Annotated in this window: 37 protein-coding genes, 2 pseudogenes and 1 riboswitch; of the genes and pseudogenes, 16 read left to right on the top strand and 23 right to left on the bottom strand. The window is 44.7% G+C overall.

Annotated features, from left to right (window positions below; translation table 11 throughout):
• Positions 1 to 859 (top strand): HEAT repeat domain-containing protein (locus tag AC3A14_RS04530; protein ID WP_487778915.1); only part of this gene is annotated, 859 nt, incomplete at its 5' end.
• Between the two features lie 273 nt (positions 860 to 1,132).
• Here the strand turns inward: AC3A14_RS04530 and AC3A14_RS04525 are convergent.
• Genes AC3A14_RS04525 through tyrS form a run of 3 tightly spaced genes read right to left on the bottom strand, consistent with a single transcriptional unit; the run spans position 1,133 to position 3,663 of the window.
• Complete coding sequence (locus AC3A14_RS04525; protein WP_318732511.1) at positions 1,133 to 1,729, bottom strand: hypothetical protein; 597 nt, start codon at positions 1,727 to 1,729, stop codon at positions 1,133 to 1,135.
• Between the two features lie 5 nt (positions 1,730 to 1,734).
• The gene (pyrF, locus tag AC3A14_RS04520; RefSeq protein ID WP_318732513.1) at positions 1,735 to 2,448 is read right to left on the bottom strand and encodes an orotidine-5'-phosphate decarboxylase; all 714 of its coding nucleotides are present in this window, start codon (positions 2,446 to 2,448) and stop codon (positions 1,735 to 1,737) included.
• 12 nt (positions 2,449 to 2,460) lie between these two features.
• Positions 2,461 to 3,663, bottom strand: a complete 1,203-nt coding sequence (gene tyrS, locus AC3A14_RS04515; RefSeq protein ID WP_318732514.1) for a tyrosine--tRNA ligase — start codon at positions 3,661 to 3,663, stop codon at positions 2,461 to 2,463.
• 173 nt (positions 3,664 to 3,836) lie between these two features.
• Here tyrS and AC3A14_RS04510 point away from each other — a divergent pair, with 173 nt between their 5' ends.
• Positions 3,837 to 5,765 carry a transglycosylase domain-containing protein gene (locus AC3A14_RS04510; RefSeq protein ID WP_318732515.1) on the top strand — a complete coding sequence of 643 codons (1,929 nt, stop codon included), beginning with the start codon at positions 3,837 to 3,839 and terminating at the stop codon, positions 5,763 to 5,765.
• Positions 5,766 to 5,779: 14 nt separating this feature from the next.
• Here the strand turns inward: AC3A14_RS04510 and AC3A14_RS04505 are convergent, their stop codons facing one another.
• From AC3A14_RS04505 to AC3A14_RS04495, 3 genes are all read right to left on the bottom strand, one after another.
• Entirely contained in the window at positions 5,780 to 6,103 is a 324-nt protein-coding gene (locus AC3A14_RS04505) for a DUF1825 family protein (RefSeq protein ID WP_318732516.1), read from the bottom strand.
• A gap of 631 nt (positions 6,104 to 6,734) precedes the next feature.
• Positions 6,735 to 8,114 carry a hybrid sensor histidine kinase/response regulator gene (locus AC3A14_RS04500; RefSeq protein WP_318732517.1) on the bottom strand — a complete coding sequence of 460 codons (1,380 nt, stop codon included), beginning with the start codon at positions 8,112 to 8,114 and terminating at the stop codon, positions 6,735 to 6,737.
• Positions 8,115 to 8,167: 53 nt separating this feature from the next.
• A complete protein-coding gene (locus tag AC3A14_RS04495) occupies positions 8,168 to 10,918 on the bottom strand; it encodes an ATP-binding protein (protein WP_318732519.1) in 2,751 nt (916 codons plus the stop codon).
• 466 nt (positions 10,919 to 11,384) lie between these two features.
• On the opposite strand from AC3A14_RS04495, the gene AC3A14_RS04490 reads away from it, so the two are divergent.
• Entirely contained in the window at positions 11,385 to 11,819 is a 435-nt protein-coding gene (locus AC3A14_RS04490; protein ID WP_318702205.1) for an NINE protein, read from the top strand.
• On the opposite strand, the gene AC3A14_RS04485 is transcribed toward AC3A14_RS04490, so the two are convergent.
• The 3 genes from AC3A14_RS04485 to gpmI all read right to left on the bottom strand — a co-directional run bounded on the left by AC3A14_RS04485 (position 11,764) and on the right by gpmI (position 14,625).
• Positions 11,764 to 12,663, bottom strand: coding sequence for a hypothetical protein (locus tag AC3A14_RS04485; RefSeq protein WP_318732520.1), 900 nt, complete (start codon positions 12,661 to 12,663; stop codon positions 11,764 to 11,766). The two genes, AC3A14_RS04490 and AC3A14_RS04485, sit on opposite strands and share 56 nt — an antisense overlap.
• A 79-nt stretch (positions 12,664 to 12,742) precedes the next feature.
• Positions 12,743 to 12,982, bottom strand: a complete 240-nt coding sequence (gene secG / locus AC3A14_RS04480) for a preprotein translocase subunit SecG (RefSeq protein ID WP_271936181.1) — start codon at positions 12,980 to 12,982, stop codon at positions 12,743 to 12,745.
• Between the two features lie 44 nt (positions 12,983 to 13,026).
• A complete protein-coding gene (gpmI, locus tag AC3A14_RS04475; RefSeq protein ID WP_318732521.1) occupies positions 13,027 to 14,625 on the bottom strand; it encodes a 2,3-bisphosphoglycerate-independent phosphoglycerate mutase in 1,599 nt (532 codons plus the stop codon).
• Between the two features lie 208 nt (positions 14,626 to 14,833).
• Between gpmI and AC3A14_RS04470 the strand changes: the two genes are divergently transcribed.
• From AC3A14_RS04470 to AC3A14_RS04445, 6 genes are all read left to right on the top strand, one after another.
• Positions 14,834 to 16,036, top strand: a complete 1,203-nt coding sequence (locus tag AC3A14_RS04470; protein ID WP_318732522.1) for an HhoA/HhoB/HtrA family serine endopeptidase — start codon at positions 14,834 to 14,836, stop codon at positions 16,034 to 16,036.
• Between the two features lie 98 nt (positions 16,037 to 16,134).
• Positions 16,135 to 16,419 (top strand): hypothetical protein, encoded by a 285-nt coding sequence (locus tag AC3A14_RS04465; RefSeq protein ID WP_318732523.1) that lies wholly within the window; start codon positions 16,135 to 16,137, stop codon positions 16,417 to 16,419.
• Between the two features lie 144 nt (positions 16,420 to 16,563).
• Complete coding sequence (rnc, locus tag AC3A14_RS04460; protein ID WP_318702214.1) at positions 16,564 to 17,271, top strand: ribonuclease III; 708 nt, start codon at positions 16,564 to 16,566, stop codon at positions 17,269 to 17,271.
• 209 nt (positions 17,272 to 17,480) lie between these two features.
• Entirely contained in the window at positions 17,481 to 18,185 is a 705-nt protein-coding gene (locus AC3A14_RS04455) for a TVP38/TMEM64 family protein (RefSeq protein WP_318702216.1), read from the top strand.
• A gap of 157 nt (positions 18,186 to 18,342) precedes the next feature.
• The gene (locus tag AC3A14_RS04450; protein WP_318732524.1) at positions 18,343 to 18,807 is read left to right on the top strand and encodes a pentapeptide repeat-containing protein; all 465 of its coding nucleotides are present in this window, start codon (positions 18,343 to 18,345) and stop codon (positions 18,805 to 18,807) included.
• 175 nt (positions 18,808 to 18,982) lie between these two features.
• Positions 18,983 to 21,439 carry a glycogen/starch/alpha-glucan phosphorylase gene (locus AC3A14_RS04445; protein WP_413039053.1) on the top strand — a complete coding sequence of 819 codons (2,457 nt, stop codon included), beginning with the start codon at positions 18,983 to 18,985 and terminating at the stop codon, positions 21,437 to 21,439.
• A gap of 144 nt (positions 21,440 to 21,583) precedes the next feature.
• Here the strand turns inward: AC3A14_RS04445 and AC3A14_RS04440 are convergent, their stop codons facing one another.
• From AC3A14_RS04440 to AC3A14_RS04415, 6 genes are all read right to left on the bottom strand, one after another.
• Complete coding sequence (locus tag AC3A14_RS04440; protein ID WP_318732527.1) at positions 21,584 to 23,089, bottom strand: high affinity choline transporter 1; 1,506 nt, start codon at positions 23,087 to 23,089, stop codon at positions 21,584 to 21,586.
• Between the two features lie 101 nt (positions 23,090 to 23,190).
• Positions 23,191 to 23,892 carry a hydrogenase nickel incorporation protein HypB gene (gene hypB / locus AC3A14_RS04435; protein ID WP_318732529.1) on the bottom strand — a complete coding sequence of 234 codons (702 nt, stop codon included), beginning with the start codon at positions 23,890 to 23,892 and terminating at the stop codon, positions 23,191 to 23,193.
• A complete protein-coding gene (gene hypA, locus AC3A14_RS04430; protein WP_271937143.1) occupies positions 23,876 to 24,256 on the bottom strand; it encodes a hydrogenase maturation nickel metallochaperone HypA in 381 nt (126 codons plus the stop codon). The genes hypB and hypA overlap by 17 nt, the downstream gene beginning before the upstream one ends.
• 32 nt (positions 24,257 to 24,288) lie before the next feature.
• Entirely contained in the window at positions 24,289 to 25,461 is a 1,173-nt protein-coding gene (locus AC3A14_RS04425; RefSeq protein WP_318732530.1) for an agmatinase family protein, read from the bottom strand.
• Between the two features lie 90 nt (positions 25,462 to 25,551).
• A riboswitch (guanidine-I (ykkC/yxkD leader) is annotated at positions 25,552 to 25,674 on the bottom strand.
• 79 nt (positions 25,675 to 25,753) lie between these two features.
• Positions 25,754 to 29,401, bottom strand: coding sequence for a helicase-related protein (locus AC3A14_RS04420; protein ID WP_318732532.1), 3,648 nt, complete (start codon positions 29,399 to 29,401; stop codon positions 25,754 to 25,756).
• 8 nt (positions 29,402 to 29,409) lie between these two features.
• Positions 29,410 to 32,397: a hypothetical protein gene (locus AC3A14_RS04415; RefSeq protein WP_318732533.1), complete on the bottom strand. Its 2,988-nt coding sequence runs from the start codon at positions 32,395 to 32,397 to the stop codon at positions 29,410 to 29,412.
• A 109-nt stretch (positions 32,398 to 32,506) separates the two neighbouring features.
• Between AC3A14_RS04415 and AC3A14_RS04410 the strand changes: the two are divergent.
• Positions 32,507 to 32,941, top strand: a pseudogene (locus tag AC3A14_RS04410) (DUF29 domain-containing protein).
• Positions 32,942 to 33,203: 262 nt separating this feature from the next.
• Here the strand turns inward: AC3A14_RS04410 and AC3A14_RS04405 are convergent.
• Positions 33,204 to 34,115, bottom strand: coding sequence for a tetratricopeptide repeat protein (locus AC3A14_RS04405; RefSeq protein WP_318732534.1), 912 nt, complete (start codon positions 34,113 to 34,115; stop codon positions 33,204 to 33,206).
• Positions 34,116 to 34,350: 235 nt separating this feature from the next.
• Here AC3A14_RS04405 and AC3A14_RS04400 point away from each other — a divergent pair, with 235 nt between their 5' ends.
• From AC3A14_RS04400 to AC3A14_RS04385, 4 genes and pseudogenes are all read left to right on the top strand, one after another.
• On the top strand, positions 34,351 to 35,640 hold the full coding sequence (locus tag AC3A14_RS04400) for a Glu/Leu/Phe/Val family dehydrogenase (RefSeq protein ID WP_318732535.1): 1,290 nt from the start codon (positions 34,351 to 34,353) through the stop codon (positions 35,638 to 35,640).
• A 366-nt stretch (positions 35,641 to 36,006) separates the two neighbouring features.
• Positions 36,007 to 38,463, top strand: a complete 2,457-nt coding sequence (ppsA, locus tag AC3A14_RS04395; protein WP_318732536.1) for a phosphoenolpyruvate synthase — start codon at positions 36,007 to 36,009, stop codon at positions 38,461 to 38,463.
• 644 nt (positions 38,464 to 39,107) lie between these two features.
• A pseudogene (locus AC3A14_RS04390) lies at positions 39,108 to 39,215 on the top strand (transposase); the annotation flags it as partial.
• A gap of 19 nt (positions 39,216 to 39,234) precedes the next feature.
• Positions 39,235 to 39,378, top strand: coding sequence for a hypothetical protein (locus AC3A14_RS04385; RefSeq protein ID WP_318732537.1), 144 nt, complete (start codon positions 39,235 to 39,237; stop codon positions 39,376 to 39,378).
• Between the two features lie 469 nt (positions 39,379 to 39,847).
• Here AC3A14_RS04385 and AC3A14_RS04380 read toward each other — a convergent pair whose 3' ends face one another.
• The 4 genes from AC3A14_RS04380 to cysK all read right to left on the bottom strand — a co-directional run bounded on the left by AC3A14_RS04380 (position 39,848) and on the right by cysK (position 44,078).
• Positions 39,848 to 41,383, bottom strand: a complete 1,536-nt coding sequence (locus AC3A14_RS04380; protein ID WP_318732538.1) for a mercuric reductase — start codon at positions 41,381 to 41,383, stop codon at positions 39,848 to 39,850.
• A 166-nt stretch (positions 41,384 to 41,549) separates the two neighbouring features.
• Positions 41,550 to 42,290, bottom strand: coding sequence for a TVP38/TMEM64 family protein (locus AC3A14_RS04375; RefSeq protein WP_318732539.1), 741 nt, complete (start codon positions 42,288 to 42,290; stop codon positions 41,550 to 41,552).
• A gap of 124 nt (positions 42,291 to 42,414) precedes the next feature.
• Positions 42,415 to 43,095 (bottom strand): J domain-containing protein, encoded by a 681-nt coding sequence (locus tag AC3A14_RS04370; protein ID WP_487778914.1) that lies wholly within the window; start codon positions 43,093 to 43,095, stop codon positions 42,415 to 42,417.
• Positions 43,096 to 43,139: 44 nt separating this feature from the next.
• The gene (gene cysK / locus AC3A14_RS04365) at positions 43,140 to 44,078 is read right to left on the bottom strand and encodes a cysteine synthase A (protein WP_318732542.1); all 939 of its coding nucleotides are present in this window, start codon (positions 44,076 to 44,078) and stop codon (positions 43,140 to 43,142) included.
• 436 nt (positions 44,079 to 44,514) lie between these two features.
• On the opposite strand from cysK, the gene AC3A14_RS04360 reads away from it, so the two are divergent.
• Entirely contained in the window at positions 44,515 to 44,973 is a 459-nt protein-coding gene (locus tag AC3A14_RS04360) for a CBS domain-containing protein (protein WP_318702247.1), read from the top strand.
• Between the two features lie 71 nt (positions 44,974 to 45,044).
• On the top strand, positions 45,045 to 45,710 hold the full coding sequence (gene nblB / locus AC3A14_RS04355; RefSeq protein ID WP_318732543.1) for a phycobilisome degradation protein NblB: 666 nt from the start codon (positions 45,045 to 45,047) through the stop codon (positions 45,708 to 45,710).
• Between the two features lie 153 nt (positions 45,711 to 45,863).
• On the opposite strand, the gene AC3A14_RS04350 is transcribed toward nblB, so the two are convergent.
• The 3 genes from AC3A14_RS04350 to AC3A14_RS04340 form a co-directional block, all read right to left on the bottom strand.
• Positions 45,864 to 46,115 (bottom strand): DUF4351 domain-containing protein, encoded by a 252-nt coding sequence (locus AC3A14_RS04350; protein ID WP_318702250.1) that lies wholly within the window; start codon positions 46,113 to 46,115, stop codon positions 45,864 to 45,866.
• 280 nt (positions 46,116 to 46,395) lie between these two features.
• Positions 46,396 to 49,284: a DNA polymerase I gene (polA, locus tag AC3A14_RS04345; RefSeq protein WP_318732545.1), complete on the bottom strand. Its 2,889-nt coding sequence runs from the start codon at positions 49,282 to 49,284 to the stop codon at positions 46,396 to 46,398.
• A gap of 272 nt (positions 49,285 to 49,556) precedes the next feature.
• A complete protein-coding gene (locus AC3A14_RS04340; RefSeq protein WP_318720011.1) occupies positions 49,557 to 49,745 on the bottom strand; it encodes a hypothetical protein in 189 nt (62 codons plus the stop codon).
• Positions 49,746 to 50,021: the final 276 nt, after the last annotated feature.

Raw genomic sequence — 50,021 nt, 5'->3', positions numbered from 1 at the left:
GAAGATTGCACCCGGTAACCCAGAGGCGATCGCGGCGTTGCTCAAAGTGATCGCTACCACTGGGGATGAATATACCCGGTTGCGGGCGGCAGTGAGTTTAGAGAACATCGATCCAGGTAACCCAGAGGCGATCGCGGCGTTGCTCAAAGTGATCGCTACCACTGAGGATGAAAAGACCCGGAGGCAGGCGGCTTGGAGTCTAGGCAAAATCATCACCACCAACCCACAACGCCAAAGTGTTGTCTCTGCTCTCCAACCTCACCTGAGCGATGAAACCTACGAAAACAACTTTGACCTCTTCAAGGAGTGCTACAACCTCCTCTGGAACATTGCCCAAGATCTCCCCTACCCCGACTTCTACCGCGCTTGGCATCATCTCGACACTGCCCCCCATCCCGAAGTCGCCGACCAAACCCCGGTAGGCAAAACCGCCCTCACGGACACCCTCAACGCCCAACTCCTCGACCTCCCCAACCAACTGCACCCCACCCCCCACACCACTCCCGTCTGTGTGGATATCCAACACTTAACCCAAATTACCGATGAAGATAAACTCGCCAAAGCCTTGAGTAACCGCATCTTTAAGCAGCTCTTCCCTGGGCAAACCCTGCCGAAAATTAGCGACTGTTTCGACCTGGAAACGGAACTGATCAACGCCCAACCCCGCCCCCACATTGCCCTAATTCTGCACAACGGCGACCCCCAAGAGTCCCTCCTGCATCTGTGCCAGTTCCTCGCTCCCACCGTCTCCATTGCCTGGATAACCCCCACTCCCCTCGATGCTCCCCTGCGCGGCTTCCCCCCAGATCGGGAGAACTTAGTCTCGGCGCTGCAATCTTGGCTAGACTCCCTGGTGTGAAAAGAAACCGGGTTTCTAAGGACTTTCCTGATGGGATGCCAGATTGGGCAAGAAACCCGGTTTCTCTCTCTTCGTTATTATCGCAAAAATCGAGTAGTGACCACGAAAGTTCAAATTTAGATAAAATATCAGCAAATCCCCTCTTCTCTGTCAGCGCGATCGCTTGCCGACAGTTATCGATTTCCATACTGCCAATATTATAGGTATCATCAGAAGAGATGAATTGACTATAACCCAATATTTGATGCCGATTGGCGATCGCGAATGCCAATCTTAAGGATTAAACTGATAATCGCGCAGCCAAATCTGAATCGCCTCGGAAATGGCGGCTTCTCGACTCTCTGGTAAACGAAGCAACCGCTCCCCATCCGTCACCGCAGACAAGAGTAAGACTAACTCCCATCCCTGTTCAGTCTCGCTCAAAAATAGCCAATAATAGATCTGGCGATCCACAATAGTCAGTCCTTGATAGGTGCGCTCTAAGGAGGTGAGAAACACTTGGCGGGAATTTTCCGGAATCTCTTCTTCAAAGGGAAGAGGTAAAGGGTCAAAATCGGGTTTTCCCACCGTAATGACTGAGGGTAAAGGATTGGGTTTTATCCGGTCGCGCTGACGCTGAATCATCCGATTGGCATAACCGGGAAAATCCCGCACCATATCCTGGATTAACTGCTCAAAATTATCCCCATAGCGCTTCGCGCTAGGGAATAGGGAATGGGGAATAGGGAATAGGATTGTGGTATATGGCTTTGGCGATGCAGCAGTGTCCTCCAATACAGCACTTTGTGCTGTATTGGTTGAGGCAACCCTAACTTCTGAACCTTCATACACAACCCAAGGATGTCCGAGGGTCAATTCCCAGAACAGCATCGGATTTAACCTGTAAGCTCATCAATAATCCGCCTCCAGGCTCCTTGGGGATCGGCAGCCGCTGTGATGGGCCTGCCAATTACCAAATAACTCGCCCCTGCTTTGAGTGCCTCTTGGGGAGTCATCACCCGTCGCTGGTCTCCCCCTTCTGCCCAAGTCGGGCGCACTCCTGGACAAACCAACAGAAACTCCTCACCACAGACGCGCCGTAGCCCAGCCGCTTCCTGGGGAGAACAGACAGCTCCCTGAATGCCCGATTCCTGGGCGAGTAGAGCCATCTGTAGAGCATATTCAGGCAACTCCACAGGCACTTTGAGATCGAAGGCTAAATCCCGCGAATTTAAGCTTGTGAGCAAGGTAATTGCTAAGAGATTCGGAGGGGATAATCCCACTGATTCCGCCCCTTCTCTGGCGGCTTCTAGGGCACGTTGCAAGGCGGTTCGACCGGCCGCTCCATGGACAGTCAGCAAGTCCACCCCATAGCGTCCGGCGGCTCGACTGGCTCCAGCCATGGTATTGGGGATATCATGAAATTTGAGATCGAGAAAAATGCGCTTGTGCCGTTGTTTGAGTTCATCAAGGATGCTGGGCCCACTGCTGACAAATAATTCGAGGCCCACTTTCCAGAACTCGACATCAGGCAATCGATCCAAAAGAGCGATCGCTTCTTCCCGACTTGAAACATCCAACGGCACGATAATGCGGTGGCCAGCCGTCATACATTCCCCTCCTTATTTGACCAACCGCGCAAACTTGTTTTTACCAACCTGCAACACTTTGCCCTCCATCTCCTCAACTTCTTCAAACACTAAATTGGGATTGCTCACTTTTTCCCCAGCTAATTTTACCCCACCGCCTTGGATCAAACGCCTCGCTTCCGAAGACCCCTTCGATAATCCCGCTGCGCTGACAATGTAAAATAACTTGGCTGGAAACTCCACATTTTGCAAACTAAACTCAGGAATCGTTCCCGCTTCCCCTTGACTTAAAGCGGCTTTTTGGGCTTCTAAAGCCGCTTCCTGCCCCTTATATTGAGTCACCACATCCAAGGCTAATACCTTTTGCCGTTCCCTAGGATTTTCGGGTAACTCATCCCAAGAAAGATCGGTCAACAACTCCACATAGTCTTGAATAATGGAATCCGGAGTTTTTTCCAACTTAGAATACATCGTGACTGAATTCTCCCACAGTCCCACATAATTGCCCAAAGACTTCGACATTTTCTGCACTCCATCCGTCCCCAGCAAAATCGGGACTAACAAACCAAACTGCGGTTTCAGTCCAAAATGGCGCTGTAAATCTCGACCCACGGCAATATTAAACTTTTGGTCAGTTCCTCCTAACTCCACATCAGCTTTGACTGCCACAGAATCATAGCCTTGCATCAGAGGATAGAGAAACTCATGCAGATAGATCGGATTTTCCTGGCTATAGCGTTCAGCAAAGCCTTCTTTCGCCAACATTTGGCCCACCGTCATCGTGGCCAAAAGTTTTAAAATTTCACTTAAATCTAACTGGCTCAACCATTCCGAGTTATAGCGAATTTCCAAGCGTCCGGGAGTCTCAAAATCGAGAATAGGACGCAATTGATCCAAATAGGTTTGGGCATTTTCCTTCACCTGTTCGGCCGTTAATTGACGGCGCACCTCAGATTTTCCGGTTGGGTCACCAATTTGAGCGGTAAAATCACCAATAATCAAAACTGCTGTATGGCCAGCATCCTGAAAGGCTCGCAATTTCCGCACAGCAATACTATGACCGAGATGCAAATCTGTCCCAGTGGGATCGATGCCTAATTTTACTCTCAACGGTTGTCCGGACTGCTCAATGCGTCGTTGTAAGTTCTCATCAGGATCGTTGCTATCGGGGCGATCGGGAAAAATTTCACTTACACCGCGATGCAGCCAATTCCAGGTTGAGTTGATACTTGTCATGGGATCAGAAGTTCTATAATCCATTAATATTTTGCTAATCTCTGTAATAACTGTTAACAGTTATCGCGGGTACAGGTTAAACTATGGGTCAGTCCCCATTCATCTATCCCCTAAGACTCAAGGTCTGGTTCTTATCCCTATCCATTTGTTCGAGCTGAGGAAGTTAAATCATCGTGTCGTCTAATACTATCAGTCGTAAGCCATCTAAATCTATTACCCCGGCCCTTCAATTTGTCCAAGGTGTGGGCAAAGTGGCAGGGGGTACGATTTTGGGAGTGATGATGCTCACCAGTTCTATCTTTGCTGGAGGACTGGTGGGTTTGGCCTTAAGTTTTCGGAATCTGCCAGATGTCCGCAGCCTGAGAAGCTATATGCCAACAGAGACCAGCTATATCTACGATATTAATGGCGAACTGCTGACTCGGATTCATGATGAGGCGAACCGGGAAGTGGTGCCTCTAGAGCGAATCGCTCCCCACTTGAAACTGGCGGTGTTGGCGATCGAAGATTCCCATTTCTACCAGCACAATGGGATTAATCCCAGTAGTGTCGGTCGGGCATTGTTAGCCAATATTGAGAAGGGAGGGATTCGAGAGGGGGCTTCCACCATTACGATGCAGTTGGTGAAAAACCTGTTTCTGTCTCCAGAGCGGCAATTGAGTCGGAAGGTCGCTGAAGCGGTTTTAGCCCTGCGCTTAGAGCAAATTCTGACCAAAGATGAGATTTTAGAACTGTATTTGAACCAAGTGTACTGGGGTCATAATACGTATGGAGTGGAGACGGCTGCCCAAAGTTATTTTGCGAAAGCGGCGGCGGATCTAACGTTGGCAGAATCAGCAATGATGGCGGGTTTGATTCAAGCGCCGGAGAGTTTTAGCCCCTTTGTGGATTATAAGTTAGCGAAACGACAGCAGGCGATCGTTTTGGGGCGGATGCGAGAATTGAATTGGATTACGGCTGAAGAAGAGAAAGAAGCAAAAGAACAGCCGTTATTAGTGGGACGGGTGACTTCTTTTGGTCAAAGTAAAGTGCCCTATTTAACGGAGGCAGTGATTCAAGAACTCTCAGACCGCTTTGGTCGCGATATGGTGGTCAAAGGGGGATTGCGGATTCAAACCACGATCGATCTGAGGCTACAACGAATTGCCGAGCAAACGGTTAAGGATTGGCATAGTCGCCTCTATAGCCGAGGTGTTTATTACGATTACGATAATGGACAATTAGCTCTTGTAGCGGTTGACCCTCGCACCCACTTTGTGAAAGCGATGGTGGGAGGGTTTGACTATGAAACCAGTCAATATAACCGAGCGGTGCAAGCGCAACGACAACCGGGATCTTCGTTTAAACCGTTTGTTTACTATGCGGCATTTGCTAGTGGCAAGTATACACCTGAGTCGGTGGTGAATGACTCACCAGTCAGGTATCGGGATGGTAGTGGCTATTATTCACCCCAAAACTATGGGGGGAGTTTTTCTGGCGCGGTCAGTTTGCGTAAGTCTCTTGAAGTATCTTTAAATGTGCCAGCGGTTAAGATTGGTCAAGCGGTTGGTCTGAATAAGGTCGTTGAAGTCGTCCGAAATTTGGGGATTAAAAGTCCCATGGACCCGGTAATTTCCTTACCCCTAGGATCGGTTGATTTAACGCCTTTAGAGATGGCTGGTGCGTTTGCGACGTTTGCGAACAATGGTTGGCATTCCCAGCCGACGTTTATTGCCCAAGTGATTGATAGCCATGGCAATGTTTTATTGGATAATACACCTAAGCCGAAGCTGATTCTCGATCCTTGGGCGGTGGCTTCTCTCAATAGTACATTGCAAGGGGTGATTTCACGGGGAACAGCTACTGGTGCTAGATTGGGTCGTCCAGCGGCTGGTAAAACGGGAACAACTACTTCGGAGCGGGATATTTGGTTTGTGGGTTATGTACCCCAATTGTCTGTAGCGGTTTGGGTCGGCAATGATGATTATAGACCTCTGGCTAAGGGAGTTACTGGAGGTACATTTGTAGCTCCGATTTGGCGCGATTTCATGCACAAAGCTTTGGCGAATGAACCGGTGGAGAAATTCCGTTCTCCAAGTGAATTTCCCCGACCACAGCCATAGGATGGGTTCAATATTTACGATTGTTTTTCTAGTTCAGATTTCATCCGCTCTAGGGTGAAATTCATTTGATCGAACATTTGTTGTGGGGTGACTCCAAATTGGCCCAACTGGGTTTTGAGCTGTTCAACGGTCATTTGGGCTATGAAGTCTTCGGAGAGTTCAAAGCGTTTCATAAATACTTTATATCGATCCATTAAGGCTTCCATCTGTTCGATGAACAGCTTTTTTCCTTCTCGATCGAATTTGCCATAGTCACTGCCAAGTTGGATCAGGGATTGATAATCCTCAAAGAGTTTCTTTGCTTCTTGTTGAACAATTTCTGAATCAAAAAATCCCATGGCTTTTTTTGGATAGGTTTACTAACGGTGTTAAGGGCATTGAGATGATGCACTTGTTTTATTCTAATGGAGTCGGAGGTTCGAGTAAAATTCGGTTTTCCGTATTTATAGGGAATGGGGAAATTACGAGACACGGAGATGCGGGGATATGGGGACGCGGAGAATGGTTTTGTCAGTGTGCTGAAAGAGGTGTAGAATAAGAGAAAAGCCAAAGAGCTGAAAAGTAGAGTAGACCATACATGGACAATTACCGCTCTGCAAATATGTAGTTCAAGATGCACAAGTAAGGATGGGTTGTTGTTATTCGTAGTAACCATCGAGTATGGATGCCGTCACACTAGCAAGTCAGATCAAATCCGAATAATCAGTTACGATATGTCATTGCGAAGGTCGCGCCAGTGGAATGAAGCAATCGCAACAATCCCCAATCTTGGTGATTGCTTCCCTCCGATCGCAATGACAACTGTCTAATACCATTTATCTATGATGATGCGCTTTAAAAAGGGGCCCCCAGCCCCTTACCTCCCAAGGATCGATTAATGGCAATCTTAAAGAGAAATGGGATAACCGGATTTGATATCAGAAGCAAACAGAAGCAGTCATTTCGGCACATTGATAAAAGAGGGTTACGTTAAGACAGTGGGAGCGCGATCGCAAATTTCGTCCCTTTCCCAAATTCCGATTCAAACCAAATTTTTCCCCCATGTTGCTTTTCGATAATTTCCCGAGTAATGGAAAGTCCTAAACCAGTTCCTTTCCCGACACCCTTAGTCGTAAATAAATGATCGAAAACTTTATTTTGTGTTGCTTCTGCCATTCCTATGCCATTATCTTCAATCCAGATAATGATTTGATTTTTTTCTGCACCCACTTCAGTTTTAATGGTAATCCGTTGAGGTTGAGAATGAGAAGGATTTTGTAAGGCCTCATCAAGGGCATCGATCGCATTAGAGAGAAGATTCATAAACACTTGATTGAGTTTTCCTGGAAAACAGTTAATTTCCGGCACATCACTATATTCTTTAAGCACTTCGATCTTGGGACGTTCTCCAGTCTCTTTGAGGCGATGTTTTAAAATTAATAATGTACTATCAATTCCTTCATGAATTGTAAAATTAACTTTGCGATCGCTATCTCTACGAGAAAATGTGCGGAGGGATTTGCTAATATTGCGAATGCGATCGGCACCGTCTTTCATCGATGTAATTGTTTTCGGTAAATCTTCAACCAAAAAATCCAGTTCAATTTCTTTAATGTATTCTTGGATTTGTGCATCACGATCCGGCCCTTCATTTTGGTAAAGATCTACTAATCGAATTAAATCTTGAATATATTCAAAAGCATAGTTAATATTTCCATCAATAAACCCAATCGGATTATTGATTTCATGGGCAACTCCGGCTACCAGTTGACCTAATGTTGCCATCTTTTCACTTTGTACTAATTGTAACTGGGTTTTTTTTAGCTCTTCTAAATTATTTTCTAATTGTAAATTTGCACTTTCTAGTTGACGATTTGTACGTTCCAATTGTTGCACTGTATTTTCTAGTGTAACAGCTTTTTCTTGCAGTTTTCTGTCCTGATTTTCTGTTTTGTCTTGCAATTTTTTTTGCAATTTGGATAAGGTGATATGCGTTTTAACGCGAGCTAAAACTTCTGCTGCTTGAAAAGGTTTAGTCATATAATCAACTCCTCCTATCTCAAACGCTTTGACTTTATCAAATACATCGTTGAGGGCACTAATAAAAATTATGGGGATATCTCGCGTGCGCTCATCAGCTTTCAACTTCTGGCACACTTCATACCCATCCATTTCTGGCATTTGAATATCAAGTAAAATCAAATCAGGATATTCCCGATGAATTCCTTGAAAAACCAATCGTCCGTTAGGGACAGGACGAACCTTATAACCTTGTTCTGATAATATACGGATTAAGAGTTGAAGATTAGCAGGAGTATCATCAACAACAAGAATGTTTCCTGGTTCTGGATCAATGGAATTAAAGTTCATAATTTTGATAATCAAGATTTGTATATTAGTCAGGCACCTATATACTTAGCAGTTTAGCTCAACAAATTTAGCACTTTATCGTATTCAAAGCGATCGCAGAATTGTTGCACAGTTTCCGCCAGAACTTCATCAACTTGACGAATTTCTAGAAGGGTTCCAGCGATCCCACTTAAATCCGATCTCAAGATAACATCTTGTAATTTCTCTTTTAGGGTGTCCGGTAACGCTTTCATTTTTTCTTCAATGGATTCTTGAATTTCTTCTTCTTTACTCGGCGTGCTCTCAATTTCCTCGTAAAGAAAGCGCACTCCGATATGTTCTTCCATCTTCTGGAAAATCTCTTCCTCTCGAAATGGCTTCCTCACAAAATCGTTGCACCCTGCCGATAGTACCACCACTTTTTCTTCTTCTAAGACGCTTGCAGTGAGGGCAATTATTGCCACGGCTTGCCCTTTTGTTGTTGCTTTGATCTTTTGCGTGGCAGTATAGCCATCCATCACTGGCATTCGCATATCCATCCAAATCAGTTGCGGTTCCCACTCTTCCCAGATTTTGATAGCTTCTTGTCCATTACTCGCTTCTTTGAGTGACAATCCCAAGGGAGAGAGGAGTTTGATTAAAAGTTGGCGATTGAGGGGTTTGTCATCGACGATGAGGATGCGATAGCGGGGTTGGTTGGGTTCGAGGGCAATAACTGGACGTTTGGGGGCTTTACGTTCAATATCGCTCTCTTTAACCATGGTAGCTTTGATTTCAAAGGAAAAGGTCGTACCTTTGTTGACTTGCGACTTGACTTGGATATCGCCTCCCATCAGTTGCACGAATTTGCGAGAAATGGGCAAACCCAAGCCGGTTCCTTCTTGTGCTTGTTTTCCGCTTTCGGTTTGGACAAAGGCTTCAAAGAGCTTGTTGAGTTCTTCAGGAGCAATTCCCGCTCCGGTATCTTCGACTTCAAATAGAATGCGAGTAGAATTTTCATTTTGGGCTTCTTTGCCCACTCGAACGGAAATGCCCCCTTCTTCGGTAAATTTAATGGCGTTGTTAATGAGGTTGATTAACACTTGACGAAGTTTGACTTCATCGGTGCGAATATATTGAGGGATCTCGTTGGTATGCTCGACCAAAAGTTGCAGTCCTTTGGCTTCGGCTTTGAGGTGCAGCATATCTTCAATATCTCCGAGAAGCTGATGGAGATCGAAGTTTTTCTCATTGAGGGTGATGCGTCCAGCTTCAATTTTCGAGAGATCCAAGATGTTGTTAATCAAGGTCAGCAGATGTTCGCCACTACGATTGATAATACTGACATTTTCTTGATGTTCCTTGGGCAAGGTTTGGGAGCGGGTCATAATTTGCCCGAAACCGAGAATGGCATTGAGGGGACTCCTCAACTCGTGGCTCATATTGGCCACAAAAGTACTTTTAGCTTGATTGGCAATTTCGGCTTTTTCTTTGGCGATCGCTAGTTCTGCAGTTCGCTCTCGGACTCGGCCTTCGAGGGTTTCAAATGATGCTTTAAGCTTGATTGCCATGCGATTAAAGGCATTCGCAAGAGTATTGAGTTCGGAAATTGTCCCACCAGAGACTTCCTGCTCTAAATCTTTGCGAGACAGGGCTTCTGCCGATCGCGCCAAACCCAAAACGGGTTGAGTCACCCAGCGCGAGGTATAGAGTCCGAGGAGTGCAGCAGCGATGAGTGCTAAAAGACAGAGTAAAACCGTATTTCGGGTATTGGCATCGATCTGCTCCATAAAATCAGCTTCGGAAACCACGACAACGATCAACCAATCCAAACCATAATTGTCTTGAAAGGGGGAAATGCTGGCAAACTGACGTTGACTATCAATCATAAATTCGAGTTGATTTTCCTCGTCGATCGATGCAAAACCTGGAAATTTTTCTTGTATTGCCAGGGCTGTTTGGCGAATTAAGGGAATTCCACTCTCATTTGCTGGCAATTTCTCCGCTTCTTCTCCTTGAAGTGCTTCGACATAAGGAGATTCATCGCTGGAACTCCCCACCAGAAAGCCATCGCGCTCGATAATAAAAACTTTACCCGTTTTTCCAACTTCAATTTGACCCAAAAACTTGCTAATTCCCTCCAAGGAAAAATCTACGGCTGTAACGCCGAGAAGTTGGCCGTCATTGTCATAAAGGGGTTGACTGGCTGTTGTTCCCAAAATTCCTTCAGCATAGATATAAACATCTGTCCAAGTCGCTTTTTTCGCTTTTACTGCTTCGCGAAACCAAGGACGCTGCCGTGAATCATAATTGTTGGCAACGATCGCGCCATCTTCTTCATAGTAGGGTTGCGAGGTTTCATAACCCATTTCATCGGCGACATAGCTATGTAAGCCCCCTGGCTTGAAATCCGGTGTATAAGCCAATTCGATATTCTTTTCGCCCAAATCAAATAATCCCGCACCTGCATAACCTCCAGCAGCATTCCCAAAGAAAATAAAGAGCGGTACGGTTTGGCCAAAACTCTGACTCTGATTCCAAAAATGTTGCATTAATTCCGAGCGATCGCCAATATCGAGCATACCGAGAGCGATCGCTCTGGCATTCATTTGATTGATTTCAATGGGTTTAGCCATAAAGCTGGTCAAGTGAAGTTTAACGCGGGCGACCACTTCTTGGCGGAGTTGACGGACAACATCATTGACTGCTTTTTGACCGTTGCGGATGGAAAAATAGCCCGTTAGGCTAACTGCTACAATAATTTGGGTAATAAAAGGGAGGACGAGAATAAGGCGTAAAGGGAAGAAGCGAGCGTTTTTTTGTTGAGAAACGATTTGCTTAGTCAATTTAACCTCCAGATATGATGAAATTTATAGTTCAATTTTCTCTGCTAATTTATTAATTATCATAATCATGATTCCCCCTAATACGGGAGGCATCATTAATCACTTCTTTTTCCGGGAAATCGCTAGAAGAAATTATCTCATCTCTCCCTATATTTTAACTTGCATCACTCTACTATAGCTAGGGTATAATAGCTTTTCTAAGATAACCTTTTGATCAATAAGCGTCTACTCTAATCCTTTTCTCTCACTCTTGGAAATTGTGATGTTTCGGTATCACCTAGAGATCGAAGGTTTTAGCGAGTGCCACGCTTTTTCAATACTTTTTTCCTCTGCATAAATCCCTTCACTTAATTCCTACCTGATTGGGCATACTGAGAAAAGAAGGGTAATTCTACGAAATTTAGGGCTATCAGAGGGTCTATTATATGTATAAGCAGATTAGGATGGGCTTTATAGGTGAAATGAGGTGTTGAATAAGGAAAAGAGTCGAAAAGTAGGTATGATTTTGGCGTTTTCTGGGATGTTGATTCCGATCGCCGGATTGCATAAGTTTTATTTAGGTCAACCTTTATGGGGGGCGATCTATTTATTATTGTCTTGGACTCCAATTCCCCATGTGGCTAGCGCAATTGATGGCGTGTGGTATTTGGTACAAAATGATGAAGAATTTAACCAGAATTATCCCGGCCCGGTTCCTGTTATTCCAGGACTGAAAATCCCCCAAGTCAATTGGTCAAAGTTTTGGCCGAAGCAGGATTCTACACCAACTGGCCCGATCGCCGATCGAGTAGAGTCGGTAGCGGATGCCCTACGGGAGTTAGAGGCTTTGCGTCAAGAGGGACTGATTACTGAGTATGAGTTTGAACAGAAACGCCGCCAACTTTTAGACAAGATTGCTTAGGGTAAGGAGGCAATTTAGGCAGTTGGGGAAGTTTGGGCAATGCAGGAAGCGTCGGGAGAGGAGGTAGGGTAGGCAGAGACTGAAGACTGGGCAAGGAGGGGAGGGAGGCCCTGTGACCCCATATACTAGAGCGTTGTGACGGAACGGGCCAACCGAGGTGGGTGGGTTGTTGATAAATGCGTTTCAAGGTATTGAGGTCGCGAGAGGAGATGGGGGGAGGATTGGGCACTTGGGAGAAATAGAGCGCGTCGGTGGGTTCGGGAGAATGGCCCCAAATACCGAGAGCATGGCCCAGTTCGTGACGAGCAGTGGCGAGGGTATATTCTGATGTTTGATTTGGAGTCAGGAAGATTTCACAGCGATGGAGCAGGTATTCCCGATCGGGCTGATGAGGAGGAGAGTCAAGATAGAGTTCATAGTTAGTGGTAGCCGATCGCACTCGTCCAAGCTGACCATCGGGGCCGAGTTTGAGGGGAGGATGCTGTCGGTGAATAATGATATGGGATCGATCGGGGCGATCGCTAATTTCTAAGGGCAAATAGGCTTGCCATTCCTCAATGGCACGGGTGACGGCTTCAACCCAACGCGGATCGGGGCTATCGACATCCAGAGACACTTGTACGGGGAATTCAGACCAAATTAAATACCCAATTTTGAGGGGTTTAATTGCTTCAAAATAGTCTCCGAGTTCTTCCGGATCGTGCCATTGGGCTAAAAGGGAGGGGAGGGGATGGGCTTGTGGTAGAGAAACCCTAATTCTGGGGGGAAGGGCTAGAATGGTTGTACAAGAAAAGACCGCCAACAGGACTGTGGCGATCGCGTAAGCGATGGGTCGTATCATCATGCCCATCCAAGATCTTAAGCATAGACCTTGACGGAAAAGGTTTAACCTTTTGGCTATCCATCGCCAAGGAGCCATGGCATTAACCAACAGGTTCTAACCATCCAGCGCTTAACACTACCGTTAAGCCAAGAAAGAGAACAGTTAAAGCCCAGGTTGTCCGATTTAAGGTTGTTTCAGCACTTTTAGCACTGGTAAATAACTGGGCTTGGCCGCCAATACCGCCAATACCGTCTCCTTTCGGACTATGGAGAAGAATTAAGACCACCAGACTAAAGGCTGAGATGGCCCAAACAATTTGTAGGATACTGACAACACTCATAGGGTGAAATGGAATAAACAATCATGGAATAATGAAGTGCGGGTTTACCGAGAGAGGGAAACCGGCGATCGATTGGGTTGCACTTCATAGACAGGGTTCTGAAACATAGATTTCCCAGTCATTTCCTTAGGTTGAGGAATTTGTAGAATTTCCAGGATGGTAGGGGCAATGTCTGCCAAACAACCATCGCTTCTCAAGGCAACATTGTTGCCATGGCCAGGAATTTTACGCTTTTCACCTTCAACCAGGATAAAAGGCACGGGATTTGTCGTATGGGCTGTCCAAGGATTCCCTTTCTCATCGTACATGAGTTCGGCATTGCCATGGTCGGCAATAATAATCGTGGTTCCTCCGACTTTACCGATCGCCTCGATCAGATGACCTAAGCAGCGATCGACCGTTTCAATCGCCTGAACGGCTGCATCCATCATTCCCGTATGACCCACCATATCCGGATTGGCATAATTAATCACTACCATAGAATAAACTTGTTCTTCGATGGCAGAAATGGCCGTTTCTGTGACGGCTTCGGCAGACATACTCGGCTGTCGATCGTAGGTGGGAACCTGGGGAGAGGGAATTAATTCTCGGTCTTCTCCTTCTACTGGATCTTCGAGTCCCCCATTAAAGAAATAGGTTACATGGGCATATTTTTCGGTTTCTGCACTGCGAAACTGTCGTAGTCCTTGTTGGGCCAAAACCTCTGCCAAAATATTGTTCAGGTTTTGGGGTTCAAAGGCAACAGATACCGGCAGACTTGCATCATATTGGGTAAACGTAACGAAAGACAGGGGATCGACGATCGTCCGCTCAAATCCGTCAAAATCGGGATCGACGAAGGCTTGGGTAAGCTGCCGAGCGCGATCGGGGCGGAAGTTAAAAAAGATTATGCCATCCCCCGGTTCTACTGAACCTGGAGCGCAACGGACAGGGATCGCAAACTCATCGGTGACTCCTTGCTCATAGGATGCTTTCAAAAGTGAGATCGCATCCCCTTGAGCAGTAATAGTATCGTCGATCAGGACTTGATAGGCTTTTTGCACCCGATCCCATCGGCGATCGCGATCCATGGCATAATAGCGGCCCATGAGGGTGACAATTTTCCCAACTCCCATGCAGTTGAGTTCTGCTTGCAGTTTTTCCAGGTTTTTCACCCCATCAGTGGGATAGGTGTCACGACCATCCATGATCGCATGAATACAGACTTGTTCAATCTCCTGTGTTTTGGCTAGTTTTAGTAATCCCAATAGATGGTCTAGGTGGGAATGAACCCCTCCGTCTGAGCAAAGTCCAATCAGGTGGAGTTTGCTAGAGCGGGATTTGACTTGCTCACAAACCGTTTGTAAAGCGGGGTTCTCTTGTAGGGAACCTTCTTCTACTGCATCACTAATGCGAAGCAGTTCTTGTTTTACAATTCGGCCTGCGCCAATGTTCATATGACCCACTTCTGAGTTACCCATTTGCCCTTGAGGTAACCCGACAGCTTTTCCAGAGGTTTGAATTAAGGTATTGGGGTAAGCTGCCTGTAGGCTATCCATTATGGGTGTTTTCGCGACGGCAATGGCGTTTCCGTCGGTGGCTTCACGGTAACCCCAGCCATCTAAAATGACCAGCACCACAGGAGATATCGGTGCTTTTGCCATAACCTCTTCACCCTTTTGCTGAATTTCTGTGCCCATCATACCATCAGTGTGAAAAAGCTGCTGCTTAAATTGCTGTAGAGGTGAAAGTTAATTGAAAATGGGAAGCTAAAATTAAGGGAGTTAGTTTAAGGTGTCGATAGTAAACAAGATGCGTTTTTGCACTTGTATTCTTCATGGTAATCAGGATCTTCTGGGTGGATAAAAGGCTATGAGCTTATTGGTTAAACGGGCGATCGCTTATCTGGGTGTATTTGTTATGGGAAGTAGTGCAGGTTGGCTAGGGAGCCGATATCTGGAGCGAGATCGGGTTTTAAGCTATTCCGATTCTTCTGCGGTTCCTGTTGTGTTGCCTCCTTTACCTCAACCTTCGGCGATCGCTAAATCAACGGAGCCTATCCCCACTAATTTTATTGCTAGAGCGGTGGAAAAAGTAGGCCCAGCCGTAGTCAGAATTGATGCCACTCGACGAGTAAAATCTCAGATTTCTCCACCATTTCGCAATCCGTTATTGGATCGGTTCTTTGGAGACGATATCCCTACTGAACCCGAACGGTTGGAGCGGGGAACGGGATCGGGCTTGATTTTGAGTACCCAAGGACAATTGATTACTAATGCCCATGTGGTTGAAGGTGCAGATGTAGTAGATATTACGCTCCGGGATGGGCGAACCTTTCAGGGAGTGGTCTTGGGTAGAGATCGGGTAACGGATATTGCTGTGGTTAAAATTGAGGCTCAGGGCTTGCCTGTGGTAGAAATCGGTGGCTCAGAGCCTTTAGTACCAGGACAGTGGGCGATCGCCATTGGCAATCCGTTAGGCTTAGACAATACGGTGACGGCTGGGATTATTAGTGCCACGGGGCGATCGAGCGCTCAAGTTGGAATTCCAGATAAGCGCGTGCGTTTTATTCAAACTGATGCTGCCATTAATCCGGGGAATTCGGGAGGCCCCTTATTAAATGAGCAGGGCCAGGTGATTGGCATTAATACAGCTATTCGCGCTGATGCCCAAGGATTGGGATTTGCCATTCCCATTGAAACTGCCCTACGGGTCGCCGATCAATTATTTACCACAGGTACAGCAGAACATCCATTTTTGGGCATTCAAATGGTGGATTTAACTCCTGCCGCCAAATCTTTATTGCAACAACAGCAATTCCCGATCGCCGAAAGCCTCAATGAAGGAGTGATTATTACAGGAATTGTCAAGAATTCTCCAGCGGAAAATTCCCAATTACAACCTGGAGATATTATTCTGAGGGTCGATGGAATTCCCGTACAAAAGGCCACAGAAGTCCAAGAGCTAGTAGAAGAATCTACCGTTGGCGAATTATTGTTTTTAGAAGTTAACCGAGCCGGTCAGAAAGTGGAGATTTCTATTCGCCCTGGAACCTTGCCCCAGTCTCAACCCTAAGCCTGGTCAATTGACCACAGCGTTCCGGATGAGAGGAATCCATCGAAGTAGGGGATCAAAATCAAGAATTAATCGGATTTTATTGCCACAAAGAACCCATGATTGATTATTATAAAGGTTGGATTATTCAAGTTTTTTTCGACGAACAATATTGGCACGTAGATCTAATAAGTCCAAAAGGAGATTATTCCGGAATGGGGTGTTTAGTCGGCATTCATTTCGATCCCTTTTCTGCTCTTCAGGAAGCTCGCGATCGCATTGACCGACGAAATGCTTGGACAAGCCTGGAGCAGGTCTTAGCCGAGTTTCGTGATTGTGGCTTGATTTCTGACACCGAATGGGATTATTTAAGGGACTCCTTAACCTGTTGGGTTGTACAGTAATGGAACAGGAATAGGGACTAAGTTAGGTGAATTCAAAGAAATTCGCGGTTGCTATAATCCTTGATTGGAGGCGCAGTTGAGCAATCTCCGGTTGACATGTGTATAGAAAAAGTGATATAGTTATAGACTATTTTGAGATAGTCTATGCCTCGTTCCAGTCAACCCATTCAACTGCCAACCCTAAAAGATGAAGCTCTTTGGCTTCATGCTTTAACCCATCGCTCTTATACGAATGAGCATTCAGATATCCTAGAGGATAACGAAGCATTAGAGTTTTTGGGAGATGCCGTTTTAGGGTTTTTAGTCAGCGAACTCATTTATAAGCGCTATGGCAGTTCCGTAAACATTACAGAAGCTCAAATGACACGATTGCGTTCTAAATTAGTCGATGAAAAGCAATTAGCGCGATTAGCCGAAGAATTAGGTATAGGTGAACTGATGCGTTTAGGGAAAGGGGCAATCCAAAACAATGCCCAGAACAATCCGGCTTTACTCAGTGATACATTAGAAGCAATTATTGGTGCATATTATTTAGATACCGGTATCGTCAAAGTGCGGCAGTTTGTAACTCGTTTGTTTACAGACATTGCTGATGATTTGATAGAGTCATCAGACGATCAAACCCTTCCAAATTTAATCGATAGTAAAGGAAAATTTCAGCAATGGGCATTGAAAGAATATCAACAAACACCAGAATATAAATTAGTCAAAGAAGCGGGAGAAGATCATGAGAAAATTTTCTGGGTTGAAGTTTGGGTAAAGGGGAAAAAGTATGGAGAAGGTCAAGGTCGTCGCAAAAAGGAAGCAGAGAAAAAAGCCGCTGAAGATGCCTTGCAGCATGTTGGTGGTTAGATCAATGAAAATGGGTAAGGGTTGGGTACAATTGCTTCTAGCAAGGATAATATAGAATCTATAAGGCGACCATTACCTGTTCCCTATCCCTCATTCCCAGCACAAAGCCCTATATTTTCATCTTCTACTCAGCAGAATTTCAGATTAAATTCACCAGAATGAATTATTCTATATCTTAGCTCAGAGTTGGGGAAAATGGAGTTAATCAGATGAACAGGGGTCTAGGTCAACGAGCGATCGCCTTAATCTTAATTGCATCTGGTGTTGCCTTAACGATTATCGTTCTGCAAGGGAAAAATATGCAGGACTTGCTCAAAACCCTACTGATCTCGATTCAATATTCTCAACAGGGTATTATCGCTTATATTCTCTTGTATAATCTTGCCACTGTACTATTAATTCCCGCTGTCATTTTAACCCTGGGTGGTGGTGCAATCTATGGCGTATTCTGGGGATCGGTTTATGTATTTATCGCTTCCACATTAGGAGCAACCCTGGCATTTCTATTAGGACGGTATGTTTCCAGGGATTGGGCAATCCGCAAACTCTCCCAATATCCCAAATTTCTTGCCCTCGATCGGGCAGTTGTTAAATCTGGATTTAAGATTGTATTATTAACTCGCTTATCTCCTATTTTTCCCTTTAATTTGCTCAATTATACCTTTGGAGTGATGCAAGTTTCTCTTCAAGATTATGTTTGGGGATCGATCGGTATGATTCCGGGTATTGTCGGTTATACTTATATTGGCTCTTTAATTGGGGATGTTACCCAATTAGGGAATTCCAGTCTGGATTTAGGGATCAGAGGACAGATGGTTCAAGGTACAATTTATGCGATCGGGACTTTAGCGACGTTAAGCTTGATTATTTATGGTTCAAAATTAGCTCAGAAAACATTAGAAGAAAGCCTATAGATCGAGGTGAATTCTATTTTTTATATTCCTCATTCCCCATTACCAGCCCATAGCGCTATATAACAAATTGTTACGAAAAACCCCCTAGATAGGTGACGTTTGCCCCCTTCAGTTGAGAGAATAGAGTGTGTGTTCGAGTTAAAACCTGAACGTCTCTATGAATGTTAATGAATTTCTAGACCGTTATGCCGCAGGGGAACGCTATTTTAAAGACGTTGACCTGTTCCGAGCTGAATTGAGTAGTGCTAGTTTACCCGGAATTCGCTTATTGCGAGCGGATCTATTTGCTGCGAATCTGTTTCGGATTAATCTATTAGGTGCTGATTTGTTTCGCGCTCGGTTAATTCGAGCCAATTTGTACTGTGCTAATTTGAGTGGAATTAATCTCAGTGAAGCAGATTTAATTGGTGCAGATCTTCGAGGCGCGGATTTAAGTGGTGCAGATTTAAGTAGCGCGGATTTAACTGGCGCAGATTTAACCGATGCTAATTTAAGCTATGCTGATTTAAGTCTGGCTAGTTTATGTCGGGCGAACTTAACAAATGCCCAATTCGACACAGCCAAGTTGGAGAAAACAGACTTGAGTAAAGCTGTTATGCCAGATGGGGGAAAACATACTTAAGAAAAAAGATCGGAACAAGGCAGAGGGCTTTAAATCACCTTGTTACGGCGATCCAGAACAGTGGGTTAAGTACAGCATAATTAGGGTATCTTCTGACATCTACACTTCAAAATTATGTAACTATAATTGAAATTAGATTATGTCAAGTCAATTTTTTTCCCAAGATAATGATGTGATGAACGTAGATCCTGGCAGTCAGGAAAGTCAGGTAGAAGCCTTAAAACAGGATTTTATCCGTAATCTGCATTGTATTCAAGGGAAAACGATTAATTTATCCACGCCCCATGATTATTATATGGCTCTGGCGTATACGGTGCGCGATCGCCTCCTGGATCATCGCCTCAATACCAGCAGTCGCTACCGCAAACATCAAGCCAAAACCGTCTATTACCTGTCCGCAGAGTTTCTCATGGGTCGCCAATTGAGTAATAATTTACTCAATTTGGGCATTTATGACGATACAGTAAAAGCCTTAACGCAATTGGGCTTAAACCTACAAGATTTGGTCGTTTTAGAAGCAGAACCCGGTTTAGGCAATGGGGGATTAGGTCGATTGGCTGCCTGCTTTTTAGATTCATTGGCTACCTTGAGTTTGCCCGCGATCGGGTATGGAATTCGCTATGAATTTGGCATTTTCGATCAACTGATTATCAATGGGGTGCAAATAGAACGTCCTGATAAATGGTTACGCTATGGAAACCCTTGGGAGGTGTATCGTCCAGAAGCCAGTGTGCGGGTGAAATTTGGCGGCTATACGGAATTTCACCCTGATGAATCTGGGCAAATGCATGTTCGGTGGATTGGCGATCGCGAAATTACTGGAACGCCCTATGATACTCCTGTCCCTGGATATCAAAATCAGACCGTCAATCGGTTACGATTATGGCGAGCTTATGCCACGGAAGAACTTGATTTTGCTCAATTCGATCGCGGAGATTATATAGGAGCTGTATCGGATAAAATTTTCTCAGAAAATATTTCTAAAGTTCTCTATCCAAATGATAATACTTATCAAGGTAAACAGTTACGTCTAGAGCAACAATATTTCTTTGTCAGTTGTTCTCTACAAGATATCATTAACCGCTATCGACGGCAATATGAGAATTTCGATCATTTCCATGAAAAAGTGGCCATTCAGCTTAATGATACCCATCCCTCCATTGGTGTAGCCGAGTTGATGCGGCTATTAGTGGATGAGTACAACTTGGGCTGGAATAGAGCTTGGTATATTACCAAGCATGTTTTTGCCTATACGAATCATACCCTACTTTCGGAAGCGCTGGAAACTTGGCCGGTGAGTTTATTTGAGTCGTTGCTCCCCAGGCATTTAGAAATCATTTATGAAATTAATCAGCGATTTTTAAATGAAGTTCGTTCTCGATATCCAGGGGATTTAGAGCGGTTATCGCGCATGTCTTTAGTGCAGGAAGATCCAGAGAAAAAGATTAGAATGGCCCATTTAGCTTGTGTAGGTTCCTATTGCATTAATGGGGTGGCACAACTGCATACTGATTTGTTAAAAGCTCAAGTTTTACCTGATTTTCACGACTATTGGCCGCAAAAGGTTCAAAATAAAACGAATGGCATTACACCAAGGCGCTGGTTGCTGTTGAGTAATCCCCAATTGTCTAAATTAATTTCCTCAAAAATTGTCCAGGACTGGATTACGGATTTAGATCAATTGCGAGGGATAGAACCTTATGCTGACGATCCTGAATTTCAACAGGAATGGCAACAGATTAAATATGACCATAAGGTGGCTTTAGCCGAGCATATTTTGTTGTTTAATGATTTAGAAGTGAATCCAGATTCTTTGTTTGATATTCAAGTGAAGCGGATGCACGAGTATAAGCGTCAACTGTTGAATGTGTTGCATATTATCACGTTGTATTATCGGATTAAGCAGAATCCTGGGTTAAATCTCGTCCCTAGAACGTTTATTTTCGCCGGGAAAGCCGCTCCAGGGTATTTTATGGCAAAAATGGTGATTCAGTTGATTAATGCGGTCGCAAGGGTGGTGAATCACGATCCAGAAGTGGGCGATCGCCTAAAAGTCGTATTCCTGGCAGGCTATTCCGTTTCCTTGGGACAAAAAATTTACCCAGCCGCCGATCTCTCAGAACAGATTTCTATGGCAGGAAAGGAGGCATCGGGGACGGGAAATATGAAATTTGTCCTCAATGGTGCAGTCACTATTGGTACATTAGATGGGGCAAATATTGAAATCCGGGAAGAAGTGGGAGAGGAGAATTTCTTCTTGTTTGGCTTAACCGCATCCCAAGCGCAAGCACTAAAAGCAAAGGGATACGATCTGAAATCCTATTATCACTGGAATCGCGAACTGAAAATGGTGATGGATGGAATTACGAAAAGGGAGTTTTCACCCGAAAATCCGGAGTTATTTCAGCCTATTATTGATTCCTTATTGGATCGGGATGAATATTTGCTCTTTGCTGATTATGCAGATTATATCAACTGTCAAGAACGCGTCAGTCAAGCCTATCAAGATCGGGCAAGCTGGACAAGAAAATCGATTTTGAATACGGCGAGGATCGGTAAGTTTTCTAGCGATCGCGCGATCGCCGAATACGCGAGAGATATTTGGCACATTCACCCGGTTTATTCATCTTAGCAATTAGGCAATAGGCAATAGAAAGTGGCCTAATATCATTCCTGTATCATGTTGCGCTTAACAAGGGGCTTAAAAGCCCCTTGCCTCTCACAATACCTTCGCCATTTTCCCGTAGGTTGGGTTGAACGAAGTGAAACCTATTCCCTATTCCCTAGCGCGCAGCGCTATATGAGCGTCGCGCTCTTCTAGGACATTAGCTGTATTACCTTTCCCTCTGGTTAAATTTGATCCGATAATAAAGGCCGCTAATCCAACGAAAGGACTAATTAAAGTAGGAAAGCCATCAAAATCGGGCGTAAATAAATCATTGGGAATATAGAGTAAAGTATTGTCCAAGCCAAATGTCGTAGGCATGAGAACAAACATGACAATACGAGTTAGCGTTCCCAAAATAATACAGGCTAAGGCTCCTTGTTTTGTTGCCCCCGGCCAATAGAGTCCTCCGGCTAGGGGAATTAATAATCCAGCAAAGCCAATATCAAAAGCTAAGAGTAAGAGAATCCCCGTTTGAGGAATACGCAAGGCAAAGAATAAGCCCATGGCGGTAATGACAACGGCCATTAATCGGGTAATTAATAATAAACGATCGCCGCCAGCATTGTGTTCATCATGGCGAATGCCGATAATATTATGGGCAATCACCGAAGACGTGCCTAAAATTGCCCCATCTGCTGTGGACAAAGAAGCAGAAAGAATCGCTGCAATCACCAAAAGTCCCACTAGGGGAGGAACAACGCCTTGTAGCAAGGCATAGAGCAGGGGCCCCTCTGGGGTAATATTCGCTTGTGCTAAAATAGACGGTGCAGACAACGCCACCATTGAGAACGGCACGCCAATCAGGATGGTTCCCGCAGAGCCAATAAAACAAGCTCTTTGGGCGGTTTCTGGACTATCGGAGGCAAAGACACGAGCCATAAAGTCAATCGCCACAATATCGCCCAAACCCAAGGCTAAGAGGGTTGCCCAGTTAATCGCTGCACCCGCTCCTGGATTGGTTAACTGCTCCAAGTGCATGGGGCCCATGCCTTCGGGAATGGTAAAGCCAAAGTTAAAGCCAATAAAACCCACTAGAGCAATCATACCGACTAAGGCGATCGCCACTTGAATCGCATCGGTATAAGCAACGGCAAACAATCCCCCACTAGCCGTGTAGATGAGGACAATCATGGCAATAAACATGGCTCCGGCAGTATAGTTCGTGCCCATGAATGCTTGGAACAAATAGCCCCCAGCCACCAGATTACCCGCCAGTAGAAAGGAGAAACTCAGCACCATAATCACTGATGCCACCCATTCTGTAGTGCGATCGTACTTGATACGATAGAAATCGGGTAGCGTAATCAATCCCATACGGTTCATCGGTTTAGCGAAAAACAGCGCCGTCAGAAACAAGCACAACGCTAAACCAATCGGTAACGACGCACCCGCCCAAAATCCAAATTCAGCCGCTAAATCCGTATTGCCCAAAGTTGCATTAGAATCCACCGACTGAGCCATCAAGGTGGCAGCCGCTAGGGGAAGAACCAGCCCCCGTCCAGCCACCAAATAGTTGACGCTATCTCCCTTAATCTGCTTAGAAGCCCAGACACCAATGCCTAGGGTTCCAAAGAGGAAGAGCAAAATTCCCCAGAACAAAATCTTTTCTGTCATAATTATTTTCTCCCGGTCTACTTAGACCGATGGACTGTTTTTGTGGTTTAGAGCTACTCCAAGTTTTGGCAGAACATTGGAGTAGCTTTTTTTAATTCAACCTAAACGGGCATCGCCAGCGGTTGAGCCGACGCTGGGGTTACTTGAGTGCGAACCCAAGTAAACCAAGCATCTAATCCCTCACCGGTTTTTGCCGATAGGGGAATGAGGGTAACGTGAGGATTGATTTGCCGCACGTTTGCTTCAAGCCGCTCTAGGTCAATGTCTAGATAGGGAGCGAGATCCATTTTGGTGACCAAGAGACAATCCGCTTCTTGAAACATAATTGGATATTTGAGGGGTTTATCTTCTCCCTCAGTAATGCTTAAGAGGGCAACTTTGGCATGTTCGCCCACCTCAAATTCTGCGGGACACACCAGATTGCCCACGTTTTCCACCAGAACTAAATCAAAGTCGGAAGGGGTGTATTGGTTGGCTAACTGGTGAATGCCTCCAGAGACCATCTTGGAGTCCAGATGACAGGAACGCCCGGTATTAATCGCAATGACGGGCACGCCATATTGACGCAGACGCTCGGCATCGAGTTCGGTGGTCATATCTCCTTCAATGACGACCATGTTGAGGTCAGAATGCAAGGCTTCTAAGGTTTTCTCTAGAAGAACCGTTTTTCCTGCACCCGGACTACTCATCAGGTTCAGACAAGTCATCCCCCATTCATCAAAATGGGCACGATTATGGTCTGCTCCCGCTTGGTTGGCATGGAGTAAGTTAATTTCTAAGGCAGCATCAAAGGTTTGGTGCATGGCTGGTTGGGGTTAATGGGCTATATTCAATGCGATCGATTTTGAGTTCTCGTCCAGAGCGAATATCTTCCATAGGAGAATTGCAGGTTGGACAGGCATAGTGCTGGCCAATTTGCGGTCGATATTCGATTTGACAGGAATGGCAAAAGGCGATTAAGGGTTTTTCTTGAATAGCCAGTTTGGCTCCTTCTAAAAACGTGTTTTGAGTTTGCACTTCAAAGGCGAATTGCAAGCTGGCCGGTTCGACACAGGTGAATTGACCAACGATTAGGTGAACCGTTTCTATTTTGGGCGATTCTTCTTGGTCATTCCACCAGTCTCGCAACGTCAAAATTAAGGCTTTGGTCATATCAGTTTCATGCACGTTGTTTACCTGCCTCTAGTGATATCCTCGGGTTAGGTCCATTCAACGTGTTCCGGTTGGGCTTCTGGATGAATATAGCTAGGCTTTTCTTGGCGAGGAAGTTGCTCAGAAATAACTAAATGAGCCATCGTATCACAGATGACGCGAGTGGCCATTAAAGCCGTGATATCACTAATGTCATAGGGAGGGGAAACTTCCACGACTTCTAAACCACAAACGGGAGTATTTTGGACAATTTTTTTCAGTAAGTAGAGTGCTTCCCTGGGTAGGAGCCCGCCGGGTTCTGGCCAACCGGTTCCGGGGACAAAACCCGCATCGATACAATCAATATCGAAGCTAATCCAAACACAATCTGTGCCATCGGTAGCTCGCTGTATGGCAAAGTCTGCGGCAGCATCTAATCCCATGTCTGTAATGTCGGTTACCGTTAGGATATTGGTCGCTCTCTCTCGACAAACTTTGACTCCTTGACGGGGAACTTGCCAGCCTCCAATTCCCAGTTGAACGAGGTTTTTAGCGGGGGCATTTTTGATGTTGGTGGCATGAAACCAAGGGCAGGTATGCATCCGTTCGTCTAAGTCGGTTTCTTGGGTATCCACATGGCGATCGAAGTGAATTATGCCGATTTTTTTATCTCCTAAGTGGCGACAAATACCACGCACGGTGGGGAATCCAATGGAATGATCGCCGCCTAAAACGATGGGAAATGCACCGGAATGAAAGACATGGGCAATGCCTTTGGAGATTTGATCGAAGGATTTTTCGTTGTTAGCAGGAATAGTGAAAATATCACCGATATCGCAAAGGGTGATTTGTTCGCGTAAGTCAATGCCAAGTTCAAAGTTATAGGGGGTGTAAAGGGCACTGATACGACGGATACCTTGGGGACCAAATCGAGTACCGGGACGGTAGGTGGTTCCGGAGTCGTGGGGAACGCCGATAATGGCGATATCGTAGTTGCCGACGTTCCGCACATCTTCTAAGTAAGGTGCTTTGAGAAAGGTGTTAATCCCGGCGTAGTGGGGGAGTTCTCCACGGGAAAAGGTGGGAATGGTGCGATCGCGGATACTTTGAGCAGCTTCTAAACCATATTCTAATCCGCGATCGACTTCCTGCTGCCAACCGCTTAGGGGTAAATTTCTCTCTTTTTCTAAAGCCTTCTGAGCTTCAGAATCAGGAGGTTGAAATGGAAGTTGTTCGCTCATTATGGGTTGCTCTATATTTTTAAGTATGTTCTGAATACGTCCAACAAGAAGAAAGCCCAGGAGTTTGACGTACTCTTTCTCAACGCCAAAATCTCCCGGGCTTTTATCCCGCCGTGGAGCTATAGTCTTTTATGGATTAGACTTTAGCTTGCTTCTCTTGGACCAGTCACTGAAGTACTGTAAACTTCAATCGGAACCCTAGAAGCGGTTATTCTTGTATGACTTGACCTGTGTTATAACCAGTTTTGAGACAATAAACTGTATTGAGAATTACTAAATTGAGTCTTGATTTTTATTTTTTGTCTTGAGACAGAACTAAATTGAGGATGTTCAATTCATGGGAATTAAGCAGATAGCGATCGGTAAATCGTTGCTGGCGGATGTCGCCTAAACTGTAGCTATTGAAGATGATGAACGGAAAATCCTCGTATCGATCGCCAATGGGGAGAATATTATCGACGGGATAGAGCGATCGCACATAGCATTCGAGAATATAGCGAAATGTGGTATCTAGAAACGGAGTGCGATCGCCTTCTGCCAGATATGCTTTCATCTGCTCTCTAGCGACAAATGTTAATAACGGCAGCGCATAATACCGATCGAGTTGCTCACTTTGCTGCTCGTAGTGTTGGGATTTATTCTGAGTTTTGCGAATTTCATCAATTAAATCAATCGCGCTTCTCGTGGCAAATTTGAGGTTTTCAGGGTAGTCACTTTTTGAGTTACTAATGTACTTTAAATTCTTCCACAGGTCATCAGTTCTCCGATCTAGAATTAAGTCCAGAAATAAAGTATAGGTTTCCGAAACCACGCGATCGCCCAAGGGAACCATGAGCAAATTGCCTTGAAAATAGCCCGTTTCTAAAGGTGGGAAATCGATCAACCTGCTCAAATCAGGCTGGCTAAACTCTAAGAACCGATCCTTAAACTCTTCAGAAATATAAGAACACTTGTTTGGTTTAGGAATCGTAAAATCAGCTTGACTCAGTAACCTTTTTAAATGCTCATAGGTGTGTTCTAAGCGCCGATCCTTGGGACAATTTCTTGCTTCTAGTTTCAGTTCCCTAAGCAAATTCGCCAGTTGAGAGCTGAGAGTTTGTCCAGCCGCAGATATCGATTTTCCACCAATGGGAATAATTAAATAGTCTTGTCTGCCAATTTTTCCTGCTCCCAGAATCCGCGTCATGATCGACGCTTTGAGAAGAAGCAAAATATTGAAAATGCTGAGAATTTTCTCTTGCAGGGAAAGCTGTGGCTCATCGTCAAAGTAAACGGCACGTTCTGCCAGATAAAAGTGTAAAGATTTGGATTGATTATCTAGCTCTGGGTTTCCTCGTCCGCGATAGATGACTTGAATGATTTCCATCAAGTTTTTTTCGACTTGAAAGCGCGGAATATCCACTAAAATATGCTTAACCTTGGGAAAGGATAATCCGCGACTGCCAGAAGAAGTCATAAAGATAATTTTGACTTGGTTTTGATAGAGATGAATGACTTGCTTTTCGCTCTCGGAAAGACTGGAATGAATTTCTAGATAGTCTTGGTTTTTCTCAAACCTCTGCCAAAGACGTTGAAGCGATTCAATCAGTTGTTGCAATCGTTGTTTATTTTGAATATAGACTAAAATTTGAGCGTCTGTTTCCCCCTGTTCTTCAGTAATGCACTCAATATCTGCTAAAATTTGTTCTCGCAGTTTTTTGTGTAAATCATCTTCTTTGGGTTTTAAGCGATCGCGCTCTTGAAATTGGGTTGAATGAATGATAATATTGTAGGTAATATTGAGATTGCTCGCGGGATAGGAGTTAGTGTTAATGAGGGTTGCTGGATAGTGTTTGAATTTAAACCGCTCTAGCGTCAAGGGTGAAGCCGCTTTCTTCGCTTTGCGGAAAAAGATTTTATCGGGTTCCGAATTGCCGGATTTTAAATGCTGTTGAATGACATCTTTGTCTACAATAGAAGCATCAGCGATAATAATTTTAGGATTAAATCCATGTTGTCCTGTGGTTAATCCATACTCTCTGAGAATTTGAGTAATGCGATTTAGGAATTCTGCGCCACTATCATCTCCGGTGATTTCATCAATCATGATAAACAAGTGCTTAAACCGCTTAGAAATGGCTTGCATTTTTGCTGGAATCACGGCTTGAGTTTTGCTATTGTAGGCTCCCTTGAAAATTTGGCCAAAATGCTTGAGCGTATCACTTCCATTGGGCGTTTTTTTCAAGGATTGAATGGAGATGGAGGCAACGATTTTATTGGTGCTTTGACGATCGACAAGGGTATGGATAGCTTCGCACATGCTGCGAATGACTCCCGCTGTATTTTTGGGTGCTTCGACGATTAGATCTTCAGTTTTGCGTTGCAAGCGAGAAGGGTACGTTTTCTGATTCTTTTGAGCTTGGTTTCCATCAATAAATAAAACGGATTGTTCCCTAAAATTGCCTTGCCATCGATCGGAAAGATATTGTACCATATAAGAACCTTTGTGTTCGGCAATAATCTGGGAATTCGTGTTTAAGCACACTAAGTTTTTACTGCACCATTTTCCCCGATCATCCTTAAATTTTTCCAGGATATCGAGGTTAACCTGTTTGCGGGGACTGACGTAGAAAAACAGAAACCCCTCGTCTTGATGCTGTTTGAGGAAATTGGCGATCGCCGTGGTTTTGCCAATTCCTGGATTCCCCGTTAAAAAAAGATACAAACTATCGGAAAGGAGCGATCGCCAGATCAACTCAGCATGGCCATTGCGTAAATCCAGGCTAGAATCGAGATGATACTCTTGGGCAATATCATCGGGAAGAGGTGCAACCGAAGTCAGAAACTCCTGAATTTGCTCGTTATGGGTAACCACTGTGGTTCGATCTGGGGGAATGTTAATCAACTTTTCTACAAACTCCCTACCGCGATTGAAACTCGAACCCATCTGACGCTTGATCTGATTAAACACCTGTTTTCGCACTGCGATCGTCTCTTTCCCACTGGACTCATTCTTGTAAATTTGATAACAGGTTTCAAACAAGGAGAGATTTTCCAGATGGATCGTCATCGTATTCATCGTGCGATCGCTGTATCCCATCGCACTCAAAATCACCTTAGAATCTTTAGGAATAATCCCTATTTTCTGTAAAAACTGATAAAAACTATACGCATATCCTCCCGCTTGAATCAACTTGGCACTCTCCTTATCCTTCGACTTAAACGCCGTAAAATAATCCTTCAAACCCGGAGAAAAGAGAAACTCTAAATCTGGATTTTCTCCGGTATCAATTCTCAGCTTAGAAAACACACTTTTCGAGCGCAAATAATTAATTTCTTGAATTAATTTGCTTTTAATCAGTTCAATAAAATGCCCTAAGTTCGTCAGATCCTTTTCCGACTGAATTGCAAATACGGATTCATCCACCACCAAAATTCGGTACTCTTGTCGCGAACTTCGAGTATAGCGGAGCAACAACAGCGTATCCGCTCTTAAAAACTCTCCTGTACCCTTATATTGGTTAATATACGTCTTTAACTGCTCTGGATCGAGTCCCTCTAACTGAGATAACCACTCTTGAAAAAGCTGCTCTTCACTCTTCTGATACGTCTTCAGACTATTGTCCCCCGCAAACGCACATTGATAATAAAGCACCTCTAAACAACGCTCAACGTTTCGCCATCCCGTCGCTTGCAGATATTCTGCTAAAAAATTATACCCACCCAGAAACCCCTTCAAGAGTAAAAGTTGACTCCAGGTTTCAATGATCTGGCGATCGCTGAAACTCATTGAACCTGCATTTTCAATCAGTTTTTTATTAATTTCTGTGAAATTTAAGTTTGTTAGCTCTTGACGATAATAATCAACCCATTCCGGTGACAATTGTTTTTGGTGAAGATAATTGAGAATCCCAATATTAAATCCAATTTCAAATGGTCGTCCTTGATCTTCTATTTTCATTGCTGATTTTAATCCACTCTTAACGCCTTTTTTGCTTCCGTCAGAAACGCTAAAGAATTAAACTCTGACTTCCCATTCATATGCTTAAACAAAGACAACTTACCCACTGAATAATCCCCAATAATATTTTGATAGGGATCGAGCTTTAAGCTAATATTGTGCGTGGCTTCATAGCGAGAGAAGTGAAACAGCGTCAAATACTGTAAAATATCATGTTTCAATTCTCCCTCATGCAGCAGTCCTTGATAAATCACCTCATTATCCAAAATCCCCTTATAAGTATTTAAGAGGGTAGCATAGGAAATTACTCCATTATAAAACCGCTCGTCAGTATTACCCACTTTCAGTCCATTAAACAAATTAAAGAATACTACTGCTTGCTGACTGGGATCGTCCACTAACTGGGTTAACTCGCGGATATCTTGAACATACAATGATTTGGGTGTGAGATTCATAGAAGAGCGCACATAATATTTGTCAAAAAACATCGGATAAATTAGAATATCTGGGTTATTATTTCGCAGACAACGAATCAGCGATCGCGACATAAAAAATAAGCGATCCTCTTCAACCGTCATATTTAAGCTGCTGGTATAGGGAGCTTTGGCAATATAAACAAAATGCCGATATCCTTGCTGATAGAGTTCCGTGATTTTATCCCGAATAACTAAAGGATTATCAAATATTTCCGAGCGCAGATAAGAATCGGAGAATGTGCTTAAGCAATTAATCTCTATCCGAGCATCTTCCCGACGAGTAACGCTCACCACTTCTCCCATTAAATTAGAGAGATGTTGGGATTTATCCGTTTGATACTGGGCATCAGTTTCGCGACTGGAAACCACAATAATGGCTAACTTATCTAATTTAGGCGTTTCCTCCAGTTTATCAAATGAGAAAACTTTAGGCAGTCGGGAATAGAGAGAACTAAGACCATTTCTCGTTTTATGAATATTGTTGCTCGTAATATCAAAGCCTTGGAAGTTTGCCAGTATTTTCTCTTCATTGAGCAGATGGGAGACAGTAACCGACAAATTCAGGATGAATTCTTCAAGGGGGGATGAATTGTTTTTATTAGTGAGATGAAAGCGGACAATAGGAATAAATAGGTTTTCGGGGTTGGGGAGATAACTGGCTAACTGTTGAACTACGATATAGAAGAGCAGGGTAAAGGTAAAGCGGTATAGAAATGCTTGTCGATCATCTAATTTTTCGTTTTTGACTGTATCGATATGAAACAATACTAATTTTCTGCTTTGTAAAGTTTCATAGTGTTTCTTATAGACTCCATCAGTCAGACACTTCTTAGGCGTTAGTAACACAGGAAAGCTCTGAAGATTATCCAGATCATAGCTCATAGAAAAAGATTGGCGATCGCTCGTTTCTGCATAGCGAATATCTTCTATCTTGATTTTAACCGGTAATTGGCATAAGATATCCGGATTTACCGTCGCTTCTCCCACCGATAAATACTGAAGAGACTCCTTCTGATTTTTTCTCAGAACATCCTTAAACAGAGTTAGTCGGTTCAAAATTCGATCGACATCTGTTTCTAATAACGTTTTCCTCACTCCCACATGAATACAATGTTCACTCGAAGGTATAACCCTTTCCCGTGTTAAAGTATGCTTGACTAATTTCACCAAGCGCTCAACTTTGTCTTTAACCTTAAATTTTTCCAATCCTTTGCGAATTCCTCTTAACAGTCCTACTTTTTCCTGATTGTTATTTCCTTGCAGTGTTCCTAAAATATTCGCTTCAAAACGACTCACTGGATCGTACTGTAATTCATCACTATAATTATATCCTTCTGCCTCTGGATTGCAATCGGATGCAAAAACAAAGAAATATAAAAATGTGACTTTTAAAATCTTTTCTAGTCCATATTTAGTCTGAGCAGAAGCCTGATTTTCTTCCTGCTCTAAATCCAGTAAACTACAATAATAATCAAAGGCATTTTTGCTCCCCTGATTTTGCACCGGGCCATTTAATTTCAGTTTCAGCCCAAAAATAAATTGTCTTCTGTTATGGAGGGGATCTGTTGTTTCTCCTAAATAGCCTTCAATGATGGGGATAACGGGTAAAATATCTAAGGCTTCGGCACGGGAGAAGAGTTGACGAAAATTAACGGTTTTCCCTTGATAGGAAACTTCATACTCTGCATCCGCTTTATTGGGATCGGCAATATAATCATTCAGAGCTTTTAGGCGACGAATTAAATCCCTGAGATAAACTACCTCTCGATGTTTTTTTGCATTAATATTTTCTTCTAAATATTCTAAATACTGAATTTTCGCCGCTTTTTTCAGTTGTCCCAAAACTTCCGTGTCCACCAACCGCTTTAGCCGATCTAGATCGGAATCCTTATCTGCTATCAGATCCCTTAGCATATCTTCTAGCTCGTCTTGTTGTTCATCCGTTTCAGCATGAAGCTGCTCGTAGATATAACGCCTTAATTCTTCGGGTAAATTGCGATTTAGGGCATCAGTGCTATCGACGGTGATGGTTAACTTGTGAAATTTAATTGAGCCAGGAGATTGAATTTGTAAGCGTTGTTTTTGTAATTCTGTATAAGGCGTAAAGGGATAACTTAAATCTAAACTAGGTTGTGAATTCTGAAAGGTGGAGAAATCCTGAAGTAAACTCGACAGAAAGGTGCTGGTTTCTAAGTTTTTTGCGTTTAAGCTAGATTGGAGTTGCTCTAGGAGTGCTTGTCTAATTGCTCGGATTTTATCGGGAAACTGTGCAGCGCAGGAGTCACTGAAATTGAGGGTAGCAGCGCGAACCCGCCAATCTACCCCTAGGATGGGATCGGTCAGATTTTGGTGAGCTATCTGATGGGCGATCGCCTCTACATTAACCAATAACCGCTCAGAATCATCGGAAACGCGAAATAAACCGGGCTGATTGGCGATCGCCTCTACAATGCGATCGAGCATCTCCCCATAATCTACCCTGGGCAGACTATCATCCGCTTGTCGAAAGGAACTAACCATCGTCATCAAAGCTACCTTTCGTTTAATTATATAATCGCCCCGTAACCTTTACAAGCCCGTATTACTACTTCAAAGATGTCTGCTATAATATTACCGGTTTAAAGGTTAGATGAACAGAATGGAAACCCATCTTTATGAAACCGATTTTTATGGTTGGCTGATGCAGCAATCTCACCTCTTAAAAACCGGTGAATTCAAACAGTTAGATATTGCCAATCTGGTGGAGGCACTCCAATCGTTGGGCAAACAGCAGCGTCAAGAACGCAGAAATTGTTTAGGCGTGTTATTGGGGCATTTCTTAACGTGGTAATTTCAGCCCGAAAGACGCACGAAAAGCTGGCGAGCAATCACCCGAGAACAGCGCCGGGAAATTGTCCGCCTGATGAAAGAAAATCCGAGCCTGAAACCTTATTTAGACGAAGCGATGCTCTATGGCTATCAGTCGGGATTAGATTTAGCCGTGCGCGAAACCCCTTTAGATTATCCCGATTTACCCGAAGATTATATTTACAGCGCTTCGCGCTGCTATAAGGTACATTGTTGATCGTAGATGTGAGTTGTCATTGCGACCGCAGGGAAGCAATCGCCAAGATTGGGGGATTTTGCGATTGCTTCATTCCACTTGCGTGACCTTCGCAATGACTGATCTCAATGAGACTGTACTCCGTTACAGCGCAAAGCGCTGTATAGTTTTGAACAAGTCTGTAATGCCAATTTTCCCGAATTATTGCATGATATTTAGCCCTGGTAACCAGAAACTGGGTTTCTCAGGTTAATGTGCGACTCGTTTCCCTTACCACCCAAAATTATCGTTCTAAGTCCCGTACTCGTTGTAATAATTGAGCCGCCGCGATCGCCCACTGTTGATTGCCTTCTGTCTCATAGAGTTTCTGTGCAAACGCTAATACCCGTTGTGCTTCTTGATAATCTTGTTGTTCTATAAAGACTAATCCAGCGCCATAATAGGCATTCCCATAATTAGGATTGGCTTCAGCCGCTTTTCGGAAGGCATTCAGCGCTTCATCCAGTTGCCCTTGTTGTAATAAAATGGAGCCGATCGCATAATAGGCTTGGGCATATTCTGGATTTTTGTCCACTGCCTGACGGAACCTCTCCATCGCTGGGGTTAATTGCCCTTGTTCTTGATAAATCAAACCTGAATAATAATAGGGTTCTGGAGCAGTGGGAGAAAACACCATAGCTTGCTTAAATGAGGCGATCGCCGCCGTCCTATTTCCCTGTAACTTTTGTACCAATCCCAGATTGTAATGTCCCACCCCCAACTTCGGATCGAGCTGGACTGACATTTGCAAATACTCCTGAGCCTGTTGTAAATTACGCCCTTCCAACAGCGCTGCCCCTAAATTAGCGTAGGCGATCGCGAAATTCGGATCGATCTGAATGGCTTGGTGGAAGGCACTCGCCGCTCCTTGAAGATCCCCCCTTTGCCGCAGCGCTAGACCTAAATTATACGAAGCTGGAGCTAAATTGGGGCCTAACCGTGCTGACTCTTGAAACGCGGCGATCGCCCGTTCCACCTCTCCCATTTGAATCAACTGCAACCCTTGATTCAAATACTCCACTGCCTGAGAGTTAACCTCAACCTGAGCCAACTCGATAGGATCGAGCGATCGCGCTACGCTACTAGAGAATAAAGTGGCGATCGCTGTTGCACACCAAAAACCAACCCACCACCGATTACCAAAACCCATCATCATTAATCGTCTCATTCAGGAAACTGTGCCCTAATAGAACTCAATTTTTCCTGGTATAGCACACTTTGCACCAGTGACGGGTAAGGTGCGCAGGAGAAGGGGAGACCCGGATTATGAGAACTTTGTTAAATAATGTCAAATTGTTACGAGATTTACTGTTTTTTGTTTTTCTTTATAAAACTGAGCTAACGTAAAACTATAAGGTTGAATTAACACCATTCATAAGAGGTAAACTCTGATGATGCCATCCTCAGTTAAGATGCCCCAGCCTCCCACACCGGCCCATATTTGCCCCATGGATCGCACCTGTAGTTATTTGCAGCAAGCCGGTTCCGAACTTAATATCGATCCGGGTATCCTGGCCGTTTTGGAGAATCCCCGCAAAGTCGTCACCGTTTCCATCCCCGTTAAGCTTGATACCGGAGAAGTCCAAGTTTTAGCTGGACACCGAGTTCAACATTGCGATGTTCTCGGCCCTTATAAAGGCGGAACTCGCTATCATCCCTCCGTTACGTTGCAGGAAGTCTCAGCTTTAGCCATGCTGATGACCTGGAAATGTGCCTTATTGGGCATTCCCTACGGCGGAGCTAAAGGCGGTATTGCCATTGATCCCCGTCAATATAGTGTCGGTGAGCTAGAGCGCATTACCCGCCGCTATACCAGCGAACTGATTAAAGACATTGGCCCAGCCGTCGATATTCCAGCTCCCGATATGGGAACTTCGGCGCGAGAAATGGCTTGGATGATGGATACCTATTCCATGAATGTCGGTCATGCGGTTCCTGGTATTGTCACCGGTAAACCCCTCTCTGTCGGTGGTTCTAAGGGACGACAACAGGCAACGGGTCGAGGTGTGATGATTGTGGTGCGCGAAGCTTTGGCGCAACAGGATAAACCGTTGGCGGGTGCTTCCGTGGTCATTCAAGGTTTCGGGAATGTTGGAGGTGCGGCGGCTCTGTTGTTCCATCAAGCAGGCGCTAAAGTGTTGGCAGTTTCCAATGTCTCCGGTGCTATCTTTGCAGAAAATGGCTTAGATATTCCGGCGTTGCGTAAGCATGTGGTCGAAAATCATGCCCCGATGAACAACTTCCCAGGCGGTGAATGGATTACCAATGAGGAACTGTTAACCTTACCCTGTGATGTCTTGATTCCAGCAGCTCTCGAAGATCGGATTACGGAAGAAAATGCCCCTCGAATTCAGGCAAAAATTGTGGCAGAAGCGGCCAATGGCCCGGTTACGCTAGTGGCGGATCAACTGTTGCACAGTCGCGGCATTATGGTCTTGCCGGATATCTTGGCTAATGCTGGCGGTGTAGTCGTCAGTTATCTGGAATGGGTACAAGGTCAGTCCTATGTATTCTGGGATGAAGAACGGGTAAATCAAGAGATGGAAGGCTTGATGGTACGGGCGTATCATCGGGTTTATGAAACGTCTCAACAACGGGGAATTCCGTTGCGGTTAGCGGCGTATACCTTGGGTGTCGGTCGTGTGGCTCAGGCTCTTGGCGATCGCGGTTTATATCCGTAACTCACTTCTCATTTTTCCCTCAATTTCTAACTCGACAATTTTAGTCTACTTTAAAATTCTTTTGCTAGAATTGAGATAATCACTTTTGAAATCGTTTTTTAATATTCGGGGATCGTTTTTTCAGCCCCTTTTATCCTATTCCATTTTCAGGTAAAGATTCCCGGCAGAGATGGCGTTGCTTCCCATCCCCTACCCCATGAATAAATTCTTTGAATCTTTACCGCTTTGATTCAATAGGCAAAAATCTCCCCAACCCCCCTTTTTAAGGGAATTAATCGATGTAGCACACAGCAGCAGGCTGTAACTATTGCCTGTTGCCTATTCCCTTTTGCCTCTATTATTCCAGTTTTGGGAGCGATCAAAAAAATGTTGAAAACTGTTGATTTAACAAACGCTTATACCGAAAAATCTAAAGCTTTGGTATTGTGGAAGGAAAACGCTTTTATCCTTTGGTTCGATCAAGTCGGTTTAGAAGATATTAGGTTAGTTGGCGGTAAAAATGCGTCGCTAGGAGAGCTAATTCGTCAGTTAACCCCCAAAGGAATTAATGTTCCCCAAGGATTCGCCATTACAGCCCATGCTTATCGTTATTTTATCTCTTCGGCGGGTTTAGAGCCGCAATTGCGGGAACTGTTGACGGATTTGGATGTGGATAATATCGTATTGTTGCGTCAGCGAGCCAAACAAGTGCGATCGCTCCTTCTCAACACCCGATTCCCCAAAGAGATCGAAATGGCGATCGCCGTCGCCTATAAGCGCTTAGGTGAACTCTACGGTCATACTCCCGATGTGGCAGTACGCTCTTCAGCCACCGCAGAAGATTTACCCGATGCCAGTTTTGCCGGTCAACAGGACACCTATCTGAATATTTCCGGCTTAAAAGAGGTCATCAAGGCGGTTCATCACTGTTTTGCCTCCCTGTTTACCGATCGCGCCATCTCCTATCGCACCCATAAAGGCTTTGACCATTTTGACGTTGCCCTCTCTGTGGGAGTGCAAAAAATGGTACGCTCTGACCTAGCGACTTCCGGAGTGATGTTCTCCATCGACCCGGAAACGGGATTCAAGAATACGGCTCTGATTACCGCTTCCTATGGCTTAGGAGAAACGGTAGTGCAGGGCGCAGTAAACCCGGATGAATATCTGGTGTTTAAACCCACATTGCGGGAAGGGTTCAAACCGATTTTGCAAAAACGCCTAGGTCGTAAGGCCATTAAGATGGTCTATCGTCACGATGGCAATCATGCGACTAAAATTGTGCCCGTTCCCTGGATGCTGCAACGACAGTTTGCCCTCACGGATGAGGAGATTCTCAAGTTAGGGAATTGGGCTGTGATGATTGAGGATCATTACTCTAAATTGCGCCAAACCTATACGCCGATGGACATTGAGTGGGCGAAAGATGGGCAAACCGGGCAGTTATTTATTGTGCAAGCGCGGCCGGAAACGGTGCAGTCCCAGAAATCGAGGCAAGTCCTACAGCATTATCAGTTGCAAGAAAAGGGCGAGATGTTGGTGCAAGGTCGAGCAGTGGGAGAGGCGATCGCCTCTGGACCGGCACGGGTGATTCTGGATGTGTCGCAAATCGATCAATTTCAATACGGGGAAGTACTGGTTACCCATCGCACCGATCCAGATTGGGAACCGATTATGAAGAAAGCGAGTGCGATCGTCACCAATACGGGTGGACGGACGTGCCATGCCGCCATTATTGCCAGGGAAATGGGCATTCCGGCAGTGGTGGGTTGTGAAAAAGCCACGGAGCGGTTAACCAACGGTCAGGAAATTACCGTCTCCTGTGCAGAAGGGGAACAGGGCAATGTTTACGCCGGTTTGTTACCCTTTGACGTGCAAGAAACGGTGTTAGATGAACTGCCGAAAACCCGCACGCAGATTCTCATGAATGTGGGCAACCCAGAGGAAGCCTTCCGGTTGTCAGCCATTCCCTGCGACGGTGTGGGTTTGGCTCGCCTAGAGTTCATCATTGCCAATCAAATTAAAACCCATCCCTTGGCGCTCCTTCACTTTGATGAACTCGAAGATCGGGACGTGAAAGCCGAGATTGAGGAGCTTACCGCCCACTATCCCTATAAACCCGATTTCTTTGTCGATCGGTTAGCCTATGGTATGGGTGCGATCGCGGCTGCCTTTTATCCCCATCCCGTGATTATCCGCCTTTCCGACTTCAAGAGCAACGAATACGCCAATCTTTTAGGCGGTCGTCAATTTGAACCCCAGGAAGAAAACCCCATGATTGGTTGGCGCGGAGCCTCCCGCTATTACGACCCCCAGTATCGGGAAGCCTTTGCCTTAGAATGCCAAGCCTTAAAACGGGTTCGCGATGAGATGGGATTGGTGAATGCCATCCCCATGATTCCCTTCTGTCGGACTCCAGAAGAAGGGCGCAAGGTGTTAGCAGAAATGGCCAAACATGGACTAAAACGGGGTAAACATGGCTTACAAGTTTATGTGATGTGCGAGTTACCGAGCAACGTGATTTTAGCCTCCGAATTTGCCCAAGTCTTTGATGGTTTTTCCATGGGTTCCAACGATTTAACCCAACTGACATTAGGCTTAGACCGGGATTCTGGCTTAGTTGCACCCTTGTTTGACGAACGCAATGAAGCAGTGAAACGGATGGTGAAATTAGCCATTGAAACCGCAAAAGCGGAGGGTTGTAAAATCGGCATCTGCGGTCAAGCACCGAGTGATTATCCAGAATTTGCCCGCTTTTTAGTGGAGTTAGGCATTGATTCGATTAGTTTGAATCCGGATTCAGTGTTGAAGACGATGTTGGACATTGCCGAACTGGAGCGCGGGTAATGTTAAGTTAGGTCGTTGTCATTGCAACCTCAGGAAAGCAATCGCAACAATCCACGAGATAGTCGAGATTGCTTCATTCTACTTCGTTCCATTCGCAATGACTTATCTGAATAAGACTGTACTCCGTTACAGCGCTTTACGCTGTAAACGGCGCGATGCCCAATGATAGTCTTAAGCCCTCTAGGAGCGGGTTATACCCAAATCTAGAACACCCACCCATCAATTCCCTAAACCCGCCCCCACCCATGTCTAGAAACCCGGTTTCTTGAAGAAACCGGGTTTCTGGTCTTCGCCGGAATCAATCAATTGCCGCCCCTTGTCATCATTTAAGCAAACCTGATTTTTTCGCTTGTGCTAACCACTCTGGATGGAGATCCTTAACCCAAGAGGGTACAACTAGAGCTTTACTAGGATCATCAAGCCGCAATTGGCGATCAATCAGTTCAAGAATGTTCCCTGGCCGATAATTGCCTAAATCAAACGTCAAAATACTACAAGGTCTGCCATGTCTATAGCGGGCCTATTGGATTTATGAACAAAAAAGCTCGTAATCAGATAAAATAAAAGTCTGAACTTCAAGAGACGAGCCGGTCAAATGCATTCTAACCATTCCGAGAGCAAAAAACAAATAGAAATCTTAAAAGGGTTTATTATTTGCTTGTGTTAAGCGTTTATTTCAACTCTTTGTTGATTTCAAGTTGTTCAATCTTCCCGATCTGAAAAAATACGATGCTTTTTCACAATTCGTTTAGGCCCGCTATATTACTAATAATGAACAATCGGTTTTCCTCCAATGAAGAGATTTTAGACCTGCTCTATCAACTCTTGCAAGATTACGGAAAGAAGGCACAGCAAGAAGCCGTTTATCTAGAAGTGAATGGGGCTGTTTTTATCGTCGCGATCGCTTCTACCTAATCTAATCTAGTGCCCGATCCCTCTTCTCAAAGCCTTACCAGAAGAGGGGTTCCCCCAAGTTTTACCCCATCCATGAGCAAGGAAACAATCAATCATGTCTAATCACAATCAAGCTTGCTGCTGCTGTTGTCCCCATCAAACCCAGTGTTGTCCACAAGTTAAAAACCAACAAGCCATTTATCCCTTGTAGTTTTTCGGATTGGTAATCATGGTAACGATCATGAGCATCCGGGTTAATCCTGCTCCTATCTCCCTTATGGGGATTAGGAATACGAACTCGTAAACTTTTCAAGAGCTTCTTGCAGCAATTTTGGATTAACTTCAATTAAAGTGCCTACGCTCTTCTCTTCCATCCGTTCATTTAGAGTTATATTCACCCTAACTATATTAGTATCAAACCATCTTACTGAAGCAATCTGGAATTATGATAGAGTAAGTCGACAGAGGTTTTATTCTCTCATTATTGTTTCTACGAGAGTTTGGTGAGGAAACTGAGGAATTTTTTGGTTTTAGGAGTCAAGAGGGTTCTTTTGTAGGCATCGGCAGCTTTTTTGATAGCTTCCGCTTGAGTGGGATAGGGATGAATGGTGCTAGAAAGTTGACTTAAACCGATCTTACCCGCGATCGCCGTGGTCACTTCACTAATCATATCCCCGGCATGACGTGCAACAATAGTTGCACCGACAATTTTATCCGAACCTTGGAGATAGTGGATTTTAACGAAGCCTTCCGTCTCTCCATCGGCGATCGCCCGATGTACACTACTCATTAATACCTTAATCGTTTCAATTTCAATTCCCCTCTCTTGTGCCTCCCACTCATAAAGTCCCACATGGGCAATTTCTGGATCGGTATAAGTCGCCCAAGGCATAATAAGATCGCTTAATTTCGATTTCCCCAACCCAAATGGAGAAAACAACGTATTCTTAATTACGATTCGTGCCGCCGCATCCGCCGCATGGGTGAATTTCCAATTCATACAAATATCGCCAGCCGCATAAATTTTGGGATTCGTCGTTTGTAAATAATCATTTACTTTCACCCCTTTGCGATCATAGTCCACCCCAACACCTTCTAAATTCAAGCCTTCCACATTGGGGGCACGACCTGCACCAGCTAAAATTTCATCCACAACTACGGGATAGGGTTCCTGTTTTCCCTGGCTAGAAACATAAATCACTTTACCTTCTGGAGTCGATTCTACCCGTTGAATCTGACTCTCTAAAATCAGTTGAATTCCTTCTTGTTTAAACTGCTCTTGAATAATTTCTGCCGCATCTGGATCTTCCCGGTCTAATAAATGTCCCTTATTGTGAAATAAAACGACTCGAGCGCCTAAACGGTGGAACGATTGGGCCAATTCACAACCAATCGGCCCACCCCCAATTACCGCTAACCGTTTCGGGCATTCCGTGAGGTTAAACACAGTTTCATTGGTCAAGAACCCTACTTCTTCTAACCCTTCAATTTTCGGCCGCACAGCCCTGGCACCAGTAGCAATTACAGCTTTCTTAAACGGTAGCGTTTTCCCGGCAACTTCCAGAGTCGAATTACTGGTAAATTGCCCTTCTCCTAAAAAGACATCAACCCCTAAACTCTGGAATCTTTTCGCCGAATCATCGTGGCTAATTCCGGCACGAATTTTCCGCATCCGTTCCATAACTTGGGCAAAGTTAATGTTAATCTCTTCTGAGGGATGAATGCCAAAATTAGGGGCATTGCGGATATCTTCTACCACACGAGAGGAGCGAATCACACATTTAGAAGGCACGCAACCCACATTTAAGCAATCTCCTCCCATTAAGTTCTTTTCTACCAAAGCGACTTTTAAGCCGACATCTAATCCTGCGGCTCCCGCAGCGACGACTAACCCGGCAGTTCCCGCACCAATGACGACTAAATCATATTGTGCTGCAGGGGTTGGATTAACCCAATCTTGGGGATGAACCCGATCAATTAACTGTTGGTTATAGCGATCGATAGGAGATAAGTTTAGGGATGACATGGTTTTGAATAGGGGAATGGGGAAATTAATTAGACTTCTTGCAGAAGTCAGGGAATTAAAGAATAGGCAATAGGGATAAGAATATAGAATTACTCCATTACTATTTATTTTCTACCCACTTATGCAAGAGGTCTATTGAATTCACCTCAGACCTAATTGTTCATTGTTAATGGTTTTCAATTGCTCCATCTAAGGCTTTACGGGCAATGCGGGTAACATAAAGGGTAACGGCAACTGTGGCAATAAATCCAATAATCCGCAATGTCCAAGTAATGGTTGGGTTAGAGGGTTGATCGCCTGTGCCAATCGTGGCCAGATTGCCGGCTAGGGAGCCAATATAAACATACATGATTGTGCCGGGAATCATGCCGATGGAACCAATAAAGTAATCTTTGAGGGAGACTTGGGTTAATCCATAGGCGTAGTTGAGCAGGTTAAAGGGGAAGACTGGAGAGAGTCGAGTGAGGAGAACAATTTTTAAGCCTTCTTCACCAACGGCTCGATCGATCGCACTAAATTTAGTATTACCTTCGATTTTCTTGGCGATCCAATCCCGTGCTAAGTAGCGTCCCACGAGAAAAGCAGCGGTTGCGCCTAGGGTTGCGCCAATAAACACATACACCGAACCAAAAGCAACTCCAAAGACGACTCCTGCACCCAGGGTAAGGATAGAACCAGGCAGGAAGGCCACAGTGGCGACAATATAAAGGAGAATAAAGGCGATCGCCCCAATTGGCCCGAGGTTTTCAATGCTCTGTAGGGCAGAGCGTAGGAGTTCTTGAGGGTTGAATCCCGTGCTGTTGGTGAGATCTTGGGCCAATACAGGGCTGCTGGTGACGAGGAGCGCGATCGCCCCGATGGCCAACAGGGAGAAGAATTTGCGAATGGTTAGATGGCGATCGATCATCAATCAGAGGTTCCATAGGACTTTATGAATTATCCTCTCATATTACTCTGAGGAACTCCTGAGAATGCCCTTGAACATTAATAAACGTCAGTTTTGGTTAAGCGATCGTTATGGTTAACGGTAATCAAGCGTCAGCATAAACCTCTTGCAGGGCATCTTGGGCTTCTTGACGCAATCCACGGGCAATGCGGAACAGTTCTAGCCCAGTATGTAAATAGTGTTCGTCATAGTTGTAAGGAAACCAGGAGAACTCCTCAAGTCCATCACTGACTTGATTGAGGCAATGATAGAGATGGGCGGCAATGCTGGCAATTGGGCCAGGATTAGGGAGGGAACGAAAGTGCTGTTGCGCTTCCTCCAATAAGGAACGACAATTTTCTAAATACAGTTGAAAATTTTCCAGTAATTGATCGTCAAAGGGGTCGGCAGAAAGGTCATCAATTTCTGCTTCTATGGAGTAGAGAATCTCGATTAAGGAAATATTGACGGGATGATAGACTCTTGAGAGCCATTGTTGCCAATGTCGATCTGGATCTAGGGGCTTTTTAGAGGAACGGGTAGAGGGTTGGGGAGATTTGGAGTGATCGCCCCTTTGACCATAAGGAAAGTGTTGGCGATCGTACACTCGGCGACTGTGGGAATCGCTGAGGGTTTCATAGGCCAGATTAATCTCCACGATCCGGTTTTTATCACCCACCGCTTGATTGAGATCCGGATGATAGAGTTTCACCAAACGGCGATACGCTTGGCGAATTTCCTCTGAAGTCGCCGTTGGCTCAATTTCTAGGGTTTCATAGTAATTCACAGCCCTCTTCCCCATTCCCGCGTCCCCATGTCTGGAGTGTCCTCCTATTCTGGATCTTGGAATAAGGGGGTACTCAGATAGCGCTCGCCAAAACTCGGTTGAATGACCACAATTAATTTACCCTTATTTTCTGGGCGCTTGCCAACTTGGATCGCAGCGCAGACTGCAGCACCACTAGAAATGCCAGAAAGTAAGCCTTCTTCCCTCGCTAAACGGCGACCATAGGCGATCGCCTCTTCATCGGAAACCGTTACGACTTCATCAATTAAATCTACCCTTAAAACTTCTGGCACAAATCCAGCTCCAATCCCCTGAATTTTATGAGGTCCCGGTTGTCCACCGGATAAGACTGGGGACGTTTGCGGTTCCACGGCGATCGCCTGAATCATCTCGTTTTTCTTCTTCAGCGCCTCCGCAACCCCCGTAATGGTGCCCCCAGTCCCTACACCAGAAATAATCATATCCACCTGGCCATCTGTATCAGTCCAAATCTCCTGGGCCGTAGTTTTGCGGTGAATCTGGGGATTAGCTGGATTTTGAAACTGCTGCAACATATAAGCATTGGGGGTTTGTTCTACCACTTCCATTGCTCGACGGATGCATCCTCCCATGCCCTCTGAGCCTGGAGTCAAGACTAACTCGGCTCCATAAGCCTTTAACATTGCTCGCCGTTCTGCACTCATGGTTTCCGGCATTAATAAAATTAATCGATATCCTCGTGCAGCAGCCACCATGGCCAACGCAATCCCTGTATTCCCAGATGTGGGTTCAACCAAAACGGTCTTGTCGGGAGCAATTAACCCTTCTTTTTCCGCCGCATCAATCATATTGACTCCAATGCGGTCTTTGACTGAGGAAGCTGGGTTCATACTTTCGAGTTTAACCACAATTCTGGCCCCACAGCCCTCTGCTTGCGGGATGCGGTTCAGTTGAACCAAGGGTGTATTTCCGACTAATTTGGTAATATCTTGTGCGATTTTCATGTTGAACCGGTGAAATGATTAGCGATTAGATAGAGAACATCTTGCCCATTGTCCCAAAGCCTATGGACAACGTGCAAGTTACAGCGCTTTGCTCTGTGATGGGGAGATAGGGGGATGGGGTAATAGGGGGAGTGAACAGCAAACTCAATCTAGCTTTGAATTATTCTAGCTCTCTTTAAAAACTGCCATTTAATGTGCTGCATAGCAGAGGAAACTGCTGTATGTCCTGGGAACGAGGGAATAGGCAATCGTCTTGTGAGACTTAGCTTTGAGAATTCAATTCAACCCATTTTACGTTGTCAATTTTTAAGCCAATTGGCAGTTCAATTAACAATAAGGGGAAATGAGTCCTTGCTTCTTCCTCTCCCTATTTCCCCATTTCCCCATTCCCCCTATAATAGTTAAACTCAATACCAAATTGTTGGGAGAGGCCCCTATGCCGAAAACCGTCGCTGATGTCATGACTGCAAATCCTATGGTGGTTCGCCCAGATACTTCCTTGAAGGAGGCAATTCACTTGTTGGTGGAATACCGTATTAGTGGTTTACCCGTCGTCGATGCAGAAGGTAAGCTGATTGGGGTGATCTCAGAGACGGATTTGATGTGGCAAGAAACGGGGGTGGAGCCGCCGCCCTATATTATGTTGCTAGATAGTGTGATTTATTTAGAAAATCCATCAACCTATGAGAAGGATTTGCGTAAGGCGATGGGTTTGACGGTGGGTGAGGTGATGAGCGATCGCCCCATTTCAGTCACGGGCGATCGCTCTTTGCGCGATGCCGCTAAGGTAATGCAAAAACATAATATTCGCCGTTTACCGGTTTTGGATGATGCCCAGGAGTTGGTGGGTATCCTTACCAGAGCAGATATTTTGCGGGATCTCTTGGAGGCTTAGAGTTAAGTTCTTTTCCTATGTGTATCGATATGTATCGATCGGATTTGCCCTATTGAGAGTATTGGAAGTCTATGAGTGTAACCCCTGAATCAGTTCAGCAATTATTAGATTCGGAAAATTATGGCGATCGCCTACGCGGGGTGAATCAATTGCGTCTGCTCGATCCAGCCGTGGCGTTTAGCAAGATTCAAGCCTTAGCCATTGATAGTAATGTGCGGGTGCGCTATGCAGCGATCAGTCAGTTATCGACGGTGGGAGAGGTTAATCGAGAGGAAAGTTTAAATATTTTACGCGATCGCCTGGAAAACGATCCAGAAATTGATGTCAAGGCAGCAGCGGCTGATGGTATTGGGGCGTTGCACTTAACTGAAGGTTATCCGGATTTAGAACAAGCCTATGGCAATACGGAGGAATGGCTGTTGCAGATGAGTATTGTGGCAACCTTGGGAGAATTAGGCGATCCTCGCGCCTTAACCTTACTCAAAATAGCCCTCAACTCCCCCACAGATTTAGTCCGTTCCGCAGCCGTCAGTTCTGTGGGAGAATTAGGCGATCCTGAAGCTGTGGAATTGTTATTTCCCTTAGTTGACGATCCCGATTGGCAAGTTCGCCACCGTGTCGCTCAAGCATTGCACTCTTTGGGAGGAGAAGGAGAAGGGGTAGAGTCTGCCCTGAATCGACTCGCTCAAGATCCAGTGGATCAAGTGGCGATCGCTGCCAAAAATACCTACTCCTAATCTAATCTTTATCTAATCTTTTCAATTTGATATCAAGTCCCAAGTATCAGTATCGATACAAGGCTGAATTTGCGTGCCGTATTCCTTCAGCAAAAGGATTTAATCTACCTCATAAGAGCGCAAACTGCTGTATCATCGAGGAATGGGACTAGGCTAGGAAACACTGAGGGGAATTTTTCTCGCTGTCCGCTCTAACCACAATTCCAAGTCATTAGAGTCCGAAAACTTCAGCAAAGCAATAGATAGATCCTCTAGAGCCGACAGAGAGAGCGCCTCAATTTCTTCCTGTAAATAGGGCTTAACCGCTCCAACTTTCCAAGGCAGTTGCTGCAAAATCATTGCCACGGCTTGTTCGTGCTTACCTTTTTCTCTACCCTCTTCCATCCAATGCATAATGCTTGCCATGATTCGATCTCCATTTTTATTTTTAATCTTGAGTTATTCGGCTTCAGGAAGAACCCCAACTCAGCAAACAATGGCTGATCTCAACGCCCAGTTTCTTCTGGATCGTTTACTGTTGATAGATTAAATTCTTCCAGCGATCGCCACTTGAACTAAGTCGTATTGTTATCCATATTTAAGCATAATCTCTTTTCTACAAAAAGGCAATCACTTTACCTTGAATTTCTTTTAAAGAGTAACGCTATTTTTCTTCACTGCCCCCTTAAATAAAGTCCTGCGTGAATTACTTAGCTTCCATCCAACTCTTTCCTCGATGAATTTCTACCGCCAAAGGAATTTTTAAAGAAACCACCTGTTCCATCGTCTCTTGAACTTTCACCGACACCTCATCCCATTCCTCTACTGGCATTTCCAGTACTAATTCATCATGAACTTGCAGCAGCATCCGCGCCTCATAGGGACATAAAACTTCATCTAATTTCACCATTGCCATTTTAATTAAATCGGCGCTCGAACCTTGAATGGGTGCATTGGCAGCAGCTCTCAATAATCCGGCATCCCTTTTGCTCATTCGCATTTTCTCTAAACTGATTTGATCTAGGGACTCTCCCCGTAACTTCTGCAAACTCAAAGATTCAAACTCAAAATAGCGCCTTCTTCCCCAAATGGTTTCTACAAATCCTTGACTAATGGCTTGCTTTTTTGCGAGTTCTAAATACTCAAATACTTGGGGATATTGGCGATTAAACCGGTCAATAAACTCCTTACCTTCCCTTGCGTTTACCCCGGCTTCTCTGGCAAACCGTTGCGCTCCCATACCATAAATGACCCCAAAATTAATCACTTTCCCTAAGCGGCGCTCTTCTGGGGTAATCTCCGAACGATCGAACAGCAATTGAGCCGTAACTTTATGTACATCTTGCTGACTTTGATAGGCATTTACTAAGGTTGAATCTCCACTTAAATGGGCTAAAATCCTTAATTCAATCTGAGAATAATCAGCCGCTACTAATGCCCATCCAGACTGAGGAATAAACGCTTGCCGAATTTGGCGAGAAAATTCAGTCCGAATGGGAATATTTTGTAAATTGGGGTGAGAAGAAGATAAGCGCCCTGTACTGGTAACCGCTTGGTTGAAATCCGTATGCACTCGCTGGGTTTGGGAATGGACTAACTGGGGCAGAGCATCGACATAGGTGGATTTTAGTTTATCTAACATGCGGTACTCTAAAATAGTCTCTACTACACCCGTTTGATCGTCCACTTGCAGTTTTTCTAAGGTTGCCGCATCAGTAGAATATCCGGTTTTAATTTTGCGCGATTTGCGTGGGGGCAATCCCAGTTTATCAAATAATAGGGCACTGACTTGCTTGGGCGAACCTAAGTTAAATTCTTCTCCCGCCGCTTGATAGGCGTTTTGTTCAATGGTTCTGAGTTGATCGTTTAACTCCTTGGAGAGTATTTTAAGATAATCGGTATCGATAGAAATTCCTGTCCATTCCATTTGGGCTAAAATCGGCTCTAAGGGAATTTCAACCTCCTTTAAGAGCTGCTGAAGTTTGGGGAATTGGTTTAGTTTTCCGGCAAAGATGGGGACAAGCTGAAAGGTGACATAGGCATCCATACCACAGTATTGAGCAACTAAAGAAATATCGATATCAGCAATAGTTTTTCCTTTGGGAACTAATTGCTCATAACTTTGGGAAATCAGACCTAATTCTTGTTGAGCTAAGACACTGAGACTATGATTTCTATCTGGATTTAAGACATAACTGGCAAGTAGGGTATCGAGGACAACACCTTGTAGATTAATGCCATTATTTTTGAGAATTAACCGGTCAAATTTAGCATTTTGGAAAACTTTAGGATAGGCAGGATTTTCGAGCAGGGGGCGCAGAAGTTCCAAAGCCCGATCGCTCTCTAGATTCTGTCCCCGTTTATGCTTGAGGGGAATATAGGCAACAGTCAGGGTTTCATCCTGCTGAAAACAGCATCCTAAACCGACTAATTCTGCATCTCTTGGTTCTAATGCTGTGGTTTCCGTATCCCAAGCAACAGGATGTTGGGGATCTTGGCAGGTTTTGAGTTTTGCAATTAAATCAGTCAGTTTCTGCTCATCATCAATAATAATCGGGGTAAAGGGCAACTGATTTTGAGCTTGCGCAGCTTCCGTTTCTGCTGCGCTCCAAAAATCGAGAGCTTCATCTACGATCTGTGCCTCAGCTTCTCCCACTTCTTGAGCTTTACCCCCTAACAGAGTTTGGAAGTGATTCAGTTTTGGGCGAAAAGTTTCTAATTCTAAGCGTTGGAATAACTCAGATGGGGCTTGGGGAGGAAAGCCTTGCAGATGACAATCATCTAGGGTGAGATCGAGGGGAACTTCAGTGGTGATTTGGGCTAAAAATTGGGAATGGTACGCATCACCTCTACCGGCGATTAACTTCTTTTGCATCGCGCCTTTGATTTGATCTACCGATGCATAAACCCCATCCAATGTGCTGTACTCTTGCAACAATTTCACCGCCGTTTTCTCCCCAATGCCTTTAACCCCAGGAATGTTATCTGAAGAGTCACCGCAAAGGGCTTTATAATCGACAATTTGGCTGGGATGAACTCCCATTTTTTCTTTCACTTGTGCTGGATAAAATTCCTGGGTTGCGGTATCGCGTTTCTGGCTACCTCCAGCAAGATACAGAACGCTGATGAGCTTTTCCGAATTGACGAGTTGGAATAAGTCGCGATCGCCGGTTAGGATCTTCACCTGATATCCTGCTTTAATCCCCCGCTCTGCTAGCGCCGCCAGCACATCATCGGCTTCATAACCCGCACAGGTGGCAATAGAAACCTGGAGAGCCACTAAAATCTGCTGTAGGTTTTGCAGATCGCCAATAAAATCCTCTGGAGTTTCCTGACGGTTGGCTTTATAGTTCACATCCGCTTGATGGCGAAACGTGGCTTCAGCGCGATCGAATGCTACTGCTAAGGCTTGGGGATGTTCTTTTTCGAGGACTTCAAACATCGACTTCAAAAAGCCAAAGCAGACACTGGTAGGGATACCACCACGGGTTTTCAGTCCTCCATCGCGCCCTTTAGAAAAGGCATAATAAGCACGGAAGGCTAAGGAATGTCCATCAATGAGCAGGAGGAGGGGACGAGGGGAATTTGCAACCACAGTGAGAATTCAAATGATGTGTTACGGGGATTATAGCAATTTACGACTGAATATATGAACACTGTATGAATACAGTAACTGGGCAATGAGTTTTGCTCTCCCAGATCCTCTTTCCTTTGCTTTTTCTTTACATTGAGACTTGAGAAATATTAAAAGTTACTCGATGTTTTTTCAAGTGCTTGTAAGAACAGAAGAGGGGATCGTCTTTCCGTTTTTGACAAAGTTCCTGAACAAAATTCCACATCACCTGGCAATCTTCTTTCAACACGTCTTCAAAATACTCTGTTCCGGTTTGTGAAATGATGAGGAAACATCCAACTGGCGCTCTCGATACTCTTAAATGAAGCATGGGTTTCTCTAGCAATTTGCTCTAGAAGAGGATTTTTATAACCCAATAGCAAAAAATCAAGCTCACCTACTTCATTAATATCGCCACTAACCAGTTCAATATTTAAGTTCATGGAAATTGTAGAGAAACTTTATAGAACTTTTCTTTTCTATGGAGTACAATTTTAAGTCTTAGACACTAAGCAATGCAAGCTATTGCTAGAGAGCCTGTTGCTTGTTGCCGAGCGCAAAGGACTATAACAGTTAATTAAATGGGGATGGATATTGTCTGTAATTTGCTGACACTCCCACTAATCTTTATAAAATGTTTAGCTTTGTGCCTTTTCCCTGTCCCCTATTGCTAGAGTGCTTATTGCTAGAGTACCTATCCCCCCCAGGGGGATGCTACC

The sequence above is a fragment of the Roseofilum sp. genome (assembly GCF_982964205.1).
Note: the sequence above shows the minus strand (reverse complement) of the source record. Positions and strands in the feature narration are given on the sequence as shown.

Coding starts and splice junctions, on each gene's coding strand:
- AC3A14_RS04525 (WP_318732511.1), bottom strand. CDS start 1,729: ATGCTGTTCTGGGAATTGACCCTCGGACATCCTTGGGTTGTGTATGAA.
- pyrF (WP_318732513.1), bottom strand. CDS start 2,448: ATGACGGCTGGCCACCGCATTATCGTGCCGTTGGATGTTTCAAGTCGG.
- tyrS (WP_318732514.1), bottom strand. CDS start 3,663: ATGACAAGTATCAACTCAACCTGGAATTGGCTGCATCGCGGTGTAAGT.
- AC3A14_RS04505 (WP_318732516.1), bottom strand. CDS start 6,103: ATGGGATTTTTTGATTCAGAAATTGTTCAACAAGAAGCAAAGAAACTC.
- AC3A14_RS04500 (WP_318732517.1), bottom strand. CDS start 8,114: ATGAACTTTAATTCCATTGATCCAGAACCAGGAAACATTCTTGTTGTT.
- AC3A14_RS04485 (WP_318732520.1), bottom strand. CDS start 12,663: ATGATGATACGACCCATCGCTTACGCGATCGCCACAGTCCTGTTGGCG.
- secG (WP_271936181.1), bottom strand. CDS start 12,982: ATGAGTGTTGTCAGTATCCTACAAATTGTTTGGGCCATCTCAGCCTTT.
- gpmI (WP_318732521.1), bottom strand. CDS start 14,625: ATGGCAAAAGCACCGATATCTCCTGTGGTGCTGGTCATTTTAGATGGC.
- AC3A14_RS04470 (WP_318732522.1), top strand. CDS start 14,834: ATGAGCTTATTGGTTAAACGGGCGATCGCTTATCTGGGTGTATTTGTT.
- AC3A14_RS04465 (WP_318732523.1), top strand. CDS start 16,135: ATGATTGATTATTATAAAGGTTGGATTATTCAAGTTTTTTTCGACGAA.
- rnc (WP_318702214.1), top strand. CDS start 16,564: ATGCCTCGTTCCAGTCAACCCATTCAACTGCCAACCCTAAAAGATGAA.
- AC3A14_RS04455 (WP_318702216.1), top strand. CDS start 17,481: ATGAACAGGGGTCTAGGTCAACGAGCGATCGCCTTAATCTTAATTGCA.
- AC3A14_RS04450 (WP_318732524.1), top strand. CDS start 18,343: ATGAATGTTAATGAATTTCTAGACCGTTATGCCGCAGGGGAACGCTAT.
- AC3A14_RS04445 (WP_413039053.1), top strand. CDS start 18,983: ATGAACGTAGATCCTGGCAGTCAGGAAAGTCAGGTAGAAGCCTTAAAA.
- AC3A14_RS04440 (WP_318732527.1), bottom strand. CDS start 23,089: ATGACAGAAAAGATTTTGTTCTGGGGAATTTTGCTCTTCCTCTTTGGA.
- hypB (WP_318732529.1), bottom strand. CDS start 23,892: ATGCACCAAACCTTTGATGCTGCCTTAGAAATTAACTTACTCCATGCC.
- AC3A14_RS04425 (WP_318732530.1), bottom strand. CDS start 25,461: ATGAGCGAACAACTTCCATTTCAACCTCCTGATTCTGAAGCTCAGAAG.
- AC3A14_RS04420 (WP_318732532.1), bottom strand. CDS start 29,401: ATGAAAATAGAAGATCAAGGACGACCATTTGAAATTGGATTTAATATT.
- AC3A14_RS04415 (WP_318732533.1), bottom strand. CDS start 32,397: ATGGTTAGTTCCTTTCGACAAGCGGATGATAGTCTGCCCAGGGTAGAT.
- AC3A14_RS04405 (WP_318732534.1), bottom strand. CDS start 34,115: ATGATGATGGGTTTTGGTAATCGGTGGTGGGTTGGTTTTTGGTGTGCA.
- AC3A14_RS04400 (WP_318732535.1), top strand. CDS start 34,351: ATGATGCCATCCTCAGTTAAGATGCCCCAGCCTCCCACACCGGCCCAT.
- ppsA (WP_318732536.1), top strand. CDS start 36,007: ATGTTGAAAACTGTTGATTTAACAAACGCTTATACCGAAAAATCTAAA.
- AC3A14_RS04385 (WP_318732537.1), top strand. CDS start 39,235: ATGAACAATCGGTTTTCCTCCAATGAAGAGATTTTAGACCTGCTCTAT.
- AC3A14_RS04380 (WP_318732538.1), bottom strand. CDS start 41,383: ATGTCATCCCTAAACTTATCTCCTATCGATCGCTATAACCAACAGTTA.
- AC3A14_RS04375 (WP_318732539.1), bottom strand. CDS start 42,290: ATGATCGATCGCCATCTAACCATTCGCAAATTCTTCTCCCTGTTGGCC.
- cysK (WP_318732542.1), bottom strand. CDS start 44,078: ATGAAAATCGCACAAGATATTACCAAATTAGTCGGAAATACACCCTTG.
- AC3A14_RS04360 (WP_318702247.1), top strand. CDS start 44,515: ATGCCGAAAACCGTCGCTGATGTCATGACTGCAAATCCTATGGTGGTT.
- nblB (WP_318732543.1), top strand. CDS start 45,045: ATGAGTGTAACCCCTGAATCAGTTCAGCAATTATTAGATTCGGAAAAT.
- AC3A14_RS04350 (WP_318702250.1), bottom strand. CDS start 46,115: ATGGCAAGCATTATGCATTGGATGGAAGAGGGTAGAGAAAAAGGTAAG.
- AC3A14_RS04340 (WP_318720011.1), bottom strand. CDS start 49,745: ATGAACTTAAATATTGAACTGGTTAGTGGCGATATTAATGAAGTAGGT.